Source organism: Cnuella takakiae (assembly GCF_001953305.1).
Classification (GTDB): Bacteria; Bacteroidota; Bacteroidia; order Chitinophagales; family Chitinophagaceae; genus Flavisolibacter; species Flavisolibacter takakiae.
The window spans coordinates 235,817-293,487 of record NZ_MTFE01000010.1; the positions used below are offsets into that span (position 1 = coordinate 235,817).

General features: G+C 49.0%; 39 protein-coding genes, 1 pseudogene and 1 riboswitch (2 of these 41 running past the window's edge). Of the genes and pseudogenes, 16 read left to right on the top strand and 24 right to left on the bottom strand.

The window, feature by feature from the left end; genetic code table 11:
- Together BUE76_RS01375 and BUE76_RS01380 are read right to left on the bottom strand one after the other, a co-directional pair.
- Window positions 1–5,687, bottom strand: the 5' portion of a protein-coding gene (locus BUE76_RS01375; protein ID WP_073039361.1) for a PKD domain-containing protein. 2,671 nt of this gene lie to the left of the window's left edge; only the first 5,687 of its 8,358 coding nucleotides appear in the window; the start codon lies at window positions 5,685–5,687; its stop codon lies beyond the left edge, outside the window.
- A 355-nt stretch (window positions 5,688–6,042) separates the two neighbouring features.
- Window positions 6,043–7,128, bottom strand: coding sequence for an AI-2E family transporter (locus BUE76_RS01380; RefSeq protein ID WP_073039362.1), 1,086 nt, complete (start codon window positions 7,126–7,128; stop codon window positions 6,043–6,045).
- 224 nt (window positions 7,129–7,352) lie between these two features.
- Here BUE76_RS01380 and BUE76_RS24400 point away from each other — a divergent pair, with 224 nt between their 5' ends.
- Together BUE76_RS24400 and BUE76_RS01385 are read left to right on the top strand one after the other, a co-directional pair.
- The gene (locus tag BUE76_RS24400; RefSeq protein WP_158069913.1) at window positions 7,353–7,490 is read left to right on the top strand and encodes a hypothetical protein; all 138 of its coding nucleotides are present in this window, start codon (window positions 7,353–7,355) and stop codon (window positions 7,488–7,490) included.
- A 347-nt stretch (window positions 7,491–7,837) separates the two neighbouring features.
- Window positions 7,838–8,326, top strand: coding sequence for a hypothetical protein (locus tag BUE76_RS01385; RefSeq protein ID WP_143157170.1), 489 nt, complete (start codon window positions 7,838–7,840; stop codon window positions 8,324–8,326).
- Window positions 8,327–8,426: 100 nt separating this feature from the next.
- On the opposite strand, the gene xseB is transcribed toward BUE76_RS01385, so the two are convergent.
- The 17 genes from xseB to BUE76_RS01465 all read right to left on the bottom strand — a co-directional run bounded on the left by xseB (window position 8,427) and on the right by BUE76_RS01465 (window position 35,223).
- Window positions 8,427–8,633, bottom strand: a complete 207-nt coding sequence (gene xseB, locus BUE76_RS01390; RefSeq protein ID WP_073039364.1) for an exodeoxyribonuclease VII small subunit — start codon at window positions 8,631–8,633, stop codon at window positions 8,427–8,429.
- Window positions 8,611–10,062 carry an exodeoxyribonuclease VII large subunit gene (xseA, locus tag BUE76_RS01395; RefSeq protein ID WP_143157171.1) on the bottom strand — a complete coding sequence of 484 codons (1,452 nt, stop codon included), beginning with the start codon at window positions 10,060–10,062 and terminating at the stop codon, window positions 8,611–8,613. The genes xseB and xseA overlap by 23 nt, the downstream gene beginning before the upstream one ends.
- Before the next feature lie 11 nt (window positions 10,063–10,073).
- Entirely contained in the window at window positions 10,074–11,105 is a 1,032-nt protein-coding gene (locus BUE76_RS01400) for a hypothetical protein (RefSeq protein WP_073039365.1), read from the bottom strand.
- 1 nt (window position 11,106) lies between these two features.
- A complete protein-coding gene (locus BUE76_RS01405) occupies window positions 11,107–13,170 on the bottom strand; it encodes a DUF3696 domain-containing protein (RefSeq protein WP_073039366.1) in 2,064 nt (687 codons plus the stop codon).
- Window positions 13,171–13,180: 10 nt separating this feature from the next.
- A complete protein-coding gene (locus BUE76_RS01410) occupies window positions 13,181–14,545 on the bottom strand; it encodes an ATP-dependent DNA helicase (protein WP_073039367.1) in 1,365 nt (454 codons plus the stop codon).
- Between the two features lie 139 nt (window positions 14,546–14,684).
- Window positions 14,685–17,741: a type I restriction endonuclease subunit R gene (locus BUE76_RS01415; protein ID WP_073039500.1), complete on the bottom strand. Its 3,057-nt coding sequence runs from the start codon at window positions 17,739–17,741 to the stop codon at window positions 14,685–14,687.
- A gap of 5 nt (window positions 17,742–17,746) precedes the next feature.
- On the bottom strand, window positions 17,747–19,666 hold the full coding sequence (locus tag BUE76_RS01420; RefSeq protein ID WP_073039368.1) for a DUF262 domain-containing protein: 1,920 nt from the start codon (window positions 19,664–19,666) through the stop codon (window positions 17,747–17,749).
- Window positions 19,659–21,176 carry a DUF262 domain-containing protein gene (locus BUE76_RS01425; protein ID WP_083596306.1) on the bottom strand — a complete coding sequence of 506 codons (1,518 nt, stop codon included), beginning with the start codon at window positions 21,174–21,176 and terminating at the stop codon, window positions 19,659–19,661. Before BUE76_RS01425 ends, BUE76_RS01420 begins: the two co-directional genes overlap by 8 nt.
- Window positions 21,177–21,193: 17 nt before the next feature.
- Window positions 21,194–22,519 (bottom strand): restriction endonuclease subunit S, encoded by a 1,326-nt coding sequence (locus tag BUE76_RS01430; protein ID WP_073039370.1) that lies wholly within the window; start codon window positions 22,517–22,519, stop codon window positions 21,194–21,196.
- Window positions 22,519–24,273, bottom strand: a complete 1,755-nt coding sequence (locus BUE76_RS01435) for an HsdM family class I SAM-dependent methyltransferase (protein ID WP_216820737.1) — start codon at window positions 24,271–24,273, stop codon at window positions 22,519–22,521. Before BUE76_RS01435 ends, BUE76_RS01430 begins: the two co-directional genes overlap by 1 nt.
- Before the next feature lies 1 nt (window position 24,274).
- Window positions 24,275–24,886 carry a type I restriction-modification system subunit M N-terminal domain-containing protein gene (locus tag BUE76_RS24690; RefSeq protein WP_216820606.1) on the bottom strand — a complete coding sequence of 204 codons (612 nt, stop codon included), beginning with the start codon at window positions 24,884–24,886 and terminating at the stop codon, window positions 24,275–24,277.
- 46 nt (window positions 24,887–24,932) lie between these two features.
- Window positions 24,933–25,856: a hypothetical protein gene (locus tag BUE76_RS01440; RefSeq protein WP_073039371.1), complete on the bottom strand. Its 924-nt coding sequence runs from the start codon at window positions 25,854–25,856 to the stop codon at window positions 24,933–24,935.
- Entirely contained in the window at window positions 25,846–28,665 is a 2,820-nt protein-coding gene (locus tag BUE76_RS01445) for an N-6 DNA methylase (protein ID WP_073039372.1), read from the bottom strand. The genes BUE76_RS01440 and BUE76_RS01445 overlap by 11 nt, the downstream gene beginning before the upstream one ends.
- A gap of 281 nt (window positions 28,666–28,946) precedes the next feature.
- Entirely contained in the window at window positions 28,947–31,427 is a 2,481-nt protein-coding gene (locus BUE76_RS01450) for a UvrD-helicase domain-containing protein (protein WP_073039373.1), read from the bottom strand.
- Window positions 31,428–31,433: 6 nt separating this feature from the next.
- On the bottom strand, window positions 31,434–32,285 hold the full coding sequence (locus tag BUE76_RS01455) for an SPL family radical SAM protein (protein WP_073039374.1): 852 nt from the start codon (window positions 32,283–32,285) through the stop codon (window positions 31,434–31,436).
- Between the two features lie 29 nt (window positions 32,286–32,314).
- The gene (locus tag BUE76_RS01460; protein WP_073039375.1) at window positions 32,315–33,289 is read right to left on the bottom strand and encodes a hypothetical protein; all 975 of its coding nucleotides are present in this window, start codon (window positions 33,287–33,289) and stop codon (window positions 32,315–32,317) included.
- Window positions 33,290–33,303: 14 nt separating this feature from the next.
- Complete coding sequence (locus tag BUE76_RS01465) at window positions 33,304–35,223, bottom strand: AAA family ATPase (RefSeq protein WP_073039376.1); 1,920 nt, start codon at window positions 35,221–35,223, stop codon at window positions 33,304–33,306.
- A 424-nt stretch (window positions 35,224–35,647) separates the two neighbouring features.
- Between BUE76_RS01465 and BUE76_RS01470 the strand changes: the two genes are divergently transcribed.
- The 4 genes from BUE76_RS01470 to BUE76_RS24695 all read left to right on the top strand — a co-directional run bounded on the left by BUE76_RS01470 (window position 35,648) and on the right by BUE76_RS24695 (window position 39,711).
- Window positions 35,648–36,646: a helix-turn-helix transcriptional regulator gene (locus tag BUE76_RS01470; RefSeq protein ID WP_073039377.1), complete on the top strand. Its 999-nt coding sequence runs from the start codon at window positions 35,648–35,650 to the stop codon at window positions 36,644–36,646.
- Between the two features lie 1,359 nt (window positions 36,647–38,005).
- A complete protein-coding gene (locus BUE76_RS01475) occupies window positions 38,006–38,764 on the top strand; it encodes a hypothetical protein (RefSeq protein ID WP_073039378.1) in 759 nt (252 codons plus the stop codon).
- Window positions 38,765–38,900: 136 nt separating this feature from the next.
- Window positions 38,901–39,335, top strand: a complete 435-nt coding sequence (locus tag BUE76_RS01480; RefSeq protein ID WP_073039379.1) for a DUF5675 family protein — start codon at window positions 38,901–38,903, stop codon at window positions 39,333–39,335.
- On the top strand, window positions 39,298–39,711 hold the full coding sequence (locus tag BUE76_RS24695; protein ID WP_073039380.1) for a hypothetical protein: 414 nt from the start codon (window positions 39,298–39,300) through the stop codon (window positions 39,709–39,711). The genes BUE76_RS01480 and BUE76_RS24695 overlap by 38 nt, the downstream gene beginning before the upstream one ends.
- Window positions 39,712–39,916: 205 nt before the next feature.
- Here the strand turns inward: BUE76_RS24695 and BUE76_RS01490 are convergent, their stop codons facing one another.
- A complete protein-coding gene (locus BUE76_RS01490; protein ID WP_073039381.1) occupies window positions 39,917–40,117 on the bottom strand; it encodes a hypothetical protein in 201 nt (66 codons plus the stop codon).
- A gap of 612 nt (window positions 40,118–40,729) precedes the next feature.
- Between BUE76_RS01490 and BUE76_RS01500 the strand changes: the two genes are divergently transcribed.
- The 8 genes and pseudogenes from BUE76_RS01500 to BUE76_RS01530 all read left to right on the top strand — a co-directional run bounded on the left by BUE76_RS01500 (window position 40,730) and on the right by BUE76_RS01530 (window position 48,418).
- On the top strand, window positions 40,730–41,365 hold the full coding sequence (locus tag BUE76_RS01500) for a vWA domain-containing protein (RefSeq protein ID WP_073039383.1): 636 nt from the start codon (window positions 40,730–40,732) through the stop codon (window positions 41,363–41,365).
- Window positions 41,366–41,607: 242 nt separating this feature from the next.
- Complete coding sequence (locus BUE76_RS01505; RefSeq protein WP_073039384.1) at window positions 41,608–42,741, top strand: hypothetical protein; 1,134 nt, start codon at window positions 41,608–41,610, stop codon at window positions 42,739–42,741.
- Window positions 42,742–42,959: 218 nt separating this feature from the next.
- A riboswitch (SAM-I-IV-variant riboswitch) is annotated at window positions 42,960–43,059 on the top strand.
- Between the two features lie 92 nt (window positions 43,060–43,151).
- Window positions 43,152–44,582, top strand: coding sequence for an AAA family ATPase (locus BUE76_RS01510; protein WP_073039385.1), 1,431 nt, complete (start codon window positions 43,152–43,154; stop codon window positions 44,580–44,582).
- Window positions 44,572–45,027, top strand: a complete 456-nt coding sequence (locus BUE76_RS01515) for a hypothetical protein (RefSeq protein ID WP_073039386.1) — start codon at window positions 44,572–44,574, stop codon at window positions 45,025–45,027. Before BUE76_RS01510 ends, BUE76_RS01515 begins: the two co-directional genes overlap by 11 nt.
- The gene (locus tag BUE76_RS01520; protein WP_073039387.1) at window positions 45,014–46,303 is read left to right on the top strand and encodes a vWA domain-containing protein; all 1,290 of its coding nucleotides are present in this window, start codon (window positions 45,014–45,016) and stop codon (window positions 46,301–46,303) included. The genes BUE76_RS01515 and BUE76_RS01520 overlap by 14 nt, the downstream gene beginning before the upstream one ends.
- A gap of 104 nt (window positions 46,304–46,407) precedes the next feature.
- Window positions 46,408–46,677, top strand: a pseudogene (locus BUE76_RS25410) (S-adenosylmethionine synthetase N-terminal domain-containing protein); the annotation flags it as partial.
- A gap of 545 nt (window positions 46,678–47,222) precedes the next feature.
- Window positions 47,223–47,522 carry a hypothetical protein gene (locus BUE76_RS25415; protein WP_083596322.1) on the top strand — a complete coding sequence of 100 codons (300 nt, stop codon included), beginning with the start codon at window positions 47,223–47,225 and terminating at the stop codon, window positions 47,520–47,522.
- Between the two features lie 227 nt (window positions 47,523–47,749).
- Complete coding sequence (locus tag BUE76_RS01530; protein WP_073039389.1) at window positions 47,750–48,418, top strand: DUF5715 family protein; 669 nt, start codon at window positions 47,750–47,752, stop codon at window positions 48,416–48,418.
- A 134-nt stretch (window positions 48,419–48,552) separates the two neighbouring features.
- Here the strand turns inward: BUE76_RS01530 and BUE76_RS01535 are convergent, their stop codons facing one another.
- Entirely contained in the window at window positions 48,553–50,331 is a 1,779-nt protein-coding gene (locus BUE76_RS01535; protein ID WP_073039502.1) for a UvrD-helicase domain-containing protein, read from the bottom strand.
- Window positions 50,332–50,690: 359 nt separating this feature from the next.
- On the opposite strand from BUE76_RS01535, the gene BUE76_RS01540 reads away from it, so the two are divergent.
- Window positions 50,691–51,164: a hypothetical protein gene (locus tag BUE76_RS01540; protein ID WP_073039390.1), complete on the top strand. Its 474-nt coding sequence runs from the start codon at window positions 50,691–50,693 to the stop codon at window positions 51,162–51,164.
- A gap of 453 nt (window positions 51,165–51,617) precedes the next feature.
- Window positions 51,618–55,937 carry a CBM96 family carbohydrate-binding protein gene (locus BUE76_RS01550; protein ID WP_073039392.1) on the top strand — a complete coding sequence of 1,440 codons (4,320 nt, stop codon included), beginning with the start codon at window positions 51,618–51,620 and terminating at the stop codon, window positions 55,935–55,937.
- Between the two features lie 279 nt (window positions 55,938–56,216).
- On the opposite strand, the gene BUE76_RS01555 is transcribed toward BUE76_RS01550, so the two are convergent.
- The 3 genes from BUE76_RS01555 to BUE76_RS01565 form a co-directional block, all read right to left on the bottom strand.
- Window positions 56,217–57,032: a sensor histidine kinase gene (locus tag BUE76_RS01555; RefSeq protein WP_073039393.1), complete on the bottom strand. Its 816-nt coding sequence runs from the start codon at window positions 57,030–57,032 to the stop codon at window positions 56,217–56,219.
- The gene (locus BUE76_RS01560) at window positions 57,014–57,514 is read right to left on the bottom strand and encodes a hypothetical protein (protein WP_073039394.1); all 501 of its coding nucleotides are present in this window, start codon (window positions 57,512–57,514) and stop codon (window positions 57,014–57,016) included. The genes BUE76_RS01555 and BUE76_RS01560 overlap by 19 nt, the downstream gene beginning before the upstream one ends.
- Window positions 57,515–57,629: 115 nt before the next feature.
- Window positions 57,630–57,671, bottom strand: the final stretch of a protein-coding gene (locus tag BUE76_RS01565) for a hypothetical protein (protein WP_073039395.1). 414 nt of this gene lie beyond the right edge of the window; only the last 42 of its 456 coding nucleotides appear in the window; the start codon falls outside the window, past its right edge; the stop codon is at window positions 57,630–57,632.

The window sequence follows — 57,671 nt, forward strand, 5'->3', positions numbered from 1 at the left end:
CCCCGGGAGGTGTTGCGGAAGCTAACCTGCATGGGCGAGCAGCCCACGGTTTTGGAAGGGGTGAAAAGGGCCTTTGGCACTGACCCTACCCGCACCTGCTGGCTCACCCTGAAGGTGTCGCAGGCCGATATGGCATGTAGGGTAACGGTATAGGTGGTATCGCCAAAAGAAGGATTGGATGCAAAAAGGATGGCACCCGGCTGTGCCAGCGTGGAGCTGCGGCCATTGCCAAAGTTCCAGTAAAAACGGTACTGGCCGGCGTTGGGTGTGGTGTTGCTGAACTGCACCGTAAGCGGTCCGCAGCCACCCGTGGTGTTGAGGGTAAAGGCAGGTTGCGGGTTGGTATAGGTATAAAGGCGGCGCTCCATGCTGTCGGCCTTACAGCCATAGCGGCTGATGGCTTTGAGCTTGATATCCACAAAATCATTGCTGCCCTGTAGCACATAACCGGGAAAGCTGTTGCCGCTGCCCAGCAGGTTGCCGTTGGCGTACCACTGGTAGCTGCCGTTGCGGGTAGCATCGGGTTGCAGCACCACCACCGAACTGTTGATTGCAAAAGGCGCACATGCGGTATCCCGGCTAGTGCGAAAGGAAGCCACCGCATCGGGGTTGATGGTGATGATGACGGCCTGGCTGGTATTGCTTTGCGGCCCCGCGCAGAGGTTGGAAGCTACAATCCTCCGGAAATGAGTGGTAGCGCTGAGGGTACCGGGCTGGTAGTCGCGGGATACGGCGCCAGGGATAATCGTCCAGTTAACGCCATTGGCACTCTGCTCCCACTGGTACAGGAAAGCCCCGTTAGCACCCGCAGGATCGGAGCCCACCAACAGTTGGGTAGGGTTGCCGATACACAGGGTTTGGCTGGCGCTGATGGTATTGTTGGAAACGGCAGCCTGCACGGTTACCGCCACTTCCTGCCCCGGATCAGTACAGGGCAAGGAACGCACCATGCGGCGTACAAAACCGCTTTGCAAAGGCGTATACACCAGGCTAGCGCTCGTTTGACCATTGATAGGCGACCAAGCCGCTCTATTGGTACTAAACTGCCATTCGTACTGGGGAGTACCATTGCCCCCAGTAGCAGGCTGCCCGGCGATGGTGATGTTTTGCCCCGAGCAGATGGTGAGGGGTGTGGTGGTGATGGTGTTGGTGAGGGCGGGCTTGATATCGATTGTAATGTCGTCCTGGGTAGGAGCACAACCCGGTGCGCCGGTAACCGTCCAATGGAATACATAGGTATTTCCCAGCTGCAACCCATTGATCACAGTTGTAGGATTGGCCGGATCAACAATGGTAACCTGAGGCCCACTTTGCAGTTGCCATTGGCCGCTGCCAAAAGCGGGAGCTGTAGCCTGCATGGTATAGGAGCTCGCCGCACACAGATTTTGGTCGGGGCCCGCATTGGCCATGGGCGTGCCCGGCTTTACCGTTACTTGGAAACTAATAGGTGTGCCGGGACAGGAGGCAGCCCCCAGTTGGTACAGCGGGGTAAGAGTAATGGTAGCTACCAGGTCGGTGGTGCCGTTATTGGTAGCTGTAAATGCTGGGATTACAGCACCGCTGCCATTATTGAGGTTGATGCCGGTACCCGTTACCGTCCATTGGTACTGGATAACACTGTTGGTATAATTGCCCGCGTCGTGCACCGGTGTAATGGCCGCCTGGCTGCCACCCGAGCAAAGGGTGATATCGGCAATGGGCTGTACTGTTACCAAGGGCAGCACCGTCAGGGTAAAGTTTACAGGCGTACCGGCACAGGAAATCCCATTGGCACTACGGGTAGAGGTAATGGTTATATTGGCTACCTCGGGCACCTTTCCGGCATTGGTGTTTATTGCAGTAAAAGCGGGCAGGGGTCCACTACCAGAAGCAGCGAGTCCAATGGCGGTGTTGCTATTGGTCCATGCATAACTAATGGTACCCGCGGGGGTAGCGGAGAAATTGAGGCCACCAAAATTGGCATCCTTGCACAGCACCTGGCTCGCGGGTGCTGCCAGCACCGGTACCGGGTTTACCAGTATCTCTATTACTTCCGACTCCACACTGCAAATACTTGTTTTAGCAATGCGTTTGTAGTGCCGGGTAGCTGTTAGTACGGCAGGCTGGAAATCTTCGGAAGTGGCCCCGGCAATATTGGCCCATGTAGCGCCACCATCGGCCGACACCTGCCACTGGTAGGTAACGGATCCGCCACCACCCGTGGCGGTTTTGCCATCCAGCAATGAAGGAACCTGGCCCGCACAAACCACGAGGTTGCCGGTGTGAAGTGCATAATCTGTAATAGCCGGAGCTACTAAAACTTCCACCACATTGGAAGCATTGTCGGCACATACCCCGCTGCTTACCATGCGGCGGAAATAGGTAGTTGCGCCCAACACACCCGGATCGTAAAAAGATTGTGTAGCACCGGCAATATTGGTCCAGTTGGCAGTACCGTCGGCGGACGATTGCCACTGGAAGCCATAATTACCCTGGCCGCCTGTGGGTGCCTGTGATGCCTGAAGGCGTGCTGATGGCGAACCCGCACATACGGCTGCAACAGCATTGATGTTGGATTGTACAATACCGGGCTGTACCTGTATCACCGTTGATGTGGCCGAACAGTTGGCTCCCTGGGTGATGCGCTGGTAATACCGGATGGCAGAAATGGCCGGAACGGTATAGTCTTCCCCTGTAGCGCCTGCGATAATCGTCCAGCCGGTACTGCCGTTGGCCGACTCCTGCCAGGTATAAGTGATGGCACCACCGCCGCCAGTTGCAGTTTGACCGTCTATTACAACCGGAGACGGCCCGGTACAAATGGGTGTGGTGGTTGTGTTCAGGCCAAAGCCACTCAATGCGGGCTGTACGGTTACCACCACCACATTGGAAGGATTATCAACACAACTGCCACTGCTTACCAGCCTGCGGAAATGGGTGGTAGCCGTGAGTGCCCCGGGGTTATAGCTGCTGCTGGCGGCCCCTCCGATATTAGCCCATGTAGCACCTCCATCTGTTGAGGACTGCCATTGATAGGTAAAGGACCCCAACCCACCACTGGGAGATTGGCTGGGATTAAGCGAATTCGCAGTGCTGCCCAGGCAGATGCTGTGACTACTGCCGATGCTGTTTCCGGTAATGGCAGCCTGCACCTGCACCATAATGGTAGCTATAGGACTTATACAGGTACCATCTGTTTGGGTGATATAATAAGGGGTGTTAACCACAGTGTTCGTTAGCGGCGTTGGCGCCGTGGCACTTCCACCCGTAAGGTTGCTGTTGGTATACCAGGTAAGCGAATTGCCGGCCGCAGCCGTTGCGGTAAGTGGTGGGGCCGTGGTGTTCTGGCAATAAATCACCGGGGTGGATACCACAGGTGCCAGCGGCCTTGGGTTTACAGTGATGGTAAAACTCACCGGTGCACCGGGGCAGCTACCCAGGGGTGTAACGGTAATGGTGGCTACCTGTGGCGTGGTGCCGCTGTTGGCAACAGTAAAGCCCGAAATGGTACCATTACCACTGGCGGCAAGGCCGATGGCGGTATTGCTGTTTGTCCAGTTATAAGCAGTACCGGAACCAGTAAAAACGATCTGCGGTTGCGTACTGCCGGCGCAAAGCACCTTGTTGCCGGGATTGGTAACCGTTGATGCCGCTGTGATATTGAAAACCTGGTTGGCTGCCGTATTGCCGCATTCATTGCCTACCGTGAGTACCACCGTTTGCTGGCCGGTGCCACTATACTGTATGCTTCCGGGAGTTGCCGTAGCAGCGGATGCCGGTGCGCCGCCCGCAAAACTCCATGCATAAGTAAGGGGAGAAGTGCCGTAGCAGTTGTTAATAGCAGCAGCAGGACTGATACTTCCATTCTGGCAGATATTGGCAATGGCACCAATACTTACCCTAGGCTTGTCTTTTACCGTAACGGTTCGGGTAAATACCGCCGACGTGCACAGCCCGCCGGGATTGATCACCTGAAGCCCGATGGTATACTCACCGGGGTTGACAAAACTGAATTGGGGACTAACCGAGCCATTGCTGGTATTACCGGTAAACGAATAGCCGGAACCACTGGTACCACAATTTTGCGGGTTGCTGTAGGTAACAGTCCACAGGTAACGGTAGGTGCCGCATAGCGGCGACCCCGAAGTGTTGGTAGTAGCCACAGCAAGGGGACCGCAGCCAATAGTATTATCAAGGGTAAAACTGGCAACGGGTGGCTCGTTTACACAAATGGTTTTGGTTACTTCCTGCGTGCCGCACAAGGGGTTACCGGTTTTGAGTTTGATGGTATAGGTGCCGGGGGCAGAGAAACGGAGGTTGATGGTTGCAGAACCTGCCATCCATAAAGAGGGATCTGTATTACTATTATCATTACCCAATTGGCCGGATGTTACAACCCAGCCAGTAGCAGGCGTAACACTCCATACCGATTTGCTGGGAACACAATTAGACCCATTGATATAATTGCCGATAGTACCACTATTAGAAAAGGGTACATCCAACCCGGTACATACACTATCCTTAGGCGTGCTGATTACCGGTTGTGGACGTTCGGAAACATAAATGGGTACTACGGTTGCAGAGGAAGACTGACAAGGGTTAGAAGCGATGATTGTAGCCGAAAAAGAATTGTTGAACACCGGGTTCGACCCGCTATTGGTATTACAAGAGGCCCTGTTGAAGGTATGCGTTACATCGGCCGGTGCAGGATGCGTGTAATTTATATCAGGTGTTCCATCATTGAAGTTAACCTTATAGGAAGTACCCGGTGCATTGGCGCTGGTACTGGAGATTGGAAAGGTAAGCGTACTACCAGTGCAGATGGTGGTATTGCCCGGATTACCCAAACCCACTGCAGGGTTACTACCTACAAACACAGCATACTCAGCGCTGGCTACACAACCATTCTGACCAGTTACCTCAAACTTTAAATCCTTTGTACCCAGATTGTACGAGTGGGTTTGAATGCCAAAGCTGCTGCCGGTAAAGTCAGGCGTGTTATCGCCCCAAACAATTTTATAACTCGTATTGGCGGTAGTAGACTGGTTGGAAAAATTAAACAAATAAGAATTGACACCCGTGCACTGCTTGAAGTACGTTTTATTATCATAAGAGCTGGCACCCCCTGAGCCTTCCAAATCTGTTGAAGGCACCTGCTTCACTACAACCGTTTTTACCTCCTCATCCGTGCAGCCATCCGCATTGGTAACCGTCAAACGCACGGTAAAATTTTGGTTGTTATTGCCAATCACATTATTGATAAAGCGGTGGGTGGGACTTGCCAAGGTACTGGTATTGGTTGCCCCAGCGGCATCGCCAAAGTTCCAGGCATAACTAAGCCCTGTGCCGGTAGATGTATTGGTAAAAGCAACCGCAGTATTGGCACACAAATTATTTGCGAAACTGAAGTCGGCTACCGGCACGGAGCTTTCTGCCAATACAAAAGCCGGAGAAGTTGTGGGTGTGCCCCCTAGTGTTTCTATTACCTCGTAAGAACCAGAAGCAGTAGCTGTGTATGTACTGGCAGTAGCAGTGGGAATCTCAGCACCATCTTTTTTCCACTTATAGGTAGCCCCGGCTACCGGGTTTTGTACCCGCAGGGTAGTTGTTCCGCTGGCGCCACAAAGTGGGCCAGAAGCAACAATGGTTTGGCTGTACAGGGTTACGGACAGGATAAGGGTCAGGATCAGGCCCAGGGTCTTTTTCATCAATAGCAGTTAGTAAGAAAAGGAGAACAGACAGCAAGATATTACCGGAAAGGGATATAAACTGATCAGTATAAAAATAAGACAGGGCAAAAAATACAAATGCGTATTTATACTTACAACCGTATTGCTATAAACTTAAAGACGGCAAAGTTGCTGAAGGAAATGCTGTATACGCTGTACCTATATCAATTACCTGTTCCAAACAGGACATAGCATTTCAGCCGCTGTTGCTTTTGCAGCATTGGCTACGGTGCGCTGGCCCGCCAACGGCTTTGGTCCAGGCTCACTCCAGCCTTATTGGTAATCCATGGCAACTGGCCGGCCGGAACACCATGAACGGGAGAAGAAAGCAGGTTTACTGCTCCTTTTTCCGGTAAACGATGGCTTCGATCCTTGCGGGAAGGGCGGCATCGGCAGGCAGCCGGTTTTCATAAAAATTCTCGTAATAAGCCTTGATGATGGCAGTGAGTGGGGTGGCCAGCAGGATACCGGCAAATCCAAAGGCTGCACCCATGGCCAGCACCATGAACAGGATGGGTACCGGGTGGATGTTCATGGTATTGGCGCGGAGTGGCGGCATCACGAAATCGGCCATAATCTCGTCCATGGCAATATAGAAAACAGCCACCCAGATGGCGGTGGTATTGCTGATGGAAAGGGCCACCAGCGTGGGCGGCACTGCCATGATATAAAAGCCCAGCCTGGGAACGAGTACGGCAAAGATGGCCACGGCACCCCATACCCACGCTCCGGGTACCCCAAGCAGGGAAAGCACCAATACGCTGGCAATGGCTACGATAAAACCGCCGATCAGGTTGGACTTAAACCAGCCCGACAACATCACTGCGGCCTCCTTGAAGGCCTTTTGCGCGGGGTCGCGTTTGTTGGGGTGAAAGAAAGAAAAGTACAGGGCGGCAAGTGGCCTGGGGTTGGCCACGGCGTACACCACCATGCTGATGACAATGATGATGAGCAGTACCCCATTGAGCACGGAGAGCGAGATATTCCCGATCCGCATCAGGGCCTGCGCCAGGGAAGGCAACCCGCTCCCGGCAGCAGCGGGGCTGCCCGGCCCCGGCTGCTCCATACCGGGAATCACCTTGAGCCAGCCGGCAAGCCTTTCCTGGACGGTGGCCGCATACTGGGGCCCATTTTTGACCAACACTTGCAGCTGCTGTGCAATGATGGGCACCACGATCCAGGCAATAATACCCAGAACCAGCAAGATAGCTACGAACACCGCCAGCACCGCCCAGCCGCGTTTCCATCCCCTTTGTTCCAGCCTGCCCACCGGGTGGTTGATGATCACCGCCAACACCAGCGCCACCAGCAAGAGCAGGATGGCGGAATAGACCTGCAACAGCAACCACAGGAAGACCATGGTGGCTGCAGCAAACAGGATGCTCCGGGTAAGGGTTTGGTAAAGGGCTTTGGAATCCATGGAAAAGCGGGTTTAAGGGGCTGATTAAATGTAGGCAATTGCTCACAGGGACACAGGTTACAAATGGACCACGGCTATATAGTGTGCGTCCTACCTGGCCTTTGGCAAAGACAAAACGAACCTTTACCTTCGGAAGACATTCCCACATAAGCATAGTCAATTGTAATGAGTAACAGGCTTGTACCTGAACAGGTCCTCTATGTACTTATCTAAAACATTTGACTATGCCTGGCTTCCCTAAAATTTACGATGACCTTGGTGGCTTTTGGATGCTTGAGGAAAAACTCCGCAACCAGTGGCGCAAAACCATCTACCCTGTGCTGGAGGTAAACGACCACCCCATCACCGACCACAGCCGGTAGCTTCAACCTGCAACAGCTGCTCCTTTCACGGAAAAAACCAGGACGGTATGAGCTCATAACCCCAGATAGGGGCTATAACCGCTATAAGGACCAACAGCCCCAACCTGTCCAGGTAAGCCACCATCCCACCCATATCAGCTGGCACCTGACCTCACCCGGGCTTGAACGGATCTATCACTTTGATAAGGAGCAATATGGCAATACCGCAGAACAGCTGAAAAAGGAGTTGCGAGGCATCATCAGGCAGTATCATGCGTCTATTAAAGACGGAGCAATAATCATTCAATCATCCTTTCACGTTAAACACTATCCATTCATTCAGGATTTGGCCAAAAAATATCGCATCTATGACTACGAATTCAATTTTGACGGCGGAGCTGAAATACTATAAAATGCTCACCCCCGAGTGCCACTGGCGGCAATACCACACCCGGGAGCTCGCGCAGATAGAACTCTTTGCCGATGGCATTCCCCTGATAGATTACAGCATACGCAATGTGTACCTGCTGCGGCTGCAGAGGGCGTTGGAAGAAGACGGTGAATATGAGATCTTTTGCTGCTCCTGTGGTACAGCCCATTGCGGGGCGCTCCCGGATGCTTTTGTACTCATCCGCCACGAAGGTGACCGACTCCACTGGACCCATACCGGTGATCTGCCTAAAGCCCGTTACACCTTTGTAACCGAACAAGTGCGTGCTGAAGTGGCGCGGTTGGAAAAGGAACTCTATGCATGGTTTGCAGCCACGCCAGACCTGCAAGAGCCGCGGTCACAAGAGGTGCTGATGAGCCCGGAGGAGGTGTACCTAGATTGGAAGAGGAGAACTTTACATCTGTAAAGAACCTAACTATTCTTATTAGAACTTTCAGCGATCAACAACGAACGTGGGATTAACTGCTCGTTAGATCAACAAGCTAAATTTCCTACGATTTTAAAGTTTAAGACCCTCCCAAGTTCATCTGGCCGATAATATTATTGACCTCTTTTTCAGTAGAGCGGAGCTTGTCTTGGCAATACCCAATTAAGAACGAGGCTCTTTTAACCTTTTCCGCAAGCACATCAACCGACACAGATTCAGCTTCGATTTCATGAGCAAGCTGCTTTAATTCCTGATAGGCTTTCTCATAAGTTAAACTCGTTTCCATTTACTTCTTTCTTGGTTTTGGTATTGGCGATAATTTCAGCACTCGCCATACGGATTTTGATTTCAGTACCAAGGGGCACGTTTCCGGCATTGGCAACAATCTGATCCTTATGGTAGATTATGGCAAATCCTTTGTTCAAAATGTTGAGGGGACTCATTAAGCGACAAACAGAGTCGAAATGCCCTAAGTACCCTCGCTGGTTGATAAATAATTTCCGGATATTAACCTTTAGGTTATCTCCGATGTTTTTTAGATCCCCATTTTTACCTGCTACGATGATTTTGGGTTGGCTGATAAATTGGTTGCTAAGGTGAATCAAGTCACTTCGGCGATGCAGCAACATTTCTTTTGATTTATTCACCACAATCTGGTTAAAACGGGTATGCGCTTCTTTCTGCCGGGCAATCACGTCCTTTGCTTTATTTACTACAATTGCATTAAAGCTGTTCATAGCTCTGTTGTTGGCAGCAAGCATAGCCTGGGCTTTAATCAAGATGTTGTTCCGAAAAGCAAGCATTGCTTCTTCAAAGTGGCGGTTATGAGCAATGATGAACTCGGCAGCCTTTGTAGGTGTCTTGGTGCTTGTTTTAGCTAGCAGATCAGCAATTGTTTCGTCTTTTTGGTGGCCAATACCAGTGATTACAGGAAAAGGCAATTTCGCCACACGGCGGCATAATTCAAATTGGTCAAAAACCAGGAAATCTGTTTGAGCGCCGCCGCCCCTGATGATGATCACTGCGTCATAAGCTACCTGTGCACCTACAATTTCATCAAGTTTGCTGCATATCTCTATCCCGCTAGCTTCCCCCTGTACCGGTGTAAAATATCGATCAATAGTGAAGCGGTATCCAAATGTATTAGCGTCTAGGGTGTGCTGAAAGTCTTGGTAGCCGGCTGAGGAACTAGAGGTAACAACGGCTAACCGTTGTAGAACAGCATTGTACGGTAAGCTTTTATTTGAAGTGATGTATTCATTGCCTACTTTTTTGATATAGCCCGTACACTCTGCCAAAAGGCGTCTAAGGGTTTCCTGCCGCTGTTGTTCGAGCACCCCAATGGTGTATTCCGGGCTGATATCGACAATGGTAAGCTTTAGGCCATAAGCAGATTGGTAATTGACGCTAACCTTGACCATCACATTGATGCCGTCCTTGAACTTTTGTCCTGTAATGCGCTCAAATTCCTTGATCCGACTGGAACCAGCTTTCCAGGCCACTGCTGAAATCTTAGCCACGATATCATTTGAGCCTTCTTTCTTCTCCACCAGCGCCAAATACCGATGATCCTTTGCAGGGTAATGTTTGTGATCCGTAACATCAGCCACCACCCAAAAATGCTTCCCATCGAAATACTTCTGAAACATTCGCTCAATACTTCCGGTGAGTTCGGATAGTTTAAGCGCTTTTGTTTGCACTGCTGTTACCGTCAAAACCTATTAAATTAATTGAGCAAATAGTTTAGGCTATGGTACATATTGATTGCCAATGCCTTTCTAATGAATTCAAGCCTTTTCGTAAATTGACTAAAGTAAAGACCTATTGGTCGGATTGTCCATTCAGTGTTTGTGTCATATTTCCCTTTGAAGCTATGGCCACAGCTAATCCAATAAGCATTAGAAAGAATGTTACGGTCATGCATCTTCTGAACTGCATTTGCTACAATTTCTACATGGATAACCCCGTTGCTTTTTTTGTAAACAAGCTTAGCGACATGGCAGAGCCTGCTAAAGTTCAAATGATACCTATTGATTACCTCCCTATTAGCTTTCGCCCCCTTTTTCAACTCAAAAGCTTCTTGGTCCTGAACCATCACTAAAATGTGAAGAGGTATCTTTCTAAGGTCAGGCTTGTGAAGTTTTACTAAGAATTCTGTTAGAAACTCTTCACCTTCTGTATGCAAGTAAGGGTCTTCAATAATAATTGAGTGAGCCGCGGGTAATGGACCCATCAAATTACCCAAGTTCACTGATTGAAGTGCCCCCTCATTATTTACACATTCAATCGTATTTATCGCGAAGGAACTAATGGAGCGATTGAACTTAAAAGAACGGGGAATAGTTATAATCCCAGTTTGATTAGCAACACGTATCGCTTCTCGCTCATTTTGATCAACCAATAAGTAAGTAGGCAACACTTGACCTGAAAGTAAACTCCATTGCGTTGGATCTTTTACAATCTCAATCGTATTCTGACATGACTTTAATTTATTGTTTGACGAAAGAACCTGAATATTTAAAGCAGTTTCTTGGTTTATTCCCAAAGGCAAATCACTCCCATAATGCAGCGCATGAAGAACTTGACAAATAGTTTGGTCATCTAGATCGAGGTAAACACTCGACCGCTTGAAGATCAATTCATATAAAAATGACAAATTGGCCCGTTGAGCAACATTCAAGAAAGGCTTTTTTGTCTCCTGAACAAAAGCATCAAAAAAGCCTAATTCCATAAATAAAATCGGCTGAGCAGATGCCATATTAATTTTTGCTGCTTTTATTAAACTGGTAGAGAGAAATAGTTAATCTTGATGACTCATCAAAAAAACCATATCCAAAATTTCTTGTAAGGCTACCATCTTCTTCAATTTCAATTGAATAAACTTGAGACTCTCCTTCTGGCACCTCATCAGGTGGATAGAAGTAATAAATTTGAGTGTCGCTAGGTTCTAACTCCGATGCATTATCTATTGTTAGCACTTGAAGCCTCCTAATCAGGTATTCACTATGTGTTTCTACCAAGAGTTTGCAACCAAGTTTTTGTACAATAAGGAAAAGCATATCAGCTAGTTTGGATTGTAATGCTGGATGCAGGTTGGTTTCTGGCTCCTCCAGAACGATCATTGTATTGAAAGTATCCTTAACATTTCTGCTAGCTGCATTTTGAACTCTATCATATTCAAATGCAATCCGGAGTAATGTTGGAATTAACTGTCCTACACCATGACCATAGTCAGCCAAATTACGTTCAACACCATTTTTTCTAAGAATAACACCTACAGCATCTCCGTCTTTATTTATAGACAAGTTCAATGTATCGGCAATAGCCATTTGCTGTAACACATCTCCAACAAACCCTGTCATACTTTCCAAGCGATCCTTAGAAGATTCTAATAGAGATTTTAGAACTTGTGAAAAATAATTTTGTTTGTCGGAAACTGAAAATGAACGCATCGGAACTGCGTTACGAAATGGAGGAATGAAAATTACCTGAGAAATATCTTGCACGATTGTGCTTAAATTCTCTTGAAGAGATTCCAAGATTATTTTTTCAACAAATATATTAAGATTAGATTCTAAAGAATTCTGCTTTATGTAATCCTCTGCCTCTCTAGGTGAGAGTAATTTAGGAAAGTTTACTTCAAGGGCTGCAATATTTTTCCGTTCAACATAGGTACGGAAATTACAAGCTGACAATCCTAACATTTTCCGTAGCTGGTCCGCACTTTTCATCGGATTAGTAGCCAAGAGTAACTTTTGACAAAATATTTCCGTAAGGTCTTCAGTAAGGCTGTGCTCATCATGAGCTTTGCTAACAAAATCAGTAGATAGATAATCAGACAAGTAATCTAAATCTTGTCGCTGCAATTGTTCTACTTGATGTTTCTGTTCATCAATTACCTGAAAATTCTTCTTGGAAATTGAAGGAGGATAATCGGCTTTGAATTTCCAATCATAAATCAACAGTGGCAAATCATGATGATTAATAAAGCGTAATTCATTTATAAAGGATGACCTTATAAATTTTTTATTATTAAATATTTTCTTAGTTAGGAAAACTGAACGTAGAAAACTAAAATCCTTTTTTTGATCCTGTGAGAGAATATTTATGAAATCAGCCATAGAAGGCTGCTGACTTCTATCTAAATTATTATCTGAATCCTTACAAGTAAGGAAATATTCAATTAACTCATCAACGCGGTACTCCAAACCAAAATAAGTACCTGTTTCCTCTTCTACTTCCCAGTCATTTAGATCAAAAAAATTTTCAATTACCTTTCCTTCTATTTCCCTATCGAACATTGAAAGTCTATCCAAAAAATCTACATTATACCTTTTCACACATTCCCATAAATATGCTACATCGACATTTACATTACCATTGCTAATGCATACTACTTCCCGACTCGTAATCTGCTCGAAAATTCGAACCTTACTCAACCTGCCGCCCTTTCGTAGGGTCTGATCATTCACAAAAGATATTTCGAAAACAAAGTCCTCCAAAACACTTTTGAAATGAAAGGGAAATGCAAAGGTGATCACTCCTGCGCCTTTTTGTTGATCATTCAACCAATTATCAAAATGGCTAAGGTTTAGTTGATCATTAACCTTTAATTTGCAAAAAGCAGCAAAAGGATTTTCAATATCTCTTTCACCATTCTTACGAAAATCTTCAAAGCTGTTTTGCAACAAAAAAATGGCTTTGAGAACAGAACTCTTTCCACTACTATTTGCACCTATTAAAAGAGTTATCGGAGCTAATTTGAAATTATAGGCACCATTAAAAACTCTAAAATTTTCAATCCCAATACTATCAAAACTCATAAAAACTTGATTAAAATATATTTAGATCTTCCCTTGTTCGTGTCACTGCTGTATACAGCCACTTATTATCCTTCACGCCAAAAGTATTCACATACACCTTTTCCCATTCACCACCTTGTGCCTTATGACAGGTAATAGCATAGCCGTATGCCAGGCACAAGGCACCCACATATCGGTCATCTTCAATATTACCTGACTCGCTGAAGATTTTATTCTTTTTGAATCGTTCTCCACGCAGTTTATTCTCAGCTTCTGACATCAACTCAGGCTTTTTTGAAAGCAGTATATCAACCATCATATAGTCTTCTATCAACTGCTCCTCGCCAGAAATCGATTTTGCCCTGATACAAATGGGTAAAAAATGAATACCTGCGACATTTTCCACCCTTGAAGTATCAACCGCTTCTACCACTACGTGGTCGCCATTGTACAACATATGCTCACCCCTGCGCCAATTGGAAGTTACCATCAATAGGTCGCCTTTTTGGAGATAAGGTGCGTTTGCACCATAGAGAATCTTACGTACTTCGTCATTGAAGAATTTATTACTTCCGTGATAATGCCCGATCGTTATGGCAGCATCCGGATTGCCCGCATCATAATTTTTTGCATAATCCCTGGCAGCATCCCAGGTATTCTTATGACGGGTGCCTTCATTTACTTGTTGTAAAGCGCCCCCTTTATCTATTGCTTCCCTGATCCTGGTAGCTGTTTTGATAATATAGCTACCGTCTTCTACGCGTTTTACTTCTGTAAGATTGTACAAGTTTCCACTCCAGTTGAACTTGCGGATCAAATAGGTGGAATCAAGAGCTAATGAAGTCGATTCACCTATTGGAGGCAACTGGTTTTTATCCCCTAGAAAGATAATCTTGTTCTTTTTATTCCCATCTTTTACAAAAGCAGCTAAATGATTTAACAAGGAGTCATCTGACTGAAAAAGTGAATCTTTCTGCTTAGGAGGTAAAGCCGGAATCATTGAGGCCTCATCAACAATGAAGATGGTGAAAGCTACACTCCTGTTTGGCTTTGGTGTCCACTTTACAACTGCAGTTTCTTTATCGCTTTCCGGTGAATAAATCAATGAGTGAATAGTACTTGAAACGGTTTTCGCCTTCCGGCCTAAAATTCTGGCTGCCCTTCCGGTAGGTGCCACAATGCTGTATTTTACCTTTCGGTCATTTAAGTAACCTATAAGCGCAGAACTAATAGACGACTTACCCGTACCAGCCGCACCACTTAGGATTAAAAAATCATCGGTATTATCTTCTTGCACAAATTGCTCCATAGCAATGAGGGCATCCTTCTGCTCTTTGGTTGGGGTATGAAAGTGAAGAAAGCTGAGTATGTCGTTGGTAGTGGTTGCGCTTGCCATCAAGTATTTATTGATGTAAATGATTGTTTCCTTTTGCCCTTTGCGTTGTATGCTTTTTCAAAATTGCAGGCAACCCGTGCAGCCTATCTGCGCAAGTTGCCTGCAAGTAAATTATTTTATTATAAAAACAGGTATGTAGCTACCCGCCTACTATTCTTCTCATAGCCTGCAACATCGCCTGCCTGAAGCTTTCGTCCTGTGCAAACAACCGGTACAAATCCAGATCGGTGCGGCGCTGTTTATTGATGGCATCTGCCACAATTTTGCTAAAGGCCAGTTCGCGGTTCTGTACATCAGGGTTATTCACGTACTGAGACTGGAAATTGGGGTGCTCCTGTACATGACGGGCCAGGGCTACAAACTTTACACGCTGTTCCTCAGGGGTGGCATCCCATCCCGTAAACCACCGTTCATTAAAACTGCGCACAATGATATCCAGTGGATCTTCCTCGGCATCGCCACCATGTGCACCCCGAGGGTTGGGGTTGGCAGGGTCCAGTTCCGCTTCAGCAGGGTCCAGCACAATGCTGTGCCCCAGTTTGGTGCGTTCCAATCCGTAGGTAGAGAGATCCACGGAATCGAGCAATTCGTCAATAGCACCGGCAACGGGATCGGTAATCAACAGGTGGGGAATCAAAAACTTAAGAAACCAGAACAGCTTTTCCCAACGTACTACTTCATAGGGCAAGAGTGCCGCCATCTGGCCATACACTTTTACAAAGTGCTTCGCCTTGATCTTGAAATCAGCCTTTTCGTTGTCCTCCAGTTCCAATTCGTTATTGAAGCGTTCTGCTGCAGTTTGAATAATTGGACTTAGCTCCTGCGCATCCACACCGGCAAAATAACCGGCTACAAATTCCTCCACTTCGCTCCACTCGTACACACCCACTAATTCCAGTTGCCCCATCAACTCGTGCAGTACGTTTACGTCTGTAGCGCGGCTAAGTGTAGTGGCTGTGTAGAAATCATCAAATGCTGTCTTTATATCCTCCACTTCGTTGAAGAAGTCGAGCACAAACAGGTCTTCGGTCTTTTTACCCAGCCAGGGTGCCGACCTGTTGAGGCGGGAAAGCGCCTGAACTGCAAGCACACCTTGAAGCTTTTTATCCACGTACATAGCGGTAAGCTTGGGCTGATCAAAGCCAGTAAGGAACTTGTTGGCTACTACCAGCAAACGGTATTCATCCGTGTCAAACTGGTCTTTGATATCAGCTGAGGAGAAGCCGTTCAGGCTTTCCTCGGTGTACTCCTGCCCCTTTACCAGCTTTTTGCCGGAAAAGGCAATAACGATCTTAAAAGGATTGCTCTTTTCCGCCAGAAGCTTTTTGATGGCGAAATAATACTGGATGGCCGATTCAATACTTTGGGTGACTACCATTCCTTTTGCCTTTCCCTTTAGCTTTTTGGGCGCTACCACATGACTCAGAAAATGTTCCAGCATGATCTCAGCTTTGGTGGCAATGGTCTGCTCATGGCGCTCAACAAAGGCTTTGAGCTTTTTCTGTGCCCTTACCGTATCAAATAGTGGGTTATCCTCAATAGACTTCTCAATCTCATAATAACTCCGATAGGTGGTGTAGTTGGCGAGCACATCCAGGATAAAGCCTTCCTCAATAGCCTGTTTCATGGAGTACAAGTGGAAGGGTTTGAAGCTGCCATCTGCTTGCGCCTCACCAAACTTTTCCAACGTGGTGGGTTTAGGGGTGGCGGTAAAAGCAAAATAAGAAGCATTACCCCGCATCTTCCGGCTACGCATGGCTTCCAGGATCAGGTCCTGGGCGTCGCGTTCGTCTTCATCCTCCTCTCGCTTGCCCATTGCCCGGTTCATATTGTCTGCGGCGCTTCCACTTTGTGAACTATGTGCCTCATCAATGATTACTGCAAAACGTTTGTCGCTGAGATCGGCAATGCCTGATACAATATGTGGGAACTTTTGAATGGTGGTGATGATGATCTTTTTTCCACTTTCCAGTGCGGCTTTTAACTCACCCGAAGTGGTAGCATGGGCTACAATATTTCGCACCTGAGCAAACTCCCGAATATTGTCTTTAAGCTGGCGATCCAGTACCCGGCGGTCGGTAACTACAATTACCGAATCAAACAGCGGCTCTGTGAGTCCTTTGCTGCCCGGGATGCTATCGGTGCTGGGATACAATTCAATAAGGCGATAAGCCGCCCAGGTAATGGAATTACTCTTACCCGAGCCCGCCGAATGCTGGATGAGGTAGGTTTGACCAACGCCTTTTTGCGCAGCATCGCCAATCAAACGGCGTACTACATCCAACTGGTGGTAACGGGGAAACAGCAGATTGCGTTTGGCAAGCGGATCGGCAGGCTTGCCCTCCAAGGTTACAAAATGCTCAATGATCTCGCCCAGGCTATAGCGCGTAAGCACTTCCTTCCACAAGTAAGCGGTTCTATGGCCACTATCATTTGGCGGATTGCCCGCACCTTCCTTATGTCCTTTATTGAAAGGCAGAAACACAGTAGCGCTGCCTGCCAGCTTTGTGGTCATCCACACTTCTTCGGTGTCGGCGGCAAAATGAACCAGGCAGCGGCCAAACTGCAGTAGCGGCTGGGCAGCATCACGACCTGTTTTGTATTGGTGTATGCCGTTCACCCGTGCGGTTTGTCCTGTCCAGGCATTTTTGAGTTCGGAGGTAATGATGGGAAGGCCATTGATAAAAATGACGAGGTCTATTTCTTCGCCGGGCTTAAGGGTGTTGTAGCGCACCTGGCGGGTTACCGAAAATTCATTCTGCTCAAAACGGGCCCACACTTCGGCGCTGCTGCTGGCAAGGGGCACGGAGTAGAATAGCGTAAAATGTGCATCGGCAACATCCAACCCTTTACGGAGCACATACAGAGTGCCGTAGCGTTGGATCATTTTGTCCAGCCTGTGTAGCAGGGTTTTGCGCCAGTCGGCTTGCACCTTCAGCTTATCCAGCTCCTTGCCTTGGGTAGTTTCCAGAAAATGCCAGAGGCGGCGGGTGTCGATTGCCAGTTGTGCATCAAAATCCTGCGGTTCGCCCAGATAAAACTTACTACCCGACCGGTACGGTACAGCGGCTTCGGCAACGTCGGTGGTTACACCCAAGTCTTTGAGCTTTTCGAGGCTGGTGCCAGTTAAGGCTACTTCAATAGCGGCTTCAAGGGCCTGTTCGTTTGTTTGGCTATGGGTTGCGGTACGTTGCATGTACATTAGTTTTGGTAATGGGTCACTAGATATTTGATCATTTCATCCTGGTGGCTTTCAATATCAGCCGCTAGCCAGGTCTTGCCTTTGAATATATAATATGACTTCAAGGTGTCGTAAGTTAAAAGCTTGTTTTTGAACTCTTGCTGTTTCACATTCACCTCCTTATTGCTGTATTCCGAGTTTTGGGAAACATTGAGCAACACTAAGTTGCCGAAGCTATGCAATAAATTATCCTCAATTTTTGATGGGGTGTTCGGCTGCTGCGGGTAGATATGTTCTACTGAGTTCCGGGAAGTAATACGATACGATTGAAACTTGCCATCATTGGGATTTGCCCAACGCTTCCACAACACATACTCCAGCTTTTGAAACCAATAGTGCTGAAAGCTCGTGCCCTTGGATTCGTTCAAATAGGTCTGAAAATCAAAATCAGCTTCCAAATCAGCAGTAAGCAGGAGAAAGGACGCATCCTTGTCTGGAAGATTTTTACACAAGGAAAGCTGGTTGTCGATGCGCTCCAGCGCAGACAGCACTTCTGGACCATTAGCTTCCAGGTTGTCTTCTTTTTTGCTAAGCAAAAAGCCTAAAAAAGGCGTCAGCCAGAACTGTCGCAGGTAATCGCCGGTGAAATACAAAACGCTTTGCAGCATCAGGGATGCCGCGGAAACATAGTTGGTGCGAGTGTAATACGATTCGGTATTTCTGTTGATGTTTACTAGCTCCAGGTGTTCCGATTTTTGATCCAGGTCAGAAATCCATTTAATTACATACTTGTCAAAAACAAAACGAACATCCCAAAGGCGGTAAAAAAAGCGTTTGATTTCAGCGGGATCATTCCGGTTAGCCATGGCTGAAAATACCTCTATGAGCCTATTGGCGTGGAAGGTTCCAGAAAAGTCGGATTTCCCTTCCAGGTGCAGGTGTAACCGGTACGTATGGAGCAACAACTGGCTAAAGCTCATAATAGACCGGCAATATATCTCTTCACTGGTTTGTACTTCAGCACCTGTCTTTGTTGGTTGGTAAACCTTTGTATTGTTGTTTAGAATGTTATCCAGGGAGAACTGATCATCGTTGGTGGCAACTTCCGTTCCTGCTTTGTACCAGAAAACAGCCGGATCAAAGACCTTATATTTAGAAAGGTTGATGGCAGCCCAATTAGATTCGGGAAACACAGAACGGGCATTCCGCTCAAAGAAGTTGTTCATGTTCTGGCAGGCTTCCCAAATCTTGCTGTACAACACTTTCTCCTGGCCAATGATCTTCAGCAGGCTTGCTTTTACGATATCCGACTGCTCTAATTGAACACCTGAACTATTGATGGTGGAAAACAGTTTGTTCAGGTTGGTATGTTCCGGCGTTTCGTTTTTTACAAAGCAGATCTTTTGATAGATATAGCTTCCAAAAGCCGGTAAGTCGGTGCGGTCCATTTGTTGGATAAGATTTTCAATGGTTGCCAAACCTTCGGCAACATTGCTTAGGTAAGGCAACTGCTCAATCTCATGGCTGCTTATTGCTAAACCGCCCTGATCATGACCCAGCAATTGTCCCAAGTAGCGGGCTACTTCCGTCCTGATCTCAAATCCTAACCTAAGCTGCTTTTTAACGTCTTCCAGGAAAAAGGACAACTTGCTGTTGATGCCCATCTTCTTAAACACATAGGCAATCATCCAAAGGGTAGTAAACCTTTGCTGGCCATCAATTAGGTCCAGCTCTTGACCATTCCTTTTGGTTAGGATGGTACCTACAAAATAGGGTTCAGTAGATGCAGTTTTGAACGACTTATAAAAGTCGGAAAGCAGTTTGCTGATTTCTTCCTGTCCCCAAACATAGGGGCGTTGGTAAGAAGGTATTTTAAAGTTGAGCCCTTCCAGTGCGGAGAGGTTGGCCATTTCGGTTCCAAACATCAGGGTATCAGCCATGTTTGTTTTGTTTTAGAAGAGTGTAAATGCCGCTTACCAGCGCCTTGTCAAAAAGGTTGTTCGTACACATTTCTTTTGCCGAACTAAAAGTGTCAATGCCTTGAAGGTGGAAGTACCGGGTAACGGATTGTACATGTTTTGCTTTCGATTGGCCTTCTTCCGTATTGGCGGTGTCGAAGCCATAGCGAAACTGCTTTAGTTCATCCAGCACTTCGTTGATGGTATAGGCATAAAGGATCTTATCTACGATCATTTGTGCCCTTGCAAACGCAAAAATGGAATCTTCCCTTACATTTCGGGCCATCGACACCCTTAACGAGTAAACGTAACGATACAGCCATAAGCCAGCTTCAAACAGCCTTTCAAAGCCGAAGCGGCTGACATAAGCGGTGAGCAGTATTTCATACAGCTCTTTTAGGAAAACGGTACCATCCCTGCCGTGCAGCAGCTGATTCCTGAACAAAATGAATGGATCGGGAAGCCGGTGGTCGGAGCTGCTTTGGAACAGGATATCGTGCAACTCCAGGTACTCCTGTATATAGTCCAAAAAGTTGTTGCCATCATACAAGGGTTGCCTGATGTGCCGGAAAGGGCTTTCATTCATTTGGAAAGCATGGTGTCCCTGCTTTTGCACCAGTGCATAGTAAAACGAAAGATCCTCTGCCTGATGCACCGTGCGTTCGGTGAATTCATCAATGATGGTTTCCTTAATGCTTCGCTCATCGCGGTACAGCGGGAAAGCCTGCCAGCTTTTGAAGTTCCAATAGCGGACCTTGATCAGATTTTTGATGCAATGCTCTATCTTTTGCGGGGGCCAGTGTTCCCACCTGCGAGCCTGGTAAGCGATGGTCTTGTTGCTGTCAATAGCCCGAAGGTGGTGCGCCTTGGCAATATCCGGTCCGCTCAGGCGTACGCCTCCTGTATTCTGTGTTTCGAAAAAGGTATAGGCAAGGTCTTCGCTTTGGGTAACGATCAAGGTGACATTGATTTGTGCCAGGCAAACAATATCCTCGAAATGAATGTCTGCAAAGGCAGGCACCTCCCCATTGGCAATAGCCTTTAAGTAGCTGTGCACATGCCGGATGTTTTCAATCGATTCCGGCAAATGGTAAGCAATGTTTGCGTTTACCTTATAGCGTAAAAAAGAATTCAGGATCAGCAGGGTAGTAAGTCTTTGCTGCCCGTCAATGATGTGTAGCTTGTCGCCATCCTGGTGCAGAATAATGCTGCCCAGGTAATAAAGCGGTCGCTCCGCAACAGGAAGCTTTGCATGTTCCGCCAGGTCGTTCAACAGTTTGTTTACCTGCCGTTCTTTCCATACATAGGGCCGTTGGTATTCCGGGATGCTGATATGACCGGTGATGGATTTGCTTGGTAAGGGCTTTTGTTGCACCAACAATAAATCTTCGAGCGTGCAGCTGACTACTTCTACCGGTTCGTTGGTAAATTTTGATGTTTGTTGGTTATTGATTGTTGCGGCATCCAATGCTAGACTAGCCAGTATGCTCATAAGCAGTTGTTTGGTATTTAGCTCACTTTGATTTTGCCGGTTACAGCGGCGTTGATTAACGTTGCTTTGTACTCCCTAAATTTTTCTATTTGTTGATTTTGCAACTCAATAAGCTTACTAAACTTTTCTTTTTCTTTTTGTAATTTTTCTACAATCTCTAGTTGCTCATTAATTGGAGGCAATACTAACTTTACTTTTTTCAAATCTCCAATACCAACATTGCCTTGAGTATTTGTATTTATTTGATTCCGGATATCTATTGCAAAAGCATCAGATTTAATGTAATAAAATAAATACAATCCCAACAGTTTACTTGGGTTTGGTTTGATTGTTACGCAGGAATAGGAAACGACAAATTCAAAATCAATGTTTATATAAGAAGCAGTTCCGATTGTGGCGTAACGAGCTAAAATAACGTCGCCCATTGAACTCTTAATCTTCTTTGAAAGATTTAAATAGTCTCTTCGGCTTACTTTCTTACAGCTTTCAAAGTTAATATCACTTGCAAATTCTTCTAAGTCACCGGTCATAATATACGGCACGCCACTTTCTCTAGTTGGAGGCATATAGTGATCGACATCAGCTACAGCGTTGAATGCATAGTTCATTATTAAAATCTCCCAATGCTCCGGTATCTCTCCAATCCATTCCACCCCGCTGTCCTTCATCCGTACATCCGGGTTGAGGCCACGGGTAACGGCTTTGTGGATAAGGATTTGCCGGCGCTCCTGCAACAGTTCAATCAGTTTTTCCTTTTGCACAATGGCTTTGTCGACCTGGGCGGTTTTGCGGTCAAGGAAAGCGGCAATGGCGGTTTGCTCTTCGATGGGTGGGAGAGATAATAACAGTTCACCAAAATCACTATATCTGAAATCGGTTGACCTTTCACGAATTCCTTTTGCTAATGACTCGATAAAGCCATTTTTAGCTAAGCTTCTCAGGAAGTAAGCGTAGTAATATGGATCGACTTTCCCTTCTTCACGTGGAGTACATGCTGCATAAACCGGTGTTGACTTTCCATCTGAATCAGAAACACCTATTGCACCAGCGAAAGCATCCATTGCATGAATAACTAAGTCTCCCTTTCTAATTCCTTGGTAACCATGCTCCTTTAAGGCATTAGTAAAACCGTCAGTTTTTCTGTTTATCCTCAATGTAACTTGTCCATCACGAAAGCAGGTTACTATGTCATCATCAGGTCTTACTGGTCGTTCTTGTTTTACAAATAGCCATTTGCCTCTTTGAACCTGCCAGTGCATAGGAATTTCTCCCAGCCACTCAACCCCTGTTTCTTTATAAGCAGGATACTTTTCAACCCGAACTTTTTTCATTACCGCTTCCATCATCCCAGGTTTAAAATGTCGTGAATCAATCCATCGCTTTCCCGCTCTAGTTGCAAGATTTCTTCGGTCACCAGCTCAATATCCCGCAGGGGTTTGTGGCGGTAGAAGTATTTGTTGAAGGAGATCTCGTAACCAATCTTCACCGCTTCCATATTGATCCAGGCTTCGGACACATGGGGCCTTACTTCTTTTAGGAAATAGTGATAAATGTTGTCTTTCAGCGGCACGTTCTCCGTATCGCGGAGGTCGGCCTCTGTTTCGTATTGCAGGTACTCGCCTCTTTTAGCAGTGGGATAGTAGCCATAATCGGGCAACTGCTCTTCGGTACAGCCCAGCAGGAGGAGCAAATCCGTCAGCTTTTCGCCGGTGAGCTTAACGGTGCCGCGGATCACTTTCTCGGCGGCTGCATCATACCAGCTTACGGCATTGAGGATAGCGTTCTTCTCGGAAGCACCCAGCTTAAGACTCATAGCTTTTAGTTCCATGTCCACCAGGGCTGCAAACGCGTTGAAATCATTGTATTCGTCCTGCCCGATGCGCTCCATCAGCAGGTTAGCCGTTTGCAACAGGCCTAGGCCTTTTTGCCAGGTATCAGGGCTTGTCAGCGCTTTAGTTTGCTTGGCATTCAGGTTCAGCTCCTGCTTTTCGCACCAGTCGGCAATGGCTTTTGCATGTTGGCCCAAGCTCGTATACAGGTCTTCGCCCCACTCGCTCCAGGCCCATTGCATAGGTTCACGCAGGCCCCGGTCGAAGCGCAGTGTTTCGATGCGTGCGGCCGAGAACTGTGCCTTCAGGCGTTTGGGTCGTTCGATGGTTACCTTGTAGTAGCCAAAGTCTGAATTATCGAAGATCTTGGAAGCAATGCCTTCGTCTTCGCCAGTGGCGTCGGCCACCTTTTTTTCCACCGCTTCCATTTCGCGGTACACCCGTACAATCTCACGGATATCTTCGGGGCTGAACTCGCAGTTTTTATTACCCAGGTTCTTGCGCAGCTTGCGATAGAGCTGGCCGGCATCAATGATCTGCACCTTGCCCTTGCGGTGTGCAGGCTTGTTATTGGAAAGGAGCCAGATATAAGTGGTGATACCTGTGTTGTAAAACAGGTTGTTGGGCAACTGGATGATGGCTTCCAGCCAGTCGTTTTCGATGATGTAGCGGCGGATATTGCTTTCGCCGCTGCCCGCATCGCCGGTAAACAGGCTGGAGCCGTTGTGTACCGAGGCTATGCGGCTACCCAACGGCGAAAAGCGCAGTGGCTTCATCTTGTTCACCATCTCCATCAGGAAAAGTAGCTGCCCATCGGAGGTACGGGGTATAGCGTCGGCTTCTTCAATAGTACCCCAGTAATCGGGCAACTGTATGCGAAAGCGAGGATCAATTACGTCTTTGCCATCCTTGATATTCTTTACCTCGCTGCTCCAGCTTTTGCCATAAGGCGGGTTGGAAAGCATAAAGTCGAAATGCTTACCGGCAAATTCATCACTACTGAGGGTAGAACCGTTCTTGATGTTCTCCGGGTCATTACCCTTGATCATCATATCGCTCTTACAGATGGCGTAGGTTTCGTCGTTGATCTCCTTGCCAAAAAGGTACACATCGCCAGTAGCGCGGATGCCGCCTTCAGGATCTTTGATAAAGTTCTGCGCCTCCGTAAGCATACCACCCGATCCGCAGGCGGGATCATAGATGGTCATTACCGGAGGCAGCACATCCTGCACGGGCTCAAACACGATGTGGGTCATCAGGTCAATCACCTCACGGGGGGGTGAAGTGTTCCCCTGCCTCCTCGTTGTTTTCTTCGTTGAACTTCCGGATCAGCTCTTCAAACACATAACCCATACCCAGGTTGGAGAGGGCAGGCAGCTTGCGGCCGTCGGGATCAGTCTTTTCAAAAGGAGTTAGGTTGATAGCTGGCGAGGTAAACTTCTCCAGCACATTCAGCAGCACGTCTTTGACAGCCATGTGGCGAACCTGCTCGCGCAGCTTGAACTTCTCAATGATCTCCTGCACATTGGCGCTAAAGCCATTGAGGTAAGCATTGAAGTTAGCCTCCAGTATTTGCCGGTTGTTGGTAGCGGTATCTTTCAGGCGCTGCAGGGTCCACTCGCTGGTATTGTAAAACACAAACCCAGAGGCATCGCGCAGGCCGGCTTCATCCAGTTCTTTCAAGTTGGCATCTTCCTTCTGGAAGCGCAGTTCTTCCATCACGGCTTCCTTGGAGGGCTCCAACAAGGCATCGAGGCGGCGCAGCACCACCATGGGCAGGATCACATCGCGGTACTTACCGCGTACATATATATCGCGCAGGCAGTCGTCGGCAATGGACCATATAAAGGAAACGAGGCGGTTGTGAACGGAGTGGTTCATAATGATAAAAGGAATTTAATGCGTAGGTTTTGCTTCAAGAATGATTTTAAGTGGAAGCTATATTCTGGACAAGCTGCCTAAACCACAAGAGCTGTTCAAGTAATGCAAACTTAAGCGCTTCCAATGTGTAACGGGAGTTTTGGTAAACCCTATCCGGGCTGTAATGGATTAAATTACCCGTAATCCAGTAAATACTAGTAGAGAGATTATCCAAATCTGATCCCTGGTAATCAAATTCTTTGTCCGTAAATTCTTTCCCATCATCAGCGGGCCGTCTTCCTGAAAGCCATTTTTTGGCGGCATTAAAGTCCAACATTCCGTTTCCGGTGCGAAAGAATTTGTCAGGCAAGATATTGGAAGAAAGCCGATTTAAGCTTTTGTAGATCGCCTCTTGTATCGCCCTTATCTGGGTAGCTTGTTCTTTGATTAAAGAAACACTAATGGGATCAAACTCTGCACACAACACTGAAACCAGCATCGATTCTACTTCTTTATCCAGGTACCCTTTCTTAAATAGCTCAAAGATTTCAGTATGCTGTTGCCTTGCGAGGTATTCATCGGATTTTGTAATCCTATCAACAATATATTGGAATAGCCTACTTTGATCGGTTACTTTCTCAAACACATCCAGTTTGCCGATATGCCTCGTCACCTTTTTATTGTCAGCAAAACCGGTGTTCAAACAAAAAGGTATTGGCTTATCACGCTTGGTGTTGATCTCATTTAATCCAAGCAGGGCGTTACCTACAAAGTCAAAATCAACCGCCGTATCTTCTTCATCTACTAGACATAAAGCATCAAGGATGATAAAGTCTACTGAAGCATTATCGGCTATCTCTTCTAATGCTGATTGCAAGTTGGCATAGTGCAACAAACTAATGTTGTACTCAGCGGCAGCGCCAGCTAATTCTGTCGCATAGTCTATATCATCGTCGATAATGATCGTATTAATAACAAGATCATTTTTCATAAGCATTCAGTTTAAATGAAAAACGCATATTGAATTCACCTACCTCTTTGGATATATCTTCAACCGCAAGGAAAGCCCCTCCCATTGCCTTCAATGCCTTGTCAATAAATGCTCCTCCTATACCCATCCCACCCTTTGCTGCATTACTGGTGAATCCTTTTGCAATAAACTTCTCGGTAGTAAGCTCCTTAGTAGCTATACCATTGTTTTCGATAAAGACAAACACTTCCATAGGATCATTCCTATGATTGGTAATCCCGAATATCCTGATCATGGATTTATGAGATGGTTTTCCTTGAAAGCCATGCACAAATGCATTGTCAAAAAAATTCTCAAAAACGCTTTGCAACAAGTGCTTATCTACCCATACCCTCGGAGCATTACGATTACCTTCAAACGCCTGTATATTTAAAGTGAACTTATCAGCATAATCAGGACCAACTTCCTTTTCTAAAAACTCCCACAAATCAATTAATTCCATTTGCAATGCCTCTTTCTTGATTTTTGTAAAATCATAAGTACGGCGTAAAATTTCGTCTACTCGTTTTACACTTTGGTTGATCCGGGAAATAGTATTTACAAGATTAAAATGCTGATACTGATCTTCACTTTGTCCAGGCAATATTCTATATGCTAAATCGGTAAGCTTTACGGGCTCTGAAGACTCATCTTTCCGCTTTAAGTACTGCTCTAACCGAAGCACCGCCGACTGGATGCTACCTAATGGTCCTTTTACTTTATGCTTCAACTCACCAATAAGCATCGATGCTTCGTCCCGGTTAGTCAGACTTTCATTCAGAAGAATTTCATCAACCAGTTTTTTTTGCTGATGCAATGGCACCCACATCACTTTGAGCGAAAAAAAGTCCTCCAAACGAAAATTCCTTTTGGCTGCCCGGTTCCTAATCCGATTGAGTTGATCAGTAAAATAGGGCCGTGTAAGCTGATAGGCCAGGAAGTGAGGTAACATTTTATCAACATTGGGTTGCAGCCCAATTACCGGATTGCTTATCAATGCGGGGTCTGGTCCATTATAAACAGTAGGCTTTAACAATGCTCCTTCCGTAGTGATCAGGATTGTTCCGGCAGGAACCAGATAAGGCTCCAGCTCCCTACAGAGGGCAGCATACTTCGCAGGAGGCTTACTTCCTATCACACCCTCCACCTGAAGGTCGCTTGCATTAAATAAAGGTATAGCCCCCTTATCTGTAACTGTTGGCCGATGCGCTTTACTGGGCCTGTAAACCCTTATTCGGTTTGCAGTTTCTTTTTTCTGAACAGGAACAGACAGCATATCGCCAACGGTTCTGTAACCCTCTTCTTCGGTGTAAACCGGGGCGTTCAAAACGGCCACATCCAATGTGTATCCAACGGCCTTTACCTTAGCCAGGTTAATGGTATTGCCATGTTGACGCCATTGCTCCAGATGATATTGAGCTCCGATTACGGAAATCATCTTTTCAAAACCTTCCAGGGTTTCTTCACGGCCATCATAAGTAAAAACTTCTTGGCGCGCTGTTCTCATCCTCGATCTGTTGAGAATAACTAAAACTGTACGCACCTGCGAATAAGGCGCAAAGGCACCTTGTGGCAGGTGAACAATTGCATCGACAAGGTTTTCCGAAATCAAACGTTTCCGAAGCGCTACATACTTATGAGCGTTTGAAGTGATCAATAGGTCCGGCAAAATCAAGCAGGCTTTTCCATCTGGCTTGATATGCGCTAAGGCCATCTCGATGATCAACCAATAGTAATCATTTCCGAAACCCGCAAAATGATAAGAATGAGCTCGCTTTATGATACTACCCAAAAAGGGGGGATTAGAGATAAACCAATCGCTAAACCATCCCTGCTCTGCCCAGTCACAAAATGCATCTTTCCTTGCGACCAACACATTACGAAAGCCACAGACTGCAAAATTGTATTTTGAAACAAGCACTGCATCCGGGTCAATATCTCCCACGACGGTTTGAAAATCTTTGTTGTTACCTGCTCTAAGTATTTGAGCAAGAAGCGTACTTTTTCCAGTAAACGGATCAAAAACCACTTCATTGTCCTTTATCTGGACAAGTGCTTGAGCAAGCTTTATAACAATAGCTGGGGTTGACCCTAGATTTTTAAACCTTCGCTTCCAAAAAAATTCGTTGGTAAGATTTAGAAAGAAATCTCTGAAATCCTCCTCATCAATATTAGCAATCGAGTACCGACTGAAATAATCGCTAGTTTGGTTTTCATACCCTTCTTCACTTAATTCTTCATGTCGAAGATTGATTACATAAATTGGTGAAAGCGTTGAATGATATAAAAGTTCAAAAATAGTATTCTTCACATGGTGTTCAATCCCCTGAAATGCTTTGATAGCGGTATCAAACAAACCATAGAAGCGTTGTGATTGTCCTAACTGGATCAGTTGGTCCACAAATCTTTGCTCTTTTGCTTCAAGGCTATCCTGGTGAAAATATCCAAGGATGCTTACATCTCCATATTTTAAGGTGATTGCAAATGCGGGTAATAATACTTCAATCAAATGGTCTGAACCCAATCTGCTTTGCCGCAACAGATCCGCAATTTTGTTCAAACCATTCTTAAGATTTTCAAAAGCTAAACTCATTAACTCAACCTTTCCATCAGGAAGTACCCGGAACAACTCAGGATGTTTAGACACCCTTGTTCGAACCTGAGATACAGCTACCAGTTCATTATCCCTGCGCTTGTAAAGGTTGTATTCATGGAGTTTGTCAGCGATCTCCTGCGGAGTAGCCGGGCCAAAATTTACCAGAATATGTTTGATAGCTTCGTGAAGTGTCATAGTTGAGTGGAACAAAAGTTCATCATGCCGGTGCAACCTATTTGCACAACTACATGCAATTACCAAATTTTCGTCTTGATAAATATCGGATCCCAACCCTTAAGTTGAGCGGCGCTATTACCTTAACGCCTGGCCCATAACTGAATAACAAAGACATAAAATACATGCATCACAGGCTTCCGAACCGATTGATGACTCCTTAACTACAAAACTAAAAAAGCCGGGTTTTCCCCGGCACTTTTGTTTTTTTATGTTTTGATGCCCTATGATTTAAAAACCCGCTATCCCTCATGGATCAGAGGGGAAGACACAACCTGTTTATAAGTGGTAAACAGGTTTTCAGACTGTGCATCCCAACAAATAAGCCGGTCAGGCCTGAGCAGCCCCAGCAGGGGTTTAAAATACGCTTTTGCGTTCTGACTAATAGCAACAACCAGCATACAGTTGGTTCGGGTGGCAATTGTGTACACAAACTCCTTTACTTCATCCTCATATTCAACTTCCGCCTGCAGGCTCCAAACTACCAGTTCTTTCTCCAACCCCTTTAATCGTAAAATGGTTGTTGTCTCAACCGGTATGCCAGCCCTCCTGATTTCGCGGCAGAGGCCATCATCTTTTTCCATGATGGTAACCTGGTTGATATCAAAAGGTAAATATGCTGCCCTAATGGCAATGATCTTTTGTGCCAGTTCGGTGTCGTTGGCCCCACCAACAATGATGGGACGGGCTCCCGGCGGAGCCCCTTTATAAGGGGTGATTTCTGCTGTCACTTCCCGGTCCAAAGAACTTGCAGCAATAGCTTCCGATAAAGGGTAGATGGCCTCGCATATCCGGAAAGGTAGCCGGTAGGAACCATTCAAACGGTAATAGACCCTTCGGGCCATGGCTTTGTCTCTGGGTATGGAACCAGACTGGCCAATATGCACTGCCTGCGCCAGGTCGCCGGCAAGCACCAGCCGGTCAACGTTTTTCAGCATCATACCCATCAGCTTATAATCGGTAGGGGTACAATCCTGAAATTCATCCACAAAAACATAATCGAAAGGTGCCGGGAGCCGGCGGCTTTCCAGTTCGTTGAACAACATCTGCCTGCGGGCAAGATAAGACTGTCCAGCCTGAGGATCGGCATGCATCCATTTGCCGTATTTGTGTAAAGCGGTAAAAACGGCCTTTCGCCTGGGGCCGCGGTTCAAACTGATTCTACGCCCCCTGCCCTTCCGTTCCACTCCCTGATAGTTGTCTTCACCCAATACCAGTTTGCATTGCAACCCATAAATCACCCGGTGGTATTCTTCCAGCAAAAAATCCGGGTTGAGAATTTCATTCCATTTGTCAGCTGCTATGCCCTGTTCTTTTTTTGTTTCCAGAACAAATCTTTCCAGGGCTTGCCGGTGGGTGTTCTCGTTGAACGGTTTGAATTGGATGCTGCCTACGTACTTACCCAGCATCTCGAAATGAACAAACCGGATCTGAATGCTAAATTCAGCACCCGTAGTCAAATCCCCCGTACCATCGTTAACGCCATTTACCACTTTGTTGTATTGTTGCCTCACAGACTTTCCCTTGGCTTCAAGAAGGTCAGTCAACCAGGCACGCAGTTGCTTGATCAACGATTTATTAAACGTTGTTACCAATATATTCAAAGGTCCTGTCCACTTGTGCTTTTCCAGCACATTGATGATCTTTTCGGTAACGACAATACTTTTGCCACAACCGGCAGGGCCTGTTATGATGGAAGGCTGCTCTTCATATCGTGCTGCCCTGATCTGGTCATCGTTTAACTGCACTTCGCGGCGTACACGCAGAGGAGGATTGAACAAATCCAATACCTCTGGTAAGGAGCGCATATTGAAGCTTAAACCAGACTGCTGTTTTTCCAGGCCAAGCGCATTGAAACTGCCATCTGCCCAGGAAACGGCGCTTTTAGATGCCTTTAGCCTGTATTTCTCTACAAGGCGCATCCTGTATGCCGACACAACTGGCAAGGCACCCTGAAAGACAGACTCGTCACTGGAAGCAACGATCATGTTGAAGCCGCGCTGCCGCATTTTTGCAGAAAGTGAGCTCATCATGTTCCGCTTTCTTTCTTGTGCAGAAGTAAGCATCAGAATTTTAGAAGGCTCAAATGATTTTATCAATTCATCGAAGTTGGATTGCAGGTAGGATTCATTTTCCGACGAATCGAACAGGTAGCTGGCACATACCCATGGATTGGTGATGCTGAACTCGCCTCTGTTTGTCCAGGAATAAACATGGTATTCTACCAAAAGATCGCGTAGTTCGGGATAATGTTTTATGGCTGCCGGCCAGAGGTAAGAGCGTAAATACGAAAGCATAAAAGGGCTGACGTCCACATTGATGATCCGCATCAGTGGCATACGTTTCCCCGCTCTTTTGAAAGCCACTGCGGCAAGGCCAAAACAAAACTGAACGCATCCAGTACCTGCTCCAAGGTCAAACACTTCAACCGGCTGACTGGCCGCGCAGGCTTCAGTTACTTTATCACAGAAATGAGACAGAAATACATTCATCCGCCTGGCCTGGTACCAAAGCGAGTAAGCAAGGGGTGTAGTGTACCGGTCGTAGCATAAATCAGTATTCTGTACCAGATTGTAAGCTTCCTGTTGGGCTATGCTTAGATCATAACCAAAGTTTGGATTTCGCTCATTGGCAGCAACAAATGCCTGAGCAGCTTCCAGGATAATTTGTTCAATGGTTGGTTGTTGGTTTCGGAACCACTGGGTGAGTTGGGTTCGGTTCATATGCAGTTAAATTGGTTGAAAGCCTTCTTTCCCTATTCCAAGATCGGGTATATAGCTTTTGATGATGCCTTCCACTTCGCTATACCGTTCAGCAGTCCAGCCATACTTTCGTACCAACTGTTTTGCTTCTTCGCGAGTGCCGGCTGTGAACCGGCCTCTGTCGGGGTGGAAAGGCTGGATGATAAACTTGCTGATTCCGGTATCCAGAAGCGATTGGGCAAAAGCATGAGGCTCTTCTACCGGTAGCAATGGTGTCATGGTGATACATGCCTGCACACCCGCTGCGGCAACTTCCTTGATGGCGGCCAGCCTTGCTTTGTTACCAGGGCATAGCGGCTCAAAAACTTTGCGTACCTCTTCGCTATCGGTGGTGATGGTCATGTTGACCTGCAGGTGCTGAAATTGTTGCAACAAATCGATATCACGGGTAACAATAGGGCTCCGAGTTTGAATGACCAGCCGGGGCTGATGGTAGTGAAGCAACTCCTTAAGTAATTCCCTGGTCAGTTCAATTTTTCGCTCGATGGGTTGATACGGGTCCGTTACGGAACTCATATACACCGTTTTTCCCGTAATTGGCTTGGAACGGTACTTTTTCAACAGTGCCAACGCATTGGCTTTTACATCCACCCAATACCCCCAGTTTTCCTGAGCAACTGTATCTCTGGCAAAAAATGCCGCATAGCAATACGTACAGCCAAAAGCACAACCAGAATAAGGATTAAGGCTATAATCATAATCGGCCATAAAACCACTGGTCTTGTTGAGTATCGTACCTACCTCCTTGTACTGGATTCGGGAATGCCCTAGCTGGTTGAGTTTTGGCGGCTGTTGCTCAGAGAAAAGATCGGCCTGCATGTTTATAGCTGGGTTATAAAGAAAGGAAATTACGCAAACAAAGGATTACTTGTTTGCGCCAACTCGCTTTGCTTGATCCAATTGTTAAACCTTTCCAGTTTATTCTTGATCGCTTTATAACCAAAAGTACCTTCAACCCCATTGTGTGAAAGCCGTTTATAAGGCGATACTGCTACCCAATAACTATCCTTGGTAGCCTCACCATTCCTACCAATGGCATCCAGGCCCGAGCCGGAATAGATCATTACGTTATTCGTGATGATCAGCCGGTCGTGAAAGTCAGGTCTATTGGCGGTATGAAACTCGACAACAGCATGGGGCAAAATCCGGGTGACAGCCTGCCTGATCTTATCTACTCGCGACTTAATCATTGACAGCGGGATTTCATTAAGGCTCCCACCCCTTGACCGTCCAATAAGGGTTAAGTAATAGGGGCACTTTTGCTGCCGAGGCACCACACTGTCAACCATCTTCATACAGGCTTCAACGGCATTTTCAGTAAACAAATAGGGATCAGCAATTACCATGGCATTGTGTGGCTGGAGCAGCTCTTCCAAAAACTGCCAGGTGGTTTTATCCCGGCCTACCAGGTCCTGAACCCGATCCTGAAACATACGACCAGCTTCGGGTTTAGGCCCAAAGCAATAAAACCCCGTTTGCCTGCACAACTGGCTGAGTTTCTCACCAGAATAAGTTGCAGAAAGGAAATACAGGCTTTGTGGCTGCCGTGCAAAAAAGGCTTGCTCGTTGCTCCTCATTTCCGCAAAAGCCTGCGGATTGGCATTGATCCGCAAGTTTTTCACCAGGTGACGAAAGTACGGGTTATCCATTTGCGCATCGATCTGCACTTTGGGCACATCGGTTTGAATGGTCACGCCATTGAGCACTAGGTCGCGGAGGTGCAAAAAACCGATAGCGCGACTGTCGGAACCCAATTCAGATAGCAGGGGCTCACGAGCCATATGCAACAGGAAGTCGAAGCTGCAATAAGCGGGAATTGACATACTGGCGCCTCCTTTTAGTTATTGCTTGCCTGCGTACGGTTCCAAATGCTGATGGCAATACGGTCGGCTTCATCGAAAAAACCGGTACCGAAATCATCGCTCAGTTTGCCATTATCATCAATGGTAATCTCCTTTATCTGCGGCTCCCCGGGCGGTATGTTTTCGGGATCGTAGAAGTAATAGATATTCACTGCTTCGGGTCCAATCACCTGCATGGCGGTCCAGTACTGGAGCTTGCGCACCAGGTACTCGCTATGGGTTTCTACAATAAATTGAATGTTGAACTTGTGTGCGGCGTCAATTAACAAATCTGCGAATTTGGATTGTAGGGCCGGGTGAAGATTGGCCTCTGGCTCTTCAATACAAACAACAGAATTTCCAAACATGACGATACCATTTTCCCAATTATCTGCTTTCTTTTTGGCTGTCAGACAAATGTTCAACAAAATGGGCAAAAGCTGACTAACACCAAAACCGAGATCAGCCAAATTGATCTTTTTGCCTTTACGGTGTATAAATATTGCTTTAGTAAGACCAGAGTTGCCAATCTCCAGACTAATCCGATCACCCAATCCGAATTTCTGAGTCCAGTATTCCAAAAAGTCTTGAATTACTTTTACATCAACCGCTTCTGCTTCGATAAATGCTTCGATCAGCTCATGTAGCGAATGACTATCGTTTTCCTGAGCAAAGTACCTACGTTGTGCACCGCGGGTTGATCCCATAAAATTAATACTGAGCTGTTGCTCCAGTTTACTAAACCCGTTGAGAATATTCTTGATGAAGTACTTCTGCAACAACCAATTACCGTAATAGGTAAGATCTTTTGATAAGTGTCCGCTCAAATCTTTCTCCTCTCTGCCAAGTTCAGCTCTTAGCTTTTCAAATATGGCAGACATAATGGTTCCTTCTAAACCATGCTCTGAACCATCTCTGAACATCCATACTGAAGTATCAGGAATTCTGTGCTTCGGCACAATCAAACTGGTTCCTTGTAAAACAGTAACGAGCATCTCATGCTCTGCCTGCTTAATTTGAGATAATGTTGCTTCATCAAGACTATGCAGGCGATTTAAGGAATTAGCAGTAAAAGGGCCATATTTTATACCCGGTCCTTTAGGGTAATATTGGAAGATCAACCCCTCGCTTAAACCAAGCTCAGCTTCACTAAGCTTATTTTTAGACAGTTCTTGTAAGTTCAATTTTCTCAATGAACTATTATCATAAAAGGGATATCGGAACGATGGCATTATTTCATCGTACAAATCGGCGGAACTCGCAAAAAGAGTAAAACTTCCGGCGTCTTCCTGTCCGACCAATTCATTAGCGTGCCTTATTCCTTGTTCAGTTTCAATCCGTTCCAAATCCTTGGATAGCTGATCTTTGACCAGTTGTAGATTTAGTTTGATACAATGAACATAACTTGAACTCATCCTCTTTCGTTCTTCATCTTCCAAAGAATGCCATTCATCCTTGAACTTAGTACTTGCTTCTTCAACATCAAAGGGTCGGAATGATACATGAACCAAGGTTTCCTGCTGCTGCTCTTTTTGTCGAAAGATGTGAAAACAAACCAGTTTTCCATCACGTTGCAACCCCGTTGGCTCCTGCTCATAAGCAAGTTCGAGCTGGTAATCCCCTTCGAGGTAATCAAGATGAAACGGAAATGTAAAATACATAACTCTGTCGCGTTCTGAATGTTCATCATTTAAGACGCTAGAAAAATCACCAAGTGCTGATGTATCTCCAAATGTTAACACACCTAACTCCGGATGCCTTTTGATGCTGTTCCGCAGCAACATCAATGCCCTAATCAAACTACTCTTCCCCGCACTATTGGTACCCGTAAGTATAGTAATTGGCTTGAAATTAAAAGACTGCTCGGCGGCAAAGACACGAAAGTTGGCTGCAGAAAACGAATGAAGGTGAGGCATATATTTTCAGTTAGCTGGTAAGAGGATTGGTTTGAATGTTGCGTAGAAACCTAATTGAATCTGGCCGAAACAAAGTATCTGGCAAGTAGTTTTAGAACGAATAATTTATTGCAACACGAAACAAGGCAAAACTATTCATTAACTATCGAATATTTACTACATAGGTGTTTTCTTTATCCACTGCTCTGCTACTGGCTTATGGTAGCAATTTAGAATGGGTGGCAAAACAAAACGGACCAGACATATTGTTTTATATAAATGCGAATGAAACCTTCGCTAACAAACGCTACCAACGCACCCATGCATTCCTGCATAAACAGGTTTTTATGCTTGCGGCTTTTTCCTGGTCAGGGCAAAGATGAAGGCCAGCAATGCAATGTATTTGCACTTATTTTGCTCTATTACTACCAGCCCATAAACGCCCATGCCTAAAAACAAGAACTTCCAGCTTCGTATCGAGATACTGGACGAATTGCTTTCCAGCAAAAGAAAAAGATCCATTGCCGAACTACTCGATACACTGAACAACCGGTTGGAGGCAAGCGGCAATACCGCCATCGGCAAAAGGTCGCTGTACGACGACCTGAATTATCTTGAAAATGAGAAAGGCGCACCCATCAAGCGGGCAACCAAGGCTGATCCGCTGATTTACTATACAGAACCCTTTTCCATTAAGAATATACCGGTACCGGAAGAAGATGTCGCTTATTTAAGGCAGGCAATCGAAATTCTGAAAAAGGCTACCGACCTCAACATCATCAACGATATTGAGAACATAGTGGTGAAATTGGAAAATAAAGTACACACCAATATTCCCAATAGTACAACAATGATTGCTTTTGAAGAGCACACAAAGGCACTGGGACAGGAGCACCTTGATGACCTGTTCACCGCCATTAGGGAGCGTTGTGCCTTGAAGGTGATTTACAAACCGTTTAAAAAAGAAGCAAGGGACTGGATCATACATCCCTATATGCTGAAAGAGTACCGGAACCGGTGGTTCCTGTTGTGCCGGTACGAAGGAGCCGACCACCTGATGACCCTCGCCCTTGACCGGATTCAAAAAATTAGCAACTGTAGGAATGAGTTTATTGATAATGTCTTGTTCGACCCAGACACTTACTTCAACAACCTAATTGGTGTTACGCTACCTGAAGCCTCTGCACCGGAAACCATTAAAATTGCGGTAAGCGAAGAATCTGCGGATTATATTATCACCAAACCGCTGCACAAGAGCCAGCGTGTGATATCAGCAGCTGGCGACCCGATGATTATTAAAGTTGAACTTTTTGTCAATTTTGAATTGAAGTCTTACCTGCTAAGCTATGGGCCCAGAATAAGGGTATTAGCTCCTGCACACCTTAGGGAGGAAATGGCAGCTCTTTACAATGAAGGGGCAGCTCATTACCAAATTGCACTTTAGGCACCCCAGATTAAACCGTTTATTAAAATCTTCCGCTCAAGATGATAGCTGCGGTAAGCAGCAGGAAGGCTTTGAAGTTTTCAGCCTTTTACTGATACTCAGAAGTACAACTTATGAAGTTGGAAAGCCACGAAAAGAAACGCTTTTCATTACATCTTCTTAGGTATGCCTTTAGCTTTCTACTAATAGAAAGGATCTTTTGATCCGAGTGTAAGATGGTCTTGGTCTCCTTTCCCAAAGGCCCATGGTGTGTCCCTTGGTCCAGGGCAAAACAGCTGTGGATGTAAAATATTTCTTTCTCCCGGATATCCTAACCAAAAAGAGGATGGCTGCGGACTTTACGGTTCAGCCTTTTGAAAAAGCTCATGTCAGCCTACGTCTGAAAATTACTAAAACATTTTTTATATGAAGGGTAATTAGCATCAGGTATTGAGCGCCAGTGTGCTTGGTTTTCAATACACACTATGGCTTCAAAGGTGCGTTTCAGATTAACGGAACGGCAGTCTGGATTGAGCTTAGGTCAATATTGCTTCGTCGCTATTGGTTCAAATAAGCTCCAATTATCTTTCAAGGGTTTTTGCTTTAAGATATAGCGTTTCCCCACCCGCCCCAAATTTCTAATAAAACCAACCCTTTTTAAAAGGTACACCCTAACAATTCACAAGTTCTTTTACCTACTTGCTTGAAAGAAAACTATTTACAATTTTATCCGGTATTGATTGGTAAATTTTGAAATACTAATTTGAAAATATTTAGTGCGACCGGCCACGCACTCCACTGTTGGCCCTTTCTTTCACACCCTAAATCCACTTCTTATGGCAAAGACAAAGCAGGTGTACATCAGCGCCAAAACAGGAAGGTTCGTGAAAGCTTCCTACGCTGCCCAACACCCCAGCACCACCGTAAGACTAACGGTGCCAACCGGCAGGTAACTGCCCACTACTTTTGAAGCAACCCCGCCTTTCCAGGTGGGGTTGTTTTGTTTGGGGCCAGCACCACCATTGGGTGCTCCTTAGGGCTAAGTGGGAACAAGGTGGGCGTATACTGGGGGCGGAGTGGGGGAAGGGTGGGGACTGAGTGGGAGCAGGAACGGTTAGGGGTTGGGAGTTTGGGGTTTGGAGTTATGGGTTTGGGGTTAGTAGGGGCGATTGTCAAAAGCGGCACAAAAGGGTGTTTCCGGCAAATGCGGCACAAACGGCACAAACGGCACAAACGGTATAAACGGCACGCCCTATTGACGGAGCGGGGGGCAGCATGTTAAACTTGTATTGTCAACGGCCCCGTAGCCCCACCCGCTGGTGCACAAGTGGAGTTGGATTGGCTCGATGGCCTTTTCCAAACCTTTTAAAACTTAAACAGATGGCAAAGCAATTTGGCTTTATGCAGGTGGAAGGCACCATCGGTGATGTGACCTTCTACAAATCGAAAGATGGTTTCCGTATCCGCACCCGGGGTGGTGTGAGCCGCGAACGCATCCTCAACAGCCCGGCCTACGAGCGCACCCGTGAAAACATCTCTGAATTTGGCCGGGCAGCCAAGGCGGGCAAAACCCTCCGCATGGCATTTGCAACGCCCCTGAAGATGATCACCGACGGCCGCATGGTAAGCCGCCTTTCCCGCGAGATGTACCGGGTGATCCAGAGCGATGCCAACAGCACCCGCGGCCAGCGCAATGTGCTAGACGGCGAAACGGAGTTGCTCAAGGGATTTGACTTCAACGAGGGCAGCAACCTCGCCACCACCCTCACAGCGCCCTTCACGGCAGCCATCAACCGGGAAAGCGGCAAGGCCAGTATCAACATACCGGCATTCATCCCGGCCACGGCCATCAAGGCACCGGTGAGCAGTACCCACTTCAGGCTGGCACTGGGTGCGGCGGAGATCAATTTTGAAGGAGGCGCATATACCGCAGGACAGGCATTCTCCGGCATACTCCCCATTGGTATGGCTGCCACAACGCCCATTACCCTGGAGCACAACCTGCCTTCCGATAGCACCCACCCGCTCTTCCTGGCCTTTGGCATACAGTTCTTCCAGGAAACCAACGGCGATTACTACCCGCTGAAAGACAGCAGTTACAATGCGCTGTCACTGGTGCAGGTGGATGGTGGTGCCTAATGCAAACGGAACCATGGAGGTGTTGCACGCAAAGACGCAAAGGAGCAACGGCGCAAAGATTTGTTTAGCTGTGTACCGCTGTGTCGGATAGTGTCTCCGTGGTTCCTATTTCTTTCCCCTTTAAAAGCTAAGAACGATGGAACTATTACTGACCCGCAGCATGGACGCCTGGGGCTGCAATGGCGAGTTGCTGCACGAAGAACAAAGGCTATGCTATACCCTGGAGCTGCCTTTCCAGCCTGGCGGTAAAAGGCTGACACCGGTAGCAGAAGGCCGCTACCCGCTGGCCCGCAGGTATAGCCCGCGTTTTGGGCACCACCTACAGGTAAAGTCGGTACCCGGCCGCAGCCTGCTCTGTATCCATGCCCTCCAACAAGACCCTTTGGCACTTGCAGGGGGCATTGCCCCGGTGGCTGCCCTTTCGGAAGCAGGCAGCCGCACACAAAGCAGCCAGGCCATGGAAGGCCTCAACCAGCTGGTATATCCCGCCCTTGAAAAAGAACCCGTTTTCCTCACCATTAAAAACAAGAACCATGAACCTGATCCAACGCATACAGGCGCCCACGCCTAAAGCCTATAAGCAAGTACGCAATACCGGTATGGGGCTGGCTGCTATTGGTGCCGCCATCCTGGGCGCACCGGTGGCCCTGCCCGCCCTGGTGGTAAAAGCGGCAGGCTACCTGGCCGTTGCGGGCAGCGTTGCCTCGGCCATCAGCCAAACCGTTACCTACGAAAAGCCACAAAAAAGGAGGTGCGCCATGGAGCCAAACGCGTATCCAAACCCAAGTCCTAAACTGGGTGCATTGGGCGGCACCCTGCTGGTGATTGCGCTTCATATCACCCGCGAGGAACTGTTGAAAACCGTAGTACTCGCCGCAATAGGCGCTACGGTGAGCTTCGCGGTCTCCTTCCTGTTACAACGCTTGCTGCGTAAAAAGAAGCGGTAAAGCAAAGAGCGGCCCACGGGGGCCGCTCTTCTTTTGTGGGACTGACTGCAAACTCCTGTCCTTAGTGTTGCAGGTTAAGGAGGTATTTCCAAACCCACAACGAAGGTGGTAACCGTCACCTGCAATTTGCAGGGGACAATACCGCCAAACCAATGGCTAAAAGCCAGCGGCCTTTTAGCAGCCCTCAAATAATCATCGAGCACCACTACTCCAAAAATGGTATAATCAGGTCTTCCGGTATGCCCGTGTACCGGCAAAACTCCTCCACGGTAACAAAGGCATTACCATGCTTATTGTAGCGGGTGCGAATGGCTGCCAGCATCTTGCGGCTACCCCGCTCACTGCGGCCTGTAACTTTCATGATGTCCTTGGGATAAATTACCGGACGGTGTACTGTTGGTTTCATAGACTGGTTTTGGTGTGGGTGAGTGTTGGGTATATGGAAAAAACAATAGGCTGTGTGATATACAGGAACTTTATAAGAAGAGGCTTATACTGGCGGGGATAGCACAACCAGGTGGAGCAGGGGAAAATAAACAGTTAGGAGAAGAGCTGTTGGCAAACAGCTATGAGTATATGCATTGCCTTTAACAGCATGAAAGAATAGCTGTAACAGTAAAGCAATGTATGGGCAATGCAGACAGGAGTGATGCGCTCTTGTCCTCATAAGCAAACAATCGTTGGTTTTCGGTAACCTTAAATTACAAACCCAACCATATTCTTGCAAGGGCCTGCATCAACATGTGCAAACTGTGGATAAACTGGCACTTATATACATCATACATTAGGCTTACCACTATGGGTAACCGCATTTGTCCAGGTAGCATTTGTTCCTGATATGAAAAGAGCACTAAAGTTTGTCCTTTCCATTGCCATTGAAAAAGCAAGATTGCCTGCCCTACAAGCTTGCAGACCTTTTCTCCCCTCCCCTTCACATCCTTCCTTTGTACCAACAAACAACAACGCCGTCAACGGCCGCAACCAAAACCAACTTCCCTCACCAATCAACCAAACAGTTATGACCCAAAAAACCTTTTACCACATCATCCTCGACCAGAGCGGCTCCATGCAGGATTGCATCGGCCAAACCATCAGTGGCTTTAATGAGCAGGTACAGATGATCCGCTCCCTGCAGTTGCGTTATCCCGAGCAGGAACTGCTGTTGGGCCTTACCCGTTTCAACCACGAGGTGTTGCCTTCCTATTTTGCGCAGCCCGCGCAAATGGTTGCACCGCTGGATACCCGTACCTATCAACCTGATGGCACAACAGCGCTCTATGATGCCATTGGCCAAACCATCCAACAGCTACAAGGCCATATGAACGCAGAGTCGGGTAAAAGCGATACAAAGACCGTGGTGGTGATCCTTACCGATGGACATGAAAATGCTTCCCGCGAGTACAGCTTTCCGCTGATCCGGAAGATGATTGCCGAACTGGAAGCAACCGGTAAATGGACCTTCAGCTACCTGGGTGCTACCCTGGATGCCGAGCAGGTGGCGGCATCGCTGAACATCCGCCAGGAAAATAGTATGTACTTCGATAAAGCCGATACAAAGAAAACCTATGCCAGCATCGGCAGGTCGTTGAACAACTTTTTGCGTAAGCGAAAAGAGGGCGGAGATACCAGTACCTTCCTGGATAAAGACCTGTAAGGGGGGAAGGGAGTTTCACGCAGTGGATGCGGAGGGCGCAGTGGGCGGTATAGATGGATGAAGGATCTTCCAGTGCTTTACTGGATCAACTACGGTTAAACATGCGGCGTTGCTTTGTGATAACATCTATGCAACGCCGCATGCATCCTGCTGTCCTTTTTCTTCTTGTACATCATGAACAGAAAACGAGTGCATAAATACCAACCGCTGCATTAATTTGTATCTTGCCACAACCAAAACATATGACCATACACCTGATTCGTACGGCCGGCGCAGATACCAGGATATTCGACGAAGTCCTCCACTTTTTACAGTCCTTTGAAGGGCCGGTACAGTTTACCGGCAACACTGCACTTGTATGGGAAAAACCCAGGTATACCAACAAGCGGGTGGATGAAGAAAGTTTTTTCCACCAGGAAAGGGTTTTGTGCAGCATGGCATGTTTCGACACACCTGAAATACCTGTTTTCAGGAAAGAATGCAGTTGGAAGGAATTGTTCGAAAAATGTGCGCAATACCGGAACACTTTCCCGGTAGCGGAAACCGACCTGGTACTGCTACTTACTGATATCGCTAATGAGTTCAACTGGTTCTGTGCCCTCGATCCCGGCTTCCCTTACAATGGTTTTGTACACACCGGCGAGTGGGCCCATTATCTCAAGGCGTCTGAAGTATTCCCCGTGGCTTACCTGGTGGCAGGCCTCATTTTGCAGCAACATATGTTTGAAAACATGGCCCAACTGCAGGCCGCCGTACACCAGCAGCCTGTTGGTTGTATCAATGATTTCTGCGGGCATAAAAAAGAGATCACGCTCAAGATGCGCACCGCCGATGTATGCCCGGAGTGTATGCAAAAACTGCAGGGCAAACTGGAACCAAGGGCTATTGCACAGGTGCTGGATATTTTTGAAGGCGTACGCAAACGCCTGCTCTTTAACCAGCCCTTCCGGCAGGCAGTTTCGCCGAGCAGGCTGGTGGTGAATACCGCGGGTCGCATCCTCCTCCCCGATTATGGCAACCTGGAGATAAAGCTGACGCCGCTGGAGAAAACCCTATACCTTTTTTTCCTCAACCATCCCGAGGGTGTGCTGCTCCCCGACCTGGTAGACCACCGGGCTGAGCTGCGTAAACTATATGGCCGCTTTTCCAACAGCGGGCTGCTGGCCGAAGTGCACAATGGTGTGGAAGGACTGGTGGATGTCACCTCCAACTCGGCCAGCGAAAAGATCTCGCGGATCAAGGCGGCCTTTACCAAAGCCCTGGGTGCCGACCTGGCGGCGCAGTATATCATCAAAGGCGAAAAGGCGAAACCCAAATCCATCGCCCTGGACAGAAGCCTGGTGATCATACAGGGCAACCCTGTTGCCTACGACTAAAGCCTGCGAACCCTTTCAATCCATGCGTATACAATAAACCTTACCATAAAAGGTTACCCTGCTGCCAAGGCTGCTGTTCGGGTCCCGGCTACACACAAAGTTTTCCGCCTTGCAGCCCCTGCAGAAGTAAGGGTGCACCCTCTAGGAATCATAACGCAACTCCAGGTACATTTTTTTAAACCATAACAATATCGGTTCCTCATCACCGTTATAAAATCACAAAGCATCAGGAGTTCCCTTTTTCAAAGGGATGCCAACCGGGCCGCAGGCTAACGGTGGACCAGTATGCGGGCCGCAGGGTCAAAAGCTTGAACGCTTACCTTTTCGTTTCCCCTTCTTCCTGTTGCTTCATTTTTTAACCAACGCGGCTGCCTGTATCCATGCAGGGGCTGCGCAAAAACTGAAGCGCTATGCAGCAATCCTTCCTGCGCCCCCTGGGCGTGTATGGCTTCGACGCCATCGAGCCGCTGATCCTTGCGGCACTCCTTTCCGAAGACCCCATCCTGCTCATCGGCAAGGCGGGCACGGGCAAGACCTTTTTGCTCAACAGCCTTTCCGAAGCCCTGAGTCTCGAACACCGGCACTACAATGCCAGCCTTATTTCCTTCGACGACCTGGTGGGTTTTCCCTACCCTGCCACCGATGGTAAAAGCATCGATTTCATTCCCACGCCGGCTACGGTATGGCAGGCCGAAAGCATCCTCATCGACGAGCTGAGCCGCTGCCGCCCCGAGGTGCAGAACAAGTTCTTTTCGCTGGTACACGAACGAAAGGTACAGGGCCTTGGCCTGCCCCGCCTGCGCTACCGCTGGGCGGCCATGAACCCCTTTGCGCTGGAAAACGATACCGAAGAAAATTACGAAGGCTCGCAGCCACTCGACCCCGCACTTGCCGACCGCTTTTCTTTTATCCTGGAAGTCCCCGACTGGAGCGAACTGTCGGCCGCCGACCAATTGCTGGTGCTCCAGCCTGGTGGCGAGGGGCTGGTGAATGGTTCCAGCGAACCCCTAATCCAGTGGATCGCCCGTTGCAGGCAACAGTTCGAGGCACAGCTGCAGCAACCACCGGCACAACTGCTGACCTATGCCCGCCAGTGCGCCACCCTGATGGGTGCCGCAGGTTTGCGCCTGTCGCCACGCAGGGCACGCCTGCTGGCCCGCAACCTGGTGGCAGTAGGTTGTGTGGATGCCCGAAATGAACAGGGCAGGAGGCTAACCCAAAAAGCCTTATACCTGCTGGCCCTCCGCTGGAGCCTGCCCCATCGTGCCTGGAGAAGCATCATCCCAGACCATGTCATTGAATCGGTACATGCCGAAGCCTGGCGCCTCAGCGGCTGTTGCGATCCCCGGGAGCAATGGGTATCGGACCTGCTGGCACAGCCCTCCCTTGAAAAGCGGGTGCAGTTGCTGCTGTCCGATGTACCAGATAAGGATACCCGCAGCACGGCCCTCTTCCAGTGCCTGCACCGCGAGCCCCTGTGGCGTAAGGCCATTATTGCCTTCAGTACCTATCCCTGCTTCGAAAGTGCCGGCCTGCTGCATGAGGATGCCCTCAACGAACTGCAGTGCCTGGCAGCACCCCTGCTGGTGGTGGATGGCGAACTGACCTGGACGGAATACCAGGGTCAGCACAAGACCCAGCACCCCAAGTGGTCGGCATGTGTAACCTATATGGCTACCCTCGGGGAGCATACAAAGCGGAGAAACCGCGCCCGCCAGCTCTTTGTGTACCTGCTCACCCAAAAGTCCGAATTCCCCGAGCCCGAGGTAGTGGAGCAAGAACTGGAGGCCTGCTTCCGCATGGCGGCCCGCAAAGCAAGGGAGGTAAGCCATGGCGCCTGAGCTGCGGGACAGCACCGGCGATAAGTGGCTCCACAATATGGGCGCACCCATGAGCCGCCAGTGCAACCAGCGGGTGAGGGCCGACTATTTCATGAGCGGCAACAGTGGCTGGAGCACGGGCTATTTCGGCATGAAGATTCCCGGGGGCACCGACCTGCAATCCTGGCTGGAAGGAGAGCTCAAAAAAGCGGGATACAAGAGTTGGGAGGACGCCGATGCGCATCTGCCAAGGTCGCACGAACGGGCCCTTGTTTATGACCGTACGGATGGCGGGAAGGCTGAAGCGCTGTCGCCGGAAATGAATGTGCACTGCGCCCTGGTGCTGGGCCGCTGCAGCCAGCATTTTTACCAACCCGATGGACCACTGATCCTCACCCGAAAAAGGCTGCAGCGCCAGGTAAGGCTGTTGACCATCCAAACCAATGACTACTATGAACTGGACTGAACAAGCAATCCGCCACCTCGTGGCCGAATTGGCCGACGACAACCCGCTGGCCTGCAGGGCCCTGTTCCGCATCACCGATATCCTGTTTACAGAAGCCGTACCCACGCTGGCCGTAAGCCTGTCGGCAAAACCAGTACTGCAGATTAACCTTGCCTTTCTTTGCCAGCATGCCCAAACGGAGGCCGAGGTAAAGGCCGTACTGCTGCACGAGTTCCTCCATGTATTGCTGGGCCATACCGAGAAGTTCAGCTACAACACGCCCCTGCTCAATATTGCCCTCGACGCCATCATCAATGCCATCATCCACCGCACCTGCGGCCCTCAGTGGTCGGGCTTCTTCGCAAGGTTGTATCCCTGGAAAGGCATGAGCAAGCTGTTGCGCCCGGCGCCGGATGAGTTCCTGTGGTCACGCGAATACTGGGAAAAGATACAGGACCGGGTATACGCCGGAAAGGTGGGTGCCGACGACCTGCACGAGCTGCTGCAGCACCTGCATACCAGCAAGGAGGATGGGAGCGCGATCCCACTGCTGGTAGGCAACCACGAAGCACAGGAGTTGTCGGAAGCAGGTAGCCAACTGCTTGATGGCATCATAAAACAGATGGATGGCACCCGCATCTGGCGCAAGCCCCGCCAGTTTGGCCACGGTAAAGACCCCGACCAGGAAGAACTGATGGCAAAGGAATGGGCCGCCGCAAAGTGGCGTGCCGCCACCCAACGCCTGCTGCGCCGCTGCCTTATTGCCGACAATAAGGGCCGGAAGGAAAGTCACCCGCACGATGTGTATCTGCCCCTGCCTACCCCATCCGACAGGCGCGCTTTTCTGCGCATGGGCTGGAGCCCTGTGCTGCCCTTTGCGCGCCACAGGTTGCAGGTAGCCCGTCCCCAGGCAAGGGCCAATGTTTACCTAGATGTGAGCGGTTCGATGCACGCCGAGCTGGAGGCACTGGTGGGACTGCTCCACCACTTCCATAAAGAGCTGCGCCGCCCGCTATGGGTGTTTTCAAACGATGTGTACCCCGCCAGTTTCCGTAATGGCAAACTCCGGTACGAGAGTACCGGTGGTACCAGCATCGGCTGCGTGTTCGACCAACTGCGGAAACAACCTGTGCGCAAGGCGCTGATCGTTACCGATGGTTACGTGGAAAGCATCACACCCGAAATGCTCGTAGGGATCGATAAAAACCAGGTGCAGGTACTGGTAAGTGCCGACGGCGATGCTTCGGCGTTCGAGGATAACGGACTGCCTTTTTATAAGCTGCCCCTGCTTGACTGAAGGCTGGCCTGTTTGCTTCCAGGCTTATGCGATTTCAATTTTCAAACTCGCTGCTTAGGACACCCTTGCTGCATAGGCGCCTTAGTGGCTACATAAAACCTTACATGAAACGATATTCCGAGACCGTGCTCAACGGGCACCCCGATAAATTCTGCGACCTGCTCGCCGACTGTATTGTGCGCGAGGTATACCGCAACGACCCCGAAGGCTATGCCCAGGTGGAGGCTTCGGTTTGGAGCCACCAGCTTTTTCTGACCGGAGCCATTGCCACCCGCAACCGGGCCGCCATCGATGTGCGGCAACTGCTGGTTGAACTGGGTGAAACCATCGGCTATACTGCCACCAACCACATTGATGCCAGCCGTTACCAGGTGCACGACCATATCTGCCGGCTTAACGCAGACCCTCTGCAATGGACCCGTCACTGCAACGACCAGAGCATCATCACTGGCTATGCAGGCTACGATGGGTTTACTAACTGGCTGCCGCCCGAACATTATGGTGCCTGGTATTTCCGGGCTGCCCTGGTGAGGGCCCTAAGTCCCGGCAGCGAACTTGCGGGCCATGGACCGGATGGCAAAGTCTTGCTGGTGCTGGATGAAGATGCGCAAGGTTTTCGGCTACATACCCTGCTGGTGACCTTGCAACAGCATCCTTCGGCTGGTTACCTGGCCTTTACCGAGCAGGTGGCGGTATTCCTGTATGCTGCTTATGCGCAACTAGCAGCTAAAGATCCCCGGTGGTATGCAGCATGGAAAGACATCAGGGTACTGATCAATCCCAACGGCACATTTATAAGGGGCGGCAGCGATAGCGATAATGGCCAGACAGGCCGCAAGCTGGTGATGGATTATTACGGCCCGCGCATACCTATTGGCGGGGTGCTCTATATGGCAAGCACCTCTCCCACATCGACCGGATGGGTGCCCTTGCCGCCAGGGCCTATGCCCTGGAGTTGGTACAGGGGCGCGCCACCGAGGCCCGGGTACAATTGTGTTATGCTCCCGGTATCAACGAGCCGCTGGATGTCAGCATTTGCTGCAACCGGAAGCTGCATGACGATCCCCGTGCCCGTTTTCAGGTGGATGCGATGCGATGGCAGGTTGCGGCCGGAGTGTTGGCATACACGATGGATGTGATCGGTAGTTTTTATGCAAACCAGCATTCAGCCATCCTTGCACCCCCGGCACCTGCACAAAAACCCACTCCTTCATCTTAGGAAAAACCCTAATTTCTTCAAAACAGATTAAATCGATACACAATATTTTGCCAGCCCTGCGTTTCTTGCACTAAACGCAGGGCTGGTACAGCCGGGCTGGAAGGGTTTCAACAACCCCGGCATTGGCGGGAGACCAGGCAGCCTGCGTTGTGGCAATCAAATTCCAAACATCGAGCCTGCGCCGAGCAGGTTCGCCTATAAAACCAAAAAGATCCTGGCCCTATATCATGAACCGTCCTTACCAAAACAATACCCTCCGTTCCTGGCTGCTGCTGCCGGCACTGGTGGTGCTGGGCAGTGCCTTTACCCCGCTTTCCACCCCGGCAACCGGCAACCGGCCAGCCGCTGCTACCCCTACCAAGGGCATTACGTCTGGCGGCTGTACCAGCTGCGCCTCCTTCTTCCCCGACGATGTGGCCACCCAGGCAAGGGCATACCGCTCGGAAGGTATCAACCCGCAAAAGACCGACAAGGGCATCAAACAGCTTTACCGGAGCGGCAAGCTGCAGCTGGTGGCGTCCAACAGCCAGTACAAGGTAAACAGGCTGTACCACTCGCAGCCCTACCTGCTGCCCGAAGGCAAGGCCTTCCTCAGCGAGCTGGCCAGCCGCTACAAGGCAGCCTGCAAGGCAGCCGGCGTTGGTTATGTAAAATTTACCATCTCCAGCCTTACCCGCTCCAGGCAGTCGGTAGCATCGCTGATGGAAGAAAACGACAACAGCATTGCCAACAGCGCCCACCTCAAGGGCAAGACCTTCGATGTGTCGTATGCCGCTTTTGGACGCAGCCGCAAACAACTCAAGCTCTTTGTAGCGGAGTTAAAGGAAATGCGGTCGGAAGGGCTTTGTTATGTGAAGTATGAACGGAATGGCTGTTTGCATATTACGGTGCGTTGAGGATGCCGGGGGCAGATAGCTGCAAGCTTTAAGCTACAAGCTGCAAGCAATTAGCTACAAGTGGAGCTTACAAAAGGAAAATTCCGGGCGCAAACCAAAAGCGTATTAGGTATCAGCCACAACAGAAAGGCTTTTCAACCTGAAATACCCAGTTTCTTCAGTCTTGAACCAATAGCACCTGGCTGCCGGCCGAAATGCCGGGCGATTTCTCCTATCTTTTTACCTTGGGTGTACAATCGCTTCAGTTCGGAATCCAGCATGGGTGTCCAGGGTTCGTAAGCATTCGGAAATTGTTTGCGGATTTCCGCAAAGGGCTTGTTCTTAGTTGGTGTATGCGGTTTTTCCAAATCCAACAATGGTTTCGGTTCGGCAAGCTGCGAGTTGGGAAGGACTACAATATTAGGTAATGCCGGAAAGTGCCTGGGGAGCAGCTTTTCAGGGATGCGCAACAGTCCCCGGGTGCGGGTAAGGGCTACATACAGCAGGTTTATCTCTTCATTGATGCGGATAGATGGCTCGCCGCTGACAACCGCTTTGGCTACACCGGCTTCGGTGATAAAATCTTCCGCCAGCTGCACGGCATCGTACTCCAGCCCTTTGCACCGGTGTACGGTGGAGAAGACCATAACGGCATTTCTCCTTTCCCCATCGGCCACCTGCTTGCGTTTGAGTTCGGCGATCAGGTCAACGATCTCATTACCATATTCCTGTACCAGCTTCACCATCATCCCCAGTTCCACATCTTCGGTTTGGCGGATATAAGCCTCCAGGTCGGTTAGGGTGCGCATGGTTCGCAGCAGCGGATTGCGGATAGCGCGTAAACGGCCATTATACAGGTGCAGCACATCGTACAGCGATGCGCCTTCACTGGCATAAGTGTAGGAGTTGATATTGCCTTCAAAATACAAGCGGGCCACCTCGGGGTGTTCCCTGATATAACGGATGGCACGGAGCAGGAGCCCCAGGTTGGTGCGGGCAAGGGTGGCTTTACAAACCGGAGCCACGGCCATTCCCCGGCCTTCGATGGTTACGGGAGCACAGGGCTGCACCATATTTTTCCAGACCAATACCCAACGGGCCAGCTTTGCTATGGCCGGCGGAAAACGAAAGGAAACCGTCAAGTGGTAAGGTGTAAAACCGGGCAGGTCGAGGGCATTAACGGCATAGCGCCAGCTATAGATCTGCTGGTGCCTGTCGCCTACCATAACCTTGGTGGCCCGCTGCCGTAAAAACACATCCAGCATGGCCGCCGAGGCATCCTGTGCTTCATCAAAAAGGATATAGCCGTAGGAAGACAACAGCGGCTTTGATAACTGGTATTTCTTAAGGTAAAAATCGTGGGTCACCGCTATCCTGCCTTCCTCCATCAACTGCCACAGGCGGCGGGTGCCGCCAAGGATATAGGGAAACAGGTTTTGTACAAAAGCCTGGGCTTGCGCATCTTTCACCGTATCGGCATAGTGGAGGCTTTCCACCGTGTCGGCTTTGCTGTTGCAGAAATAACTAAAGTAGCGGTTGATATGGTTGGCCAGCACCATGGCACCATGTTGCTGGCCATGACTGGAGAGTGAAAGCAATCCGGCTATTTCCGCAACGGTATACCCGCACTCCCGCACCTTGTATTTGCCACCGGCCACTACCGCTTTAAAGGCCAGGGAATGGGCCGTTTCCACCTGTACCCCAGTAAGGCCATGGGCGGCAAACTTCTGGTGTGCTTCCATGCGTACCGAACGGTTAAAGGCCAGGTACAAGATACGGGAACCCACCGGCCGGGTAGCGGCATAATGGATCAGGGTGGTGGTTTTGCCAGAACCCGCAACGGCATTGATCTGGATATTCCCATTTGCGGAAAGGATGGCATTTTGTTCAGGTGTCAGGAGTAACTTGGAGGAAGAAAGAACAGCTTGTTCCATAACCAAAGGCATTGTTGGGATGTAAGCAGGAAGGTTGCAAGAGCCAATTTTCAAGGGCAGGAGGCAGCGGGATGCGGCGGGCGGCAGGTGTAATTGCTAACTAATTTAGCAGCATAATTTCAGTATTGCAACAAGCGGGCTTATTGCTTAGCGTTAGAGCGCACAGATGCCCCTGAAAGCCCAGATTTATACTTGAATGTGAAAGCCAGCTAGTTTTAACGGTGCATGGCTTATTGTACATAAACCATTTACAGGCTTTTTGGTGCAAAAAAATGCAGGTAGGACACCGTAAGGCAGGATCAAATTCGTGTTATCGGTGCTATCTGTGAGCTATAACCCCATCAAAATATCCCATCACCATGTCCCTCCAGCGTTACCTCCAACAACTCCACGAGGATATTGCCCTTGCTACCCGGCGGCTGAACGGGGACTATGCGCACCTGCACCAGCATTTCCGGCAGTGGGTGAGCGAGGCGGAAGAGGAGGCAACGGCGCCGGTACGGGAGCTGGAAGACTGGACGGGCATCACCCTGGACATGCTGCCCCCCGAACAGATGCTGGACGATGCGGCGGTGCACGCGCTGCTGGAAGCCCTGAAGACCCTGCTGGACGCCTGCAACTGGGTAGCGGTATTGCAAACCACCGTGCCCGAAAGGGTGGAATACAGTGCCATCAGGGCGGCCTGGCGGCAAAGCATCCGCATCAAGCGCTGGCATATGGGCTTTTTTGCCTGGTGTGCACCCGGTACGCCGCAGGGCAGCTGTGCCCTGGGCGAACACTGCCAGTGCGCCTGGTATGAAGCCCTGCAGGCGCGTTTTACCGACCACCCCTAGGATGGAGCGCCTGCCGCCCCATCACCATTACTGCCGTGGCAAGATTTTTATGCAGTTCAAAAGCTGCCTAAAGCAGCAGGGTATGGCAAAACACGGTTGGTGTGTACGGATGATTGTGGCAACCAGGCAACCAGCCCCTGCATCCATCCGTATGCACTTTTATGGGGTGTATGCAGGCGGTTGGGGTGGGTGCACCAACAACCTATGGGAATAGAAATAGCTGTTTAACCATTCTTTGGCCTATATTCGTGTTTAGCTCCCACCAGGAGCTATCTACTCCCGCTATCCACTCCTATTTAAAATCCCCCTTATTGCTTTAGCAGTTGCTTATTACAGGAGTAGCGATGCCTTGCCAGCCGAAGTCTATTGTTTCCCTTTTTTCCTTTAATGAGTAAACCGCATTGTCCATCCAATTCCTATTGAAGACTGTCATTTAAAAAACTGGCATCTACAATGCGGCATTTATACCCTACCAGGTTTAAAACCAACCAACGAAACAACAAGCTTTTCCTGTATCTGCTCAACCACCGGCACCTGCCAGCTGTGTTTTCAACAGGGCGTACCGGCCTGTGCGCCCTCCTTTCTGTCCTGCTGCTGACGGCAGGATTGCTCGGCAGCCAAACCGCCGGGGCACAAACGGGTTTGCTAGCCACGCCCCAGGTAGTGTACGACAACGACGTGGCCGACGGCGTGCCTGGTATCCAACGCACGGTGGTGCTCCGCAACAATGGCACGGCAGCCCTTACCATCAATGCGGTAGCCCTTGGCGGCACCCATGCCAGCCAGTTCCTGCTCGGCACTCCCCCGGTCTTGCCCCACACCCTTGCAGCAGGCGATACTATGCGGGTACACCCCAGTTTTGCCCCCGCCACCGCCGGCCTGAAAACCGCCACCATCAATGTAAACCTGGCAAATGGCGGCAGCTTCCAGGTGCCCCTGCGCGGGCTGGGTGTTTCCACTGAGCCCTCCCTACAGGCCCTGCTCAACCTGCTGGAGATAGGCGTGAGCGTGGGTGACGACAATACCAGTACCAATATCATCCACAGCAATACCACCCAGCAAAAGGCGGCCATCCTGGGTGATGAGATTGCCATGCCCCTGTTTCAAAAAGCCGGCACCGGCCCGGTAACCATTGAGCCCCTTGCTGTTTTTGGGCCCACCAAGGCCGACCCCGTAGTAGGCATGGGCTGGTACAATGCAGGCAAACGTGCCGGTACCACCGAGCTGTTTACCGTTTCCAACAAGCCGGCCACCAATGCCGCCACCGTACAGGTGCCCTATTCCGGAGCCAATAGTTTTGACCCCGGCAGTACCGCTTTTGGATTTTATTCGCGCTGGCCCAACTTCAGCAACAGGATGGTGTACAGCGAAGACAGCCTCAACACCTTTACCGGGGCTATCCCCCACCATGTGCGGGTGTACCCCTATATCCGAAAGGGAGTGCGGGAAGCCAATGCCTACCTGGTGGCTTTTGAAGAACATATCACAGGTTTCGACTTCCAGGACCTGATATTCGTGGTGCGGAATGTACGCCCTGCCACCAACAGCAGCATCAATTTTGCCCTGACGCCCGTGGCCGATGCCTATGTAAACGGCGGCAGCACCGGCACCAATTACGGCCAGGACACCCTGGCTTATGTGCGCGGCGCTACCCAGGCCACCAATATCCGCCATACCCACCTGCGGTTCGCCCTCCACGAGGCTGCCGATATCAAAAGGGCGGTACTGCGTATTTATGGACGTAACCGCGGCATCACCAAGCAGGGCACGGTACGGATTGATGGTGTTGATAATTCCAGCTGGGTAGAACATGGCATCACCTTTAAGAATGCGCCGGTTTCGGGTTTTACCAAACTGGGTAATCATACCGTGGTGGCCAAGGACCAGTACTACGACCTGGATGTTACCGCTTATGTGCAGGCACAGTTTGCCCGGGGCCGCGATGCCATCTTCGTAATGCGTGATACCACCACCCTCAACCAGCTCTTTGCTTTTTATACCAAAGAAAGGGGCTTGTTCCCGCCGCAGTTGCTGATCAACAGCACGGCTAGGGTGGTATCCAATGGCGCCCTGCTGGATGTAGAAAACCTGGACCGCTTCCCGGCCAATAACCGTTTTGTAACCTCGCGGCTCCAAAAGCCCTGGGCCCGTAAGGATAGCATCTACAATGCTAACCACGATTTAGTACGGATGCGCCTCAACAACAAAGGCACCGGGCCGCTCACCATCAGGGGCCTGCAACTGTCGGCGCCCAAAAACTGGACTTATCTTACCCTGAAGGGAGCGGCCTTCGACACGACCGTTTTTCCCATTACCATCAACCCGGGCAGTTCGGTAGACCTGACCATGCGGTTTGTGGCCAGCGATAGTCTTTCCACTGCCTTTACCAAACAGTATATCGATTCTATCTGGGTGGTAACCAATGATATCAAAGATCCGCGCAAACTTTTGTACCTGTATGGCCTGTGGCAAATAAGGGGCGAGGACAAGTATGAACCCGATGCGCAGCGCACCATTGATGCATTTGGCTTTCGCACCCGTGTGGGCTTTGGCAGCAAAGACCCTAACCTGGGCAATCCATCCAAGCCCAAGGGCGACGAAGTGATCTTTTCTTATTTCGTACGGGCCGATACCCTGCGCCCCGTGACGGTAAGGCAGATGTCGGCCTACCATGGCTGCTGTACGCAAACGGAAACTTTCCGTTGGTTTTTAAAAAGCAAAACACCAACATTCAACCCCCTGTTCAAGCATATCGGCCTGGATGCACAATCGCTGCTGCCCCGTATAAGTACCAATGGCAGCCCAGCATATGGTGAGTTTTCCCCCAATGCGCCTTTTGGTATCAAGGTGGGTGGTAAAGACCATTCCGATACCCTGATGAATCCGGGCCAGAAATTAGGCCTCCGGGTTTGGAAAGTTGTTGACCAGGATGGCTCAGTCATTCCCGACAGCTATATCATTGCCAATGATTACCTGGGCACCACTTATACCAATTTCGATTACAACGATAACATGTATTATGTATCCAATGTACGCCCGGAACAGGCGCCATTGAGTTATGCCCTGCTGGAGGCCAGGCCTTCGGCGGTAGAGTTTGCCGAGTTGCCGGTACGCCAGCAGGACAGTTTTAAATTGAAGGTTAGCAACACCGGTAATACCTACCTCGGTGGGGGCACCGACCCCAGCAATACCATCAGCTCGCTGGTGATCACCGGCGAGAACAAAGGGGAGTTCGCCGCTGCCATGCCAATGAAAAAGACCCTTGCTCCCAAGGAGTCTACGGAAATCACCGTCACCTTCAGGCCGGTTAGCGAAGGGCTGAAGATTGCCGACCTGCTCATCTACTATACCAATGGCAAGTCGCCCTTACGGGTGCCCCTGTATGGCATTGCCAAAGATTCGGGCACTACCGTCAAACTGCACTACCGCATCAAGGGCGGCATGGACAAGGATACGGTTGTTGCCGGCAAAACCTGGTTATCGGACAAACCCTATGCTTTTGACAACCTGGAACCCTACCTCAATAAGAACGTAAAGGCCATTTCAGCAACCGATGAGGACGGCCTGTACTTCTGGGAACAGTCGTCGAATAAGGATAAAACACCTTTCCGTTACGAGATACCCCTTCCCGACAGCAGCAATTATGTTGTGCGGTTTCACTTTGCGGAGATCTACTGGGGTTCGCCGGGCAGCGGCCTGAATGGCGGCGCCGGCTCGCGGGTTATGAGTGTGCAGATGGAAGGAAAAACAGCCATTGCCAACCTGGATATTGTAAAAGAAGTGGGTCCCGCTGCAGCCCTGGTGCGTAATGTGCCGGTTAAAGTACAGGACGGCAAGCTGGATATCAGCTTCACCGCTTCGGTAAACAGGCCCATGGTATCTGCCATTGAGGTGTACAGCTTTAAACGGGTATTACCGCCGGTGGTAGATACGGTGATCATGCCGCCACTGCCTGGTGATACAGCTATTGTAACACCGCCGCCCCCAACAGATACGGTAGTTGTAACACCCCCGCCACCGGTGGATACAGTTATCGTTACGCCCCCACCACCAACAGATACGGTGATTGTTACACCACCCCCACCAACAGATACGGTGATCGTTACACCACCACCTCCGGTTGACACAGTGATCGTTACACCACCACCTCCGGTGGATACCGTGGTAGTAACTCCACCGCCACCGGTGGATACGGTAATCGTTACGCCTCCGCCGCCAGTTGATACCGTGATTGTAACACCTCCGCCGCCGGTAGATACGGTGATTGTTACACCGCCGCCGCCGGTAGATACAGTTATAGTCACCCCACCTCCTCCCGTGGATACAGTTATTGTTACGCCGCCGCCACCTGTGGACACGGTAATTGTAACACCGCCACCGCCGGTAGATACAGTCGTCGTCACACCGCCGCCGCCAGTAGATACGGTTGTAGTCACACCACCGCCACCTGTGGACACGGTTGTGGTTACACCGCCACCACCGCCGGTTGATACGGTTACGGCACCCATAAGGGCAATATTGTCGCAGTTGTATCCCAACCCCAATAATGGCAGCTTTACGGTCAGCTTTGGGGTGGTGCGCAAACAAACGGTGGTATTCAGGGTTGTAGACGGCACGGGCCGACGGTATGGGGAGGAACGGTACAGCGCCCAAATTGGCAAGAACACCCGGCGGATAGAACGGCTGGGGATGCATTTAAAAGCAGGGGTGTACTACCTGGAACTGTACTATGAAGAACGGATCAAAGAGGTACTCAAGTTCATTGTGCTATAAACCATCATTTAAAAAAAGAACAGGGCAGCCAATTGGCTGCCCTGTTCTTTTTTATTGCTAACTGTTGCTGTTGCGCGGGTTATAGCCAGCAGGCAACACTGCCTGTGTAAACCCTATGCTGGCTGTTCGACTCCGCTTTGGCAGGTGCAGCTGTACCTGCCAAAGCGGATAAAGGGCTTACACCCAATGACAGACCTCATTGTACCGGGAAGTGCAACAAAACAAGCCCGGAGGCAATAAGGTAAATGCCAACCCCCACCAATGGTTGCCTGCAGCCAATCAGGCAGAGACATCCACGACCGTATCAGGCAGGTTGATTTCCACCCGGGTGCCTGCTCCCGGCCGGCTATGCCAGCAAATATCGCCACCCAGCAGTTGCACCCGGTGTTTCATGTTGAGCAGGCCCACACCACTGCGGGCGGGCCCACCGGGGTCGAAACCCCTGCCATTGTCGGCAATCACCAGCCGGAGCCCACCGGCTGCTGCCACGCTGATGGAAAGCGCCGTAGCCCCTGCGTGTTTGATGCAATTGTGCAGGGCTTCCTGTACCACCCGGAACAGCATTACCTGCGACTGGTTGTTGAGCGGTACCGAATCGATGTTGGATTCCACCCGGATGTCGAGGAGGCCGCCGGCATTGATGCGGGTGGCTTCGGAGCGGATATTGTCAATGAGGTCGAACTGGTGGAGCCATTCCTGGTTGTGGAGCTTGGATAGTGCCCGCAGTTCCAGTATGGCCTTGGCCAGTGTGGTTTCGGCAGTATGGATGCTGTCGGGTACCTGGCCCAGTTCCCGCCCGGCAAGGGCCAGGAACATCTTGGTGCTGCTGAGCAGCTGCCCGATATTGTCGTGGAGTTCATCGCCAATTTTCCTTAGGGTATGTTCCTGGGTTTCCAATTGGGTTTTCAGCAGTTCGCGTTGAAAGCTGTTGCGCAGTTCCTGCTGCTCGGCCTGGTAACGGTGGCGGCGGCGCTGGTAAAAAACGATAAAGAGAATGATAAAAAATACGAGGATGGTAAAAATAACAGCGCCCCCGATGATCAGGAGCAGGATAAAGTTTTGCTGCAGGAGGTATGCTAGTGTGCCGTGCGCCATTTGTTTACATACATGCCAACGGAAAAGATGAGGTACATGGAAGCATTGAGCAGGTGATGCATATTCCAAAGCGCTGCCAGCTGCGGATCGGAACGGTCGGTTACCTGTGGGTAAAATACAAAAAGGAAATAGGTAGTGGGCGCATAGAGGAGCAACCCCATTGAAAACCAGAAAATAGGCTCACCGGAAAGTGGCCCATCTACATCGCCCCGGTATTTTTCGTAAAAAAAGAGCAGCACCAGCAGTACCTGGAACAGGCTGTTGAGGCATACCAGCTCGTGGCGGAAGTGGACCTGAATTCCTTTTGGAATAACAATAATTACTGCAATGATCAATGCAATTATTGCCAGAGTAGCAATGGTGTTGCGCAAACGGTTATTTTGACAATTGATGTAAAACAAAAATGCCCAGAATACGCCATCAATTAATGCATAACCATTGTAAAACATAATTTTTTCTTCCAAAGCAAATACTGCTGCCATTTGGGGTATCGTTGCCAACAGTAATAATCCCAAAAGGACCCTGGAATTCATATCCAGGGTCCTGAAACAAATTAGCCCGGTACAAACAGGAACCAGAACAGAATAAACAGAAAGTTTAAGAAGCAGTTGGCTCATCATCGTCTGGGTTCACGCTAAC

Bases quoted from the DNA above. Each gene is read 5' to 3' on its own strand.
- BUE76_RS01380 (WP_073039362.1), bottom strand. From the start codon at position 7,128: ATGGATTCCAAAGCCCTTTACCAAACCCTTACCCGGAGCATCCTGTTT.
- BUE76_RS24400 (WP_158069913.1), top strand. From the start codon at position 7,353: ATGCCTGGCTTCCCTAAAATTTACGATGACCTTGGTGGCTTTTGGATG.
- BUE76_RS01385 (WP_143157170.1), top strand. From the start codon at position 7,838: ATGACTACGAATTCAATTTTGACGGCGGAGCTGAAATACTATAAAATG.
- xseB (WP_073039364.1), bottom strand. From the start codon at position 8,633: ATGGAAACGAGTTTAACTTATGAGAAAGCCTATCAGGAATTAAAGCAG.
- BUE76_RS01400 (WP_073039365.1), bottom strand. From the start codon at position 11,105: ATGGCATCTGCTCAGCCGATTTTATTTATGGAATTAGGCTTTTTTGAT.
- BUE76_RS01405 (WP_073039366.1), bottom strand. From the start codon at position 13,170: ATGAGTTTTGATAGTATTGGGATTGAAAATTTTAGAGTTTTTAATGGT.
- BUE76_RS01410 (WP_073039367.1), bottom strand. From the start codon at position 14,545: ATGGCAAGCGCAACCACTACCAACGACATACTCAGCTTTCTTCACTTT.
- BUE76_RS01415 (WP_073039500.1), bottom strand. From the start codon at position 17,741: ATGCAACGTACCGCAACCCATAGCCAAACAAACGAACAGGCCCTTGAA.
- BUE76_RS01420 (WP_073039368.1), bottom strand. From the start codon at position 19,666: ATGGCTGATACCCTGATGTTTGGAACCGAAATGGCCAACCTCTCCGCA.
- BUE76_RS01425 (WP_083596306.1), bottom strand. From the start codon at position 21,176: ATGAGCATACTGGCTAGTCTAGCATTGGATGCCGCAACAATCAATAAC.
- BUE76_RS01430 (WP_073039370.1), bottom strand. From the start codon at position 22,519: ATGGAAGCGGTAATGAAAAAAGTTCGGGTTGAAAAGTATCCTGCTTAT.
- BUE76_RS24690 (WP_216820606.1), bottom strand. From the start codon at position 24,886: ATGAACCACTCCGTTCACAACCGCCTCGTTTCCTTTATATGGTCCATT.
- BUE76_RS01440 (WP_073039371.1), bottom strand. From the start codon at position 25,856: ATGAAAAATGATCTTGTTATTAATACGATCATTATCGACGATGATATA.
- BUE76_RS01445 (WP_073039372.1), bottom strand. From the start codon at position 28,665: ATGACACTTCACGAAGCTATCAAACATATTCTGGTAAATTTTGGCCCG.
- BUE76_RS01450 (WP_073039373.1), bottom strand. From the start codon at position 31,427: ATGAACCGAACCCAACTCACCCAGTGGTTCCGAAACCAACAACCAACC.
- BUE76_RS01455 (WP_073039374.1), bottom strand. From the start codon at position 32,285: ATGCAGGCCGATCTTTTCTCTGAGCAACAGCCGCCAAAACTCAACCAG.
- BUE76_RS01460 (WP_073039375.1), bottom strand. From the start codon at position 33,289: ATGTCAATTCCCGCTTATTGCAGCTTCGACTTCCTGTTGCATATGGCT.
- BUE76_RS01465 (WP_073039376.1), bottom strand. From the start codon at position 35,223: ATGCCTCACCTTCATTCGTTTTCTGCAGCCAACTTTCGTGTCTTTGCC.
- BUE76_RS01470 (WP_073039377.1), top strand. From the start codon at position 35,648: ATGCCTAAAAACAAGAACTTCCAGCTTCGTATCGAGATACTGGACGAA.
- BUE76_RS01475 (WP_073039378.1), top strand. From the start codon at position 38,006: ATGGCAAAGCAATTTGGCTTTATGCAGGTGGAAGGCACCATCGGTGAT.
- BUE76_RS01480 (WP_073039379.1), top strand. From the start codon at position 38,901: ATGGAACTATTACTGACCCGCAGCATGGACGCCTGGGGCTGCAATGGC.
- BUE76_RS24695 (WP_073039380.1), top strand. From the start codon at position 39,298: ATGAACCTGATCCAACGCATACAGGCGCCCACGCCTAAAGCCTATAAG.
- BUE76_RS01490 (WP_073039381.1), bottom strand. From the start codon at position 40,117: ATGAAACCAACAGTACACCGTCCGGTAATTTATCCCAAGGACATCATG.
- BUE76_RS01500 (WP_073039383.1), top strand. From the start codon at position 40,730: ATGACCCAAAAAACCTTTTACCACATCATCCTCGACCAGAGCGGCTCC.
- BUE76_RS01505 (WP_073039384.1), top strand. From the start codon at position 41,608: ATGACCATACACCTGATTCGTACGGCCGGCGCAGATACCAGGATATTC.
- BUE76_RS01510 (WP_073039385.1), top strand. From the start codon at position 43,152: ATGCAGCAATCCTTCCTGCGCCCCCTGGGCGTGTATGGCTTCGACGCC.
- BUE76_RS01515 (WP_073039386.1), top strand. From the start codon at position 44,572: ATGGCGCCTGAGCTGCGGGACAGCACCGGCGATAAGTGGCTCCACAAT.
- BUE76_RS01520 (WP_073039387.1), top strand. From the start codon at position 45,014: ATGAACTGGACTGAACAAGCAATCCGCCACCTCGTGGCCGAATTGGCC.
- BUE76_RS25415 (WP_083596322.1), top strand. From the start codon at position 47,223: ATGGGTGCCCTTGCCGCCAGGGCCTATGCCCTGGAGTTGGTACAGGGG.
- BUE76_RS01530 (WP_073039389.1), top strand. From the start codon at position 47,750: ATGAACCGTCCTTACCAAAACAATACCCTCCGTTCCTGGCTGCTGCTG.
- BUE76_RS01535 (WP_073039502.1), bottom strand. From the start codon at position 50,331: ATGGAACAAGCTGTTCTTTCTTCCTCCAAGTTACTCCTGACACCTGAA.
- BUE76_RS01540 (WP_073039390.1), top strand. From the start codon at position 50,691: ATGTCCCTCCAGCGTTACCTCCAACAACTCCACGAGGATATTGCCCTT.
- BUE76_RS01550 (WP_073039392.1), top strand. From the start codon at position 51,618: ATGCGGCATTTATACCCTACCAGGTTTAAAACCAACCAACGAAACAAC.
- BUE76_RS01555 (WP_073039393.1), bottom strand. From the start codon at position 57,032: ATGGCGCACGGCACACTAGCATACCTCCTGCAGCAAAACTTTATCCTG.
- BUE76_RS01560 (WP_073039394.1), bottom strand. From the start codon at position 57,514: ATGGCAGCAGTATTTGCTTTGGAAGAAAAAATTATGTTTTACAATGGT.